Below are 51,248 nucleotides of genomic sequence, written 5' to 3' on the forward strand. Positions count from 1 at the left end.
CAACGTGAACCCTCGCTCGGCGCTCGGGCTCGGACTCGTCCACCACGGTTCCGGTCCAATCGGACTTGGGATGAGTCCACACGGTGGGCGACCTGCTCCGCGAGTCGCGCCTCGGCGCAACGGGAGTTCCTGGAGAGCTCGGATCGCTGTCGGTGTCACCCGCGGAGCGAGTGACCTACTTTGATGCAACGAAGGGAGCCCCATGATTCGCGTGCAATGCCCGCGGTGCGGCCACGGGTTCACGGTCGAGGACGAGATGCGCGGCCGGCAGGACCGGTGTCCGCAGTGCGCCACGCCGGTTCCGGTGCCCGCGACTGCGGCGGGCGACGCTCCGGCCGGTGCGGTTCTCGCCCGCGTCTCGACCACCGTGACCGTGCCGCTCTCCGATGCCGACGCCGACGTGCGGCCCGAGTTCGACCGCTACCTCGCCGCGCTCGCCGCGCAGGTGGAGCGGCTGAGCGTCTTCGCGCCGACCGGCCCCGCGGCCGATCTCGTCATTCCCGTGACACTGGCGACGGGCGGCCGGGGCAGCTTCACCGTGCTGGTGAACCCCTCCGAACAGATGCCGGACACGGCCGGGCTCGCGGGCGTGTTCCAGGCGCTGTTCGGCGTGAAGCCCCCGGTCACCCGCGGCCCCGCGGCCGAAGCGACCCTGGTGTTCGCGGTCCGCGGCGGCTCCGGGTACCCGAACAAATCCGCGTAAGATTCCACTTTCTGCTTCGCTGGGACAGTAGTTTCCGATTACTGTTGTAGCCGGGTGCTAACGTCAGCAGGCCGGCCACCCACCGAGACGAACCATGCTCGCCCGAACCTGCCTCGCGGCCGTCGTCGCGCTGTGCCCCGTCGCGCCCGTCGCGGCCCAACCCGTCGCGGCCCAACTGCCCGCGGCGACCCGGTCGGAGGACGTGATCTACGGCCGCCGCGACAACCTGGCTCTGACCCTGGACGTGTTCGCCCCCAAGGGGAAGCCGAACGGGGCCGGGGTCATCATCTGCATCTCCGGCGACTTCAAGTCCGACAAGATGTACCTCGGGCTCGCCGAGCGGATGATCTTCCCGGAGTTCCTCGACCGCGGGTACACGGTGTTCGCGGTGATGCACGGCAGCCAGCCCCGGGTCACCGTTCCCGAGATCGTGGCCGACACGCACCGGGCCGTGCGGTTCATCAGGGCGAGCGCCAAGAAGTACGGCGTGAACCCGGAGAAACTCGGCATCGCGGGGATGTCGTCGGGCGGGCACCTGTCGCTGATGATGGGCGTCGCCGGCAAGCCCGGCGACCCGAAGGCGGACGACCCCGTCGAGCGCGAGTCGTCGAAGGTCGCGGCGGTGGCGTGCTTCTTCCCCGTGACGGACTTCCAGGCGTTCGAGGCGAACCCGCCGCAGGGGTTCGAGGACCTGTTCCCGCTGCGCGAGTTCGACGCGAAGGCGGGCAAGTTCACCACCGTCACCCCCGAGCGGCGGCGCGAGATCGGCCGCGACTGCTCCCCGCTGCACTGCGCCACAAGGGACGCCGCGCCCGTCCGCATCCTCCACGGCGACAAGGACAAACTCGTCCCGCTCGATCAGTCCGAGCGGCTGATCGAGAAGTTGAAAACATTCGACGTGGTGTGCGAACTCGGTGTCAAGAAGGGGATGGAACACTCGGCCCGTCAGGCGCTGCCGTACTTGCCCGAGATTCGGGAGTGGTTCGACACGTACCTCCTGGAGAAGAAGTAGTGCGGGCACCCGGGCGGCCGTTGCACGGCGCGGCCGCTCTGGTATCATCGCGGCGACCCCACTCCCGCGAGGCCCGCACATGCTTCACCGCTCCCTCCTTGCCACCGCCGCGGCGCTCGGCCTCGCGGCCCCGGCGCCCGCCCAGGACGCCGCCTTCACCCGCACCGAGGACGTGATTTACGGGCGGAAGTTCGGCACCGCGCTGACGCTCGACGCGTTCGCCCCGAAGGAGAAGGGCAACGGCCGCGGCGTCATCTGGTGCGTCAGCGGCGGGTGGTTCTCGTCGCACGCCGGGGTCAGCGCCGCTCGCGCCCAGCCGTTCCTCGACCGCGGGTACACCGTGTTCGAGGTGGTCCACGGGAGCCAGCCGAAGTTCGCCATCCCCGAGGTGCTCGACGACATGCACCGGGCGGTGCGGTTCATCAAGGCGAACGCGAAGACGTACAACGTCGACCCGGAGAAGCTCGGGATCGCCGGCGGCTCCGCGGGCGGGCACCTGTCGCTCATGCAGGGCAACGCCTTCAAGCCCGGCGACCCGAAGGCCAAGGACCCGGTCGACCGCGAGTCGTCGCGGGTCGCCGCCATCGCGTGCTTCTACCCGCCGACCGACTTCCTCAACTACGGCAAGGACGGCGAGATCGCGATTGGGGTCGGCACCCTTAACGGGTTCAAGGCCCCGTTCGACTTCCACGAAATGAACCTGGAGACGCGCACGTTCGTGCCGATCACCGACGAGAAGCGGCGGCTCGAAATCGGCAAGCAGATCTCCCCCGTCTATCACGTCTCAAAGGACTCGGCCCCGGCGCTGATCATCCACGGCGACGCCGACAAGCTCGTGCCGATCCAGCAGGCCGAACTGGTGATCGCGAGGTACAAGGACGTCGGCGTCCCGGCCGAGTTGATCGTGAAGAAGGGCGGGGCCCACGGTTGGCCCGGCCAGGAGAAGGATCTGGTCTCGCTCGCGGACTGGTTCGACAAGCACCTGCTCGACAAGAAGTGATGCGCATTGTATCGGGTGGGGCAGGCATTCGTGCCTGCCTCCAGTCGCGTCGGGAGGCAGGCACGAATGCCTGCCCCACCCGAGAAGCAGCAGCAACAAGGCGATGGCGATCACTTCTCCAGCGCGTACAACCGAATCAGCCGGTCCTTGCCGCCGGTGGCGACGCGCTTCCCGTCGGGGCTCACCGCCACGGCGTAGGCGTCGGCCTTGTGCGGCTGGAACACCTGCACCGGGTTCCCCGTCTCGCGGTCCAGCGCCCGGACCGACTTGTCGCTGCCCGATACGAAGACCCGGCCCCTGCTCTCGACGGCCGCGTAGACCCCGCCCGCGTGCGTGCCGAACCGGGCCGCCTCGCCCTTCGCCACGTCCCACACGCGAACGGTCCTGTCGGCCGAGGAACTCATCAGCGCGCCGGCCCTGTCGAAGCTGAGCGCGTACACCTCGCTCTCGTGGCCGCCGAGCGTCTTGACCTCGTCCCCCGTTGCGGCGTCCCACACGCGGACCGACTTGTCCTTACCGGCCGAGGCGACCGTCTTGCCGTCGGGCGAGAACGCGACCGCCCACACCTCCTCGGTGTGGCCGCGGAACTGCGCCACCTTCGCGCCCGTCTCGGCGTCCCACACGGCGGCCGTCTTGTCGGCGCTGGCGGTCGCGATCCGCTTCCCGTCGCGGCTGTACGCGACCCCCGCGACCCAGTTCGCGTGCGCCTTGACGTTCAGCACCGCGTCGCCGGTCGCCGGGTTCCAGGTGCGGAGCGTCCCGTCGGCCCCGCCGCACGCGAGCCGCTTGCCGTCGGGCGAGAACGCGACCCGTAGCGCGTCGCCCGCGATCCCCTTCAGCGTGCGAACGGGCTCGCCCGTTGTGGCGTCCCAGAGGCGCACCGTGCGGTCCTTACTGGCCGAGGCGAGGAGCTTGCCGTCGGGGCTGAACGCGAGCGAGAAGACGTCGGCGGTGTGGTCGGTGAGTTCGATCGGCTGTTGCGGGGCCGCAACGAGCAGGGGCAAGACGAGGATCGCGCCGCAGGTCATGGGAACCTCCCGTGGGTGTGGTGCGGGCGATTCCGGCAGGTCGAGAGTTGCAAAGTTTGTGCCCGGTGCGGAGTACCTCCTTCCGGCCGCCCGGTCGCGGGAGTAAGATGCCTCTCCCACCCCGCCCTCTCCAAGGAACCCTCCAATGACCGTCACTCGACGCACCTTCCTCGCAGCGTCCGCCGCGGCCCCGCTCGTGTACTCGCGCGCCGCCAGCGTCGCGGCCAACGACAAGCTCGCCATCGGCTTCATCGGCGTCGGCACGATGGGCCGCGGGCACCTCGGCGGGTTCCTCGGCCGCAAGGAAGTGGAAGTCGTCGCCGTGTGCGACGTGGTCAAGGAGCGGCTCGACAGCGCGAAGGCGACCGTCGAGAAGCGCTACGCCGACCGGGTCAAGTCCGGCGACTACAAGGGCGTGAAGGCGTTCGCCGACTTCCGCGAGTTGCTCGCGCTCAAGGGGCTCGACGCGGTCGTCATCGCCACCCCGGATCACTGGCACGCCATCACGTCGGTCCTCGCGGCCCGCGCCGGCAAGCACGTGTACTGCGAGAAGCCGCTCACGCAGAACGTCGCCGAGGGCCGGTGGATCGTGGACGAGGTCGCGAAGGGGAAGATCGTCTTCCAGACCGGGAGCCAGCAGCGGAGCGAGTTCGGCGGGCACTTCCGCAAAGCCGTCGAGTACGTGTGGAACGGCCGCATCGGCAAGCTCAAGACGGTCCGCATCGGGGTCGGCGGACCGGCGAAGCCGTGCGACCTGCCGGCCCAGGAAGCCCCGGACGGCACCGACTTCGACTTCTGGCTCGGGCCGGCCCCGGAGCGGGCGTACAACGAGGTGCTCTGCCCGAAGGGGGTCCACGGGCACTTCCCGGCGTGGCGGAACTACCAGGAGTACGCCGGCGGCGCGATGGCCGACATGGGCGCGCACCACTTCGACATCGCCCAGTGGGCAATGGGCATGGACAAGAGCGGGCCGGTCGAAGTCGTCCCGCCGGAGAACCCGAAGTCCGGGAAGGGGCTGCGGTTCGTGTACGCGAGTGGCGTCGTGATGGTCCACAACGAGTTCGAGAAGGACAAGGACGGCAAGGAGATCAAGGCCGACTGCGTGTTCGAGGGGACCGAGGGCACGATCCTCGTGAGCCGCGGCGGCATCAGCAGCATCTCCCCCGATATCCTCAAGACGCCGATCGCCGAGGGCGACAAGCACGTCTACCCGTCGACCAGTCACCACGGGAACTGGCTGGAGTGCGTCACATCCGGCAAGGAGACGATCTGCACGGCCGAGACCGGGCACCGCTCCGCGACGATCTGCCACCTGGGTAACATCGGCTACCGCCTCGGCCGCAAGCTCACCTGGGACCCGGCCAAGGAGACGTTCGCGAACGACGACGCGGCGAACAAGGAGCTGTCCCGCGAGCCGCGGGCGAAGTGGAAGGTGTGACCGATCCGACGAGCACGATTGAACCGTTGTCGGTGTTTCGGGACGGGTGCGCCACCCGTCCGCGATGAACTCCGATTTCGCCAAATCATCATAATTCTTGCGGACAAATTACCGAGAGAGCAATCGCCCGGACCGCAAGGGTATGTAATGCAGTGGTTTATGTGAACCCTTCTGCGGTGCGTCTGCTTTGGGCCGCAAAGTGAAAGTCCGGACGAAATCGCTCGTGGACGAACCCGGTGAGCGGCCTTGGTAGTGGGCGACAACCCCGCCGGCTCACGCCGGCCGGGGCTCCTCGAACACGATTCCACCTGCCCTCACCGGGTCACACGATCAGGCTGGTGAACGGCTTCGGCTTCTCCACGATGGTGATCGGTCGGGCGGACGCCGTCTCGTTCTTCTTCGTGTGGTCGATGCCCATCAGCTCGCACACCGTCGCGAGGTAGTCCTGGGCGGTCGTGGGCCGGTCCACCACGCTCGCGCCCTCCTTGTCCGTCTTCCCGACGACCGCGCCGCCCTTGATGCCGCCGCCCCACATGGCGAGGCTCCACGCCCGCGGGTAGTGGTCGCGGCCCGGGTTCGCGCCGCGGGTGTTGATGTTCGGGGTGCGGCCGAAGTCGCCCATCCACACCACCAGCGTCGTCTCCAGCAGGCCCCGCTCCTTGAGGTCGGTCACCAGCGCGCTGATCGCCGGGTCGATCTGGGCGGAGAGGTTCTTGACCCGGGTGAAGTTGTCCTGGTGCGTGTCCCACCCGCCGAGGCTGACCTCGACGAACGGCACCCCGACCTCGACCAGCCGGCGGGCCATGACGACGCCGTCGGCGAACCGGCCGGTGCCGTACTTGCTCCGGGCCGCGGCGGGCTCGGCCGCGAGGTCGAACGCCTTGGCTTCCTTCGACTGCATCAGCTTGACGGCCCGCTCGTAGGTCGTCTTGTGGTCGGTGATCGCGTCGGCCTGGTACTCGCGCTGGAACGCCTTCTCCATCGTGGCGAGCAGGCCGAGCCGGTTGTCGAACTGCGTCGCGGCCGCGCTCGCCCGCAGGTCCTCGACGCCGCGGTTGGCGTCGGTGATGAGCAGCGGCTGGTGCTTCGGCCCGAGGAACCCGGACCCGAAGCTGCGGCCGCCGATCGCGACGAAGTTCGGCAGCGAGCCGTCCGGGGTGCCGAGTTCCTTCGAGGCGATCGCGCCGAGCGACGGGTAGATGAGCCCGCCCTGGCCCTCGCGGTACCCGGTGTGGCCGTAGTACTTCGCCCGTGCGTGCGCGCCCTCGGGGGTGCTCATGCCGCGGACGATCGCGCCGTGGTTCATGACGCCGGCGATCTTCGGCAGGTGCTCGCTGATCTCGACCCCGGGGGCGCTCGTCTTGATCGGCTTGAACTCGCCGGCCCCCTTGCTGTCGGGCTTCAGGTCGAACGTGTCCTTGTGGCTCGCGCCGCCGTCCATCCACAACAGGATGCACGACTTCGCGGGCTTGCGGCCGGTGGCCTCGGCGGCCCGGGCCATCACCGGCATCCACCCGGAGAGCGTCGGGGCGAACACCCCGGCGGCACTGAGGCGGAGGAAGTCGCGGCGGGTCTTCTCGGTCAGCATATCGCACCAGGTCCGAGTATTGAGTTTCGAGTTTCGTGTTCCACGCGAGCCGACTGAGTTCCGAGTCCAACTTGAAACGTTGAACTCGAAACTCGAAACACCGCGTCACCTGACCAGAGTGAACTCGCTGCTGTTGAGGGCGGCCCAGAGGATGTCGCCGTAGGCGGTCGTTGGGGTGCCGGCCTTCGCAACGTACTCGGTGAGGGCCTTCAACTCGTCGGCCCTCGGGCGGCGGGACAGGGCGGCGAGGTAAATCCGCTCGATCGCGTCCTCCGGCTTCGTTGCGCTGCCGACCACGCCGCGGACCGCCGCGGGGTTGTTGGCGATGTTCGAGTTCATCAGCCGCAGCGCCTGCGGGATGCCGGCCTCGTAATCGACCGGGCTGGTGCTCTCGGCCCCGGCGAGGAAGAAGTTCACGAACTGCGCCCGGGCACCGGCCGGCGCGCCCTTGCCGGCCGCGGCCTGCTGCTTCTTGTCGGGCCGCCCGGTCCCGGCCTTGCCCAGCCCGGTGACCTCGGCGAGCGAATCGAACAACTGCTCCGGCGACATCGCCTTCATCGTCATGTGGCTGAACTTGTACTTGTCGTCCTTGTTGTCGGCCGTCGGCCGGCTCGTCCGCTGGTAGGCGTCGGTGAGGCACACCGCCTTCACGAGGTACTTCAGGTCGTACTCGCCGGTCGTGGACAGGTGCCGGGCCAGGCCCGCGAGCAGGTCCGGGTGGCTGGCCGGGTTCTCGTCGAGCATGTCGTCGATCGGGTTCACGAACCCGCGGCCGAACAGTTGCGCCCAGGTGCGGTTCACGATCGCCTTGGCGAAGTACGGGTTGTCCGGCGACGTGAGCCACTTGGCCAGCGCCGGGCGGTACGGGTCGCGGGTGCCGAGGCTCGGCTCCGGGCCGCCCAGGAACTTCGGCGGCACGGTCTTGGCCGACTCGGGGAAGAAGTCTTTGGCCCGCGACACGGCCGGCCCCTCGCGGACGCCGATCTGCGTGTTGTCACCGCCCTTGTTGGCGTTCTTCGGCCGGTCCGCGACCACCTTCGAGTAGAACGCGGCCATGCCCCAGTACTCGGTCTGCTTCCAGGTCGTGAACGGGTGGTTGTGGCACTGGGCGCACTGGAGCTGGATGCCCATGAAGTGCTGGGCGGTCGTGTCGGCGAGCTTGTCGACCGAGCGGTTCGCGAGGAAGTACGTCGCGGCCGGGGTGCTCTCCACCGAGCCCTCGGCGGTGACCAGGGCGGTCACCAGCTTGTCCCACGCGACGTTCGTGTTGAACTGCGCCTCGAACCACTTGTGGAGCGGCTCCTTCAGCACGAACCGGTTCGCGGAGTCGGCCGGGAACAGCTTCGCGGTCCAGGCGTCGGCGAGGTGCCGGCCGTACCGCGGGTCGGCGAGCAACTCGTCCAGCAACTTCTCGCGCTTGTCGGCGTCCTTCGCGTCGAGGAACGCGCGGGCCTTGTCGGCCGTTGGGATTGTGCCGGCGATATCGAGGCACGCCCGACGGAGGAACTCGTCGTCGGAGCACCGGGGCGACGGTGAGAGCTTTTCCTCGGCCAGGCCGCGGGCGATCTCGGCGTCGATGTACCGGGCCAGCGCCGCGGCGTCCTTCGCCTTGACCGGGTCGGCGACCGGGGCCGGCCTGGCGATGGGCACCTCGGGCTGCTTGGCGGGTGCCTCATCGGGCTTGGCGTTCTTCTTCAGGAACTTTTCGAGCCGCTTCTGCTTCTTTTCCTGAGCGGTCTGGGCCTCGACGGGGGCGGCCTCGCCCAGCGCGACGGCCCCCGCGGCCGTCAGGAGGAACAGGACCAGGGGTCGGTACGGCATTTCGAAACCCTCATCGCCGATAAGTGCGTGTCGGGGGCTCGCGCCCTCCTACCCCATTCAACCCCCCGGCCGGGTGCCAGTTCCGATCCCGCGACCCCAGGAAACCAAGCGTATTTCGATGGCGGAATTGTGAGATTTTGATTATAACACCGGCGGTCACGGTCTCGGGTTCGGTTCCCTCTTCACATCTCCCGAGGGGTCAATGTCGTCGCTCAAACGCTGCGCCTTCACGCTGATCGAGTTGCTCGTGGTGATCGCGATCATCGCAATTCTCATCGGACTGTTGCTGCCCGCCGTTCAGAAGGTCCGCGAGGCCGCCGCCCGGACCAAGTGCCAGAACAACCTGAAGCAGATCGGACTGGCCGTCCACGGGTACCACGACGTGACCGGGTACCTGCCGACCGCCGGAACCGAGGTGCCCCACGACGGCACCGACAACCCGCCGAAGAACCGCATCGACTGGGGCTGGAGTTACGAGATCCTCCCGCACCTCGAGCAGGGCCAGCTCTACAACCAACCGCTCACGCCTGCCGGGAATGCGGTGATCCGGGCGACCCCGCTGCTGGTCTACACCTGCCCGGCCCGCGGCGCGCCGCGAGTGGTGAGCGGCGGGCACCGGGCGGACTACGCCGGCAACGGCGGCACCAGCCCCTACTCCACGCCCGCAACGTCCTCCGCCGGCCCGCTGGTCCGCAGCCGCGGGTCGAACAACGGCAACCAGCCGGGCGTGCTGACCATGCAGGCGATCAGCGACGGCACGTCGAACACCTTGTTCGTGGGCGAGAAGATCCTGAACACGGCGAAGACGTGCTGCGCGGACAACGAATTCTGGGCCGGGCCGGGAATCGACGGCGACATCATCCGCGGCGCGAAGGCGAACGGGTCGAGTTGGTGGACCCCGGCACAAGACAAGCCGGACGCGAGCGTGCCCGAAGACGAGCACTACCGGTTCGGGTCGTCGCACATCTCGGGCATGAACGCCGTGTTCGGCGACGGGGCGGTGCGGTTCATCCGGTACAGCGTGGACCCGGTCCAGTTCATGCGGATGTGCAGCCGGTCCGACGGCGGCGTGGTGACCTTCGACAACTGACACCGAATCGCGTGGATCAGTTGCACGTGGTGGGGCAGGCATTCTTGCCTGCCTCCAACCGCCTCACGAGGCAGGCAGGAATGCCTGCCCCACCAACAAAGAAACGAATTCCTGCGATTCGGTACGACCCTCTCCCCGAGGACCGCCGTGACCCGATCCGCTCTCCTGGCCGCGTTCCTGGTGTCGGTGGTGCTGACCGGGTGCGGCGACTCGCAGCCGCAGCCGGCCCCGGTGCCCACCGACCCCGAGTCGATCAAGAAGCTCGAAGAGATGCAGAAGGCCGCCGCGAAGGGCGAGTCGCGCTGACGCACAGTTCTGGTGGCACAGGCCTTCGGCCTGTGGAAGCCGGCACAGGCCAGAGGCCCGTGCCACCGACCCGCAACTCGGGACCGCTCGCGCTTAACCGGGGGCGAGGCCGAGGAAGGCGCGGGCGTTCCGCGTCGTGTGCTCCTCCAACTCGCCAACGCTCACGCCCTTCACCTGGGCGAGCACGGCCGCAGTGTGCGCGACGTGCGCCGGCTCGTTCCGCTTCCCCCGGACGGGCTGCGGGGCGAGGTACGGGCAGTCCGTCTCGACGAGCAACCGGTCGAGCGGGACGAGCTTCGCCACGTCGCGGAGGTTCTGCGCGTTCGGGTACGTCACCATTCCGGCGAACGAGACGTAAAGCCCCATTTCCAGGCACGCGAGTGCGGTGGCGAGGTCGCCGCTGAACGAGTGCATCACCGCCCGCACCGGCCCGTGCGCCGCGAACTCGCGCCGCAGCACCTTCACCACGTCCGCCTCGGCCTCGCGGCAGTGGATCACGAACGGCTTGCCGAGCCGCCGGGCCAGTTCGATGTGCCGGTCGAACATCTCTTCCTGCTGCGCGAACGGCGTCTTGTCCCAGTAGCGGTCGAGGCCGGTCTCGCCGATGGCGACCACCCGCGGCTCGGTCTCCGCGAGCCGCACCACGTCTTCCCAGTCTCCGGGCTTCGCCTCCGCGACCGAGTTCGGCTGAATGCCGACGGCCGCGACGACGAGCGGGTACTTCTTCGCGAGGGCGACCGATTCGAGCGACGACTCGCGGTCGATGCCGAGGCAGACGGCGCGCTCGACGCCCGCGGCCGCGGCGCGCTCCAGCACCGCGGGGAGGTCGCTGCGGAACCGGTCGTCGAAGAGGTGCGTGTGCGTGTCGATGAGCATGAGGGTCACTTGCCGAAGGTGGCGACGGCGCGGCCGGTGAGGTCGGTGAGCGGGTCCCACACGACGCCGAGCGCGAGCAGCGCCGCCGCGAGCAGCGCGAGGTACGCCGCGGTCAGCGGCGTGGTGCGGATCGGGGCCGGGTCGGTCGGCTCGTCGAGCAGCACCGCACGCGCGATCTTGAGGTAGTAGTACGCGCTCACTGCGGTGTTCACCGCCCCGATGGCGAGCAGCGCGTAGAACACCGCACCGAGCCGCGGCGGGCCGCTCGCGGTCGCTGCGCGCCCGGCCTCGTACAGCGCCTCGAACACCTGGAACTTCCCGGCGAACCCGGCGAGCGGCGGCAGGCCGAGCAGCGACAGCAGGAACACAGTGAGCGTGACGGCGAGAACCGGCGACCGCTGCGCCAGCCCGCGGCAGGCGTCGATCGTCTCGCTCCCGGTCGCGTTTCTGACGAGAGCGACACACGCGAACGCGCCGAGGTTCATGACGATGTACGCCGCGAGGTAGAACAGCACCCCCGACGCGCCGGCGGGGGTGAGGGTGGCGACGCCGAGGAGCATGTACCCGGCGTGCGCGATGGTCGAGTACGCGAGGAGCCGCTTGAGGTTCGGTTGCCCGAACGCCGCGAGGTTGCCGAACGTGACGGTGACCGCCCCGATCACGCCCACGATCAGCCCGAGCGTCTCGACGACGGCCCATTGGGCGCTCGCGGCCTGGAGAACGAGCAGTATTCGCAGCGTGAGCGCCACTGCCGCCGCCTTCGACGCGACCGACAGGAACCCCGCGACCTCCGCGGCCGCGCCCTCGAACACGTCCGGGCACCAGAAGTGGAACGGCACCGCGGCGAGCTTGAACCCGAGACCGATGAGGACGAGCGAGAACCCCGCAAGGACCGGCAGGTCGAGCCCGCGGTGGCCGACGCCGGCCGCGACATCGGCTAGCGAGCCGGTGCCGAAGACGCCGGCGACCAGCGTGATGCCGTAGAGCATGATGCCGCTCGCACCGGCCCCGTAGACGACGTACTTGAGCGCCGCCTCGCTGCCGGCCCTGCGGCCCTTCAGGAACCCGGCGAGCGCGTACCCCGGGAGGCTCGCCATCTCGACGGCGACGAAGATCATCAGCAGGTGGTTCGCCGACGCCATCAGCATCATGCCGAGCGTGCCCCCGAGGAGCAGGACGTGGAAGTCGGCCGAGTCGGGAGCGTCCGGGATGCGCGTGAGTTGCGTCAACAAGACCGTGAGCAGCGCCGCGGTGAGGATGAAGCAGCGAACGAGGCCTGCGAACGGGTCGGAACTGAGCATCCCGCCGAAGTACGCCCCGGCCCACTCGTTGGCCTCAACCTGCCTGGCCGCGGCACACAGCGCGACCGCAACCGCGGCGAGCGCCAGGCCGCCGAGGTGGACGCGGTCGAGGAGCGGCACGAGGCGCGCGAGGAGCATTGCGACGATGCCGACGCACAGCGCGAGTTCCGGGAGGAACAGGAGCGCGTCGGTGCCGACGGCCGCTTGCAGCGCGTCAACCTTCTGTGCGGTCGGAAACATCAGCCGGCCCTGACGCCACGGAGAGTAGGTCGTCAGCGTACCCGCGGCGGCGACATGCGGCAAATGGATGCGGGGGAAAGCCCGCGGCCCGTCACGGCAGCAGATCGGCCACGCGGATCGAAGCGGCCGGTGCGGCGAGTGGGGCGACGGCGTCGGTCGGGCCGAGCGTGAGCCGCGTGCGGTACGCAGTCGTGCCGAGAGCGGCGGGCAGCGGGCCGGGGTCGCGGAACACGAGGAGCCGGCTGCCGCCGAGGTCGAGCACCCAGTAGTCGAGGACGCCGGCGGTCGCGTACAGTTCGGCCTTCTCGGTGACATCGGTGTCGAGCGTCGTGTCGGACACCTCGACGACCAGCGCCGCCGTCGTGGGGTGCCCGGGCGATCCGCTCAGCGCTCCGGCGATCACGGCGACATCGGGCATCGGGTCGGTGTGGAGGCCGAGTACGAGCGGGAGTTGGATGCGGAACCGCCACCCGGTGCCGAACGCGGCGCGAACGGCGGAGTCGGTGCGCTCGACCCCGTTCCCGTGCGGCGCGTCCATCGGCCCTTGCTCCAGGATGACGCCGTCGAGGAGGATGGGCCGCTGCCCCGCGAACAGCCCGAGCCCGCACAGCCTGTGGAACTCGGCAACAGTCCACTTGTGCGGGTTGGGCCGCCGGCGCGGGACCGGCAGCGGGGATGCGAGTGCGGACATGGTTCACCTCCACCGAGAGCGTACCGTCAGCTCTTGCCCAGCACCAGATCGACGACCCGGTTTGGGGTGCGGGTGCGGGTGCGACGCTTCGTGGCGGGCCGCGGCGACGTGCGGCAAATGGATGCGGCGAATCGGTCGCGAGTCAGAACGCCTCGGCCATGTGCAGGCCACCGTGCTCGGGATTGCCAATCAACCGCTGCCCGATGGGATCGACGACCCAATCGAGCGCCTCCAGCGGAATTTGGCCGATCAACACGGGCGAGTGGTCCGGGATTTCATGGACCTCGACGACGCACTCCCGGCCCTGGATGGTGAGGCGGACCGCTTCGTACATCTGCATCGGGATGAACCCGCCAACCGTCTTAGCCTGTCGGGCGCGGGTGGGGCGAAGCCCGAGACTGCCGAGCAACCGCGTTGGGATCATGAGGCCCGTCGCGCCGGTATCGACGAGCGCATCGTCCACTTCCAGAGTGCGAATCTGTTCAGCGGGGAGCAACCCCTTGTGAGCCATGTACTGATCGTCAAGGTTCTCGACCTTCGCGCGAACGATCACCTTTCCCATCGTGTCGGTTCCCATCGGTAACCCTCTGGAGTGTGCGACACACCGGCATTGTAATCCGTCGCTCACGCCTTCCCGAGTAGCAGATCGACGACCCAGCACCCGCGGACGTGGACCTGCTTCGCGTCGCGGCAGTGCGACAGGATCGCGTCGTCCTCGCACCCGGCGTCCTGAAGCGCGTCGGCGAGGATCGGCATCGGGCTGAAGTCCCGCGACTCGTACATGTGCTTCGCCAGCGACACCGCAGTGCTCGTGCGCCACTCGGGATCGAACGCGACCGGCCGGGACGGGTTGCCGAAGATGTCGCGGAGGAGTGATTGCGCGGGTGAATCCGCCTGAGTTACAAGCCATTCCACGGCGTAATCGAGTATGGTGATTGGCTCAGTACACAGCAGCGGATTGTCAAGATCATCAATCACGCGGGCGAGGGGATCGTGACCCATACTCGTGTAGGAGATGTAGGACGCTCGCCCCACGGCCGCGTCAAATTCAGCATCGCTTGCGAGGCCGTCTGAAAATCTTTCGATCACGTCCAAATGTGTGATGATCTCCGGTTCCCATCCTTCACAGTTTGAACAGCGACAGATCGACACGAGCCACAGCAGCATTTTTCGGTGGTTGATCGGTTTCGGTACGGCTTCGAGAGCATCGCACCAGCCAGCGAGGCTTTCCCACTCCTCCTCCGTCATTTCGGCTTCTCCTCGCCGTCCGCGGGCTTGCCCTTCCGCTTCCGCAACTCCTCGACGCGGGCCTTGATCTTCGCCTCGTGGCCGCGGTCGGTCGGCTCGTAGTACACCGCGTCCGTCGGGACGTACTCCTGATCGACCCAGCCGTCGCCGTAGTCGTGGGCATACTTGTAGCCGACGTGCCCGAACTCCTTCTTCGCGGCCTTGTGGTTGCCGTCGCGGAGGTGCCGCGGCACGGGAAGTGTGCGGCCCTCGCGAACGTCCTTCAGCGCGGCCTCGATGCCCATGTACGCGGCGTTCGACTTCAGGCACGTCGCCAGGTAGCAGACCGCGTGGCCGAGGTTGATGCGGCACTCGGGCATGCCGACGCGCTCGACCGCGTCCCACGCGGCGTTCGCCAGCACCACCGCGAACGGGTCCGCGTTGCCGATGTCCTCCGACGCGAAGATCACCAACCGCCGCGCCACGAACCGCGGGTCTTCGCCCGATTCGAGCATCCGGGCGCACCAGTACAGCGCCGCGTCCGGGTCGCTCCCCCTCAGGCTCTTGATGAACGCCGATGCGACGTCGTAGTGCGTGTCGCCGGTCGGATCGAACTCAAGCACCTTCCGCTGGATCGAGTCCTGCGCGAGTTGAAGGTCGAACAAAACCGGAGTCGGGAGTCCGGCGTCCGGAGTCCAAGAAGACACATCCGACCCCTGATTCCTGACACCCGACTCCTGACTTTTGACGCCGATCTCCAGCGCCGTGAGCGCGCGGCGCGCATCGCCGTCGCACGCTTCCACGAGAAACGCGAGAGCGTCGTCGGTCACCGTCACCGGTGTGTTGCCGAGGCCGCGTTCCTTGTCGGCAAGCGCTCGCGTGATGACGGTGCGGATGTTGTCGCGGGTCAGCGGCTCGAACTGGAAGATCTGGCTCCGCGACAGGAGCGGCGTGTTGATCGCGAAGAAAGGGTTCTGCGTCGTCGCGCCGATCAGGATCACGACGCCGTCTTCCACGTCGGGCAGCAGCACGTCCTGCTGGGCGCGGTTGAAGCGGTGGATCTCGTCGAGGAACAGGATCGTGCGCTCGCCGAGGTCTTCGAGGTGCTGCCGCGCTTCGAGCAGAATCTCGCGGACCTCCTTCGTGCCCGTGGACACCGCGTTGAGCGGCTTGAAGCGGCTCTTGGTGTGGTTCGCGATCACATGCGCGAGGGCGGTTTTCCCGCACCCCGGCGGGCCGTAGAAGATGAGCGAGTTGATGCGGTCCGCGAGGAGCATCCGCCGGAGCAGTTTGCCCGGCCCGAGGAAGTGATCCTGCCCGACGTACTCGTCGAGCGAACGCGGCCGCATCCGGGCCGCGAGGGGCCGCGCCGACATCCGGTTCTGGCTCCGCATGCTGTCGAACAAATCCACGGCGCGATCCCCCCACAACCAGTTCCTGAATCGTACCGGTGGGTACAGAGTTACACCAGCCGAGGTGCGGCCCCCGGTGCGTATCATTCATGCATGAGTGTCACGTATTATCTGATGCGCCTGTTGCTGGGCCGCCGGCTCCCGACCACCACCGGTGAACTACGCGTCCGCGGCCTCGCCGCGCCCGTCACCGTCCGCCGCGACGGCAACGGCGTCCCGCACATCGACGCCGAGTCGGAACTCGATGCGTACTACGCGATCGGGTTCTGCCAGGGGCAGGACCGCGCCGCGCAGCTCGAAACCATGTGGCGCGTCGGCCGCGGGCGGCTCGCCGAGTGGGTCGGTCCGGCCGGCCTCGGGGCCGACCGCATGAGCCGGCGGATCGGGTTCCACGCCTCGTCCGAGAAGCAGTACCCGTTTCTTTCGGAGGTCGTGCGGCGGCGGCTCGAAGCGTTCGCGGCCGGCGTCACCGCGGGCACCTCGGTCGGTCTGCCGCACGCGCCGCACGAGTTCGCGATCCTCGGCGGCGCGCCGTCGCCGTGGGCCGGGCTCGACGTCCTCACGCTCATGAAACTGCAGTCGTTCTCGCTCGCGTCGAACTGGGACGTCGAACTCGCGCGCCTGCGGATTCTGCTCGCCGACGGCCCCGACGCGCTGCTCGCGTTCGACCCAGTCGCTGCGCTCCGAGAGAGGGAAACACGAAGAGGGGGAGAGGGGGAAACAACAACCGGCGACGGTTCGGTCTCTCCCCCTCACGTCCAGAAGCTGATGGAGGATATCGGCGCGCTGCGAGACGTGCTTCCGGCGGGCGGCGGCTCGAACAACTGGGTCATCGCCGGGAGCCGCACGGCGTCGGGCAAGCCGGTCCTCGCCAGCGACCCGCACCTCGCGCCGAGCGCGCCCCCGCCGTGGTACCTGGCGCACGCCCGGTGCCCCGAGTGGGAGGCGGCCGGCGCGCAACTCGCCGGCACGCCGACGTTCTCGATCGCCCACAACGGCTTCGCGGCCTGGGGCGTCACGGCCGGCCTCACCGACAACTCCGACATCTATCTCGAAGAACTCGGCCCCGACGGTCGCAGCGCGAAAAGCGCCGACGGCTCGTTCGCGCCGTGCGAGGTGCGCCGCGAGGTGATCCGCGTGAAGGGCGCGGCCGACGAGGTCATCGACGTCGTCGTCACCCCCCGCGGGCCGGTCATCACGCCGCTGGTCGAGGACGTGACCCTCGCCGTGTCGCTGCGGGCGGTGTGGCTCGAACCGCTCCCGGTGAACGGCTACTTCGACGCGGTCACCGCCCGCTCGTTCGACGAGTTCCGCCGCAGCTTCGCCGAGTGGCCGCTGATGCCGCTCAACGTGCTTTACGCCGATACCAACGGCGCAATAGGCTGGCAGCTCATCGGCCAGATCCCGCAGCGGGCCGCGGGGCACGGGCTCGTCCCGCGGCCGGGGTGGCTCCCCGGTTCCGACTGGAACGGGATGGTGCCGTTCGACGCGATGCCGAACCGCTCTGATTTTCCTGACGGCTACTTCGCGACCGCGAACAACGAGCCCGTGTGGCCGGCGCCCGAGCCGTGGCTGAGCGCCGACTACTGCGACCCGTACCGCGTGCGGTCGATCACCGAGGCGCTCGCCGCGAAGGATACTGGGTGGACCGTCGAAGACTGCCTCGCGCTCCAGCGCGGCGTGCGGTCGATCCCGTGGGAGGAGGTGCGTGACACCGTGCTGTCACTGACCCCCACGACCACCGACGCGGCCGACGGGCTGGAGTTGCTGGGGGAGTGGGACGGGCAGGTCGATTCCGAGTCGCCGGCGGCGTGCGTGTTCGAGCTGTTCCTGGCCGAGATGTGCGTGCGGACCGCGAAGGTCAAGACCCCGAAGGCGTGGCGCGCGGCGCTCGGCGAGCGCGGCGGCCCGCTCGAGGACAACTTCTTCGTGGACCGTCGCATCGGGTTCCTCGTGCGCCAACTCAACGAGCAACCCGCGGGCTGGTTCGCGTCGTGGCCGGCCGAGATGGAGGCGGCACTGGGGAAGGTGGTATTGCACCTGCGCACGACCGTCGGCCCCGGCCCCGCGTACTGGGCCTGGGGCCACGTGCGGCAGTTGCGGCTCGACCACCCGCTGTTCAAGAACCACCCGTGGCTCGGCCCGGTGTTCAACCTCGGCCCGGTCCCGTGCGGGGGGGACACGAACACGATCAGCCAGGCCGGCGCGCGGCCCACGAACCCCACGGGCTACACGCACAACATGGCGAACATGCGGACCGCGTTCGACCTGGGGGACCTCGCGAAGAGCCGGTTCGTGCTGTGCGGGGGCCAGAGCGGGAACCCGTGGTCCGACCACCACGCCGACCAGCTCCCGTTGTGGCAATCCGGCGAGTCGATCCCGATCCCCTGGCTCCAGGCCGAGGTGATCCGGGCGTCGCGCGCGACGCTGCGGCTGCTGCCCGCGGGCGAGGGGAAGGGCGCGTAGGTCACTTCATCCCCGCGAGCGTGGCCGCCATCGCGCCGTCGGCCTCCCACACCCGGATCAGGCCCACCCGGGGGAACTCCATGTCGAGCGTGACGTACAGGGTGCCGACGACCACCACCGCGAACAGAGCCCGCAGCGGCCACGCCCGGTGCGACCCGCTCGTCGCGGAGCCGACGAGGAACCCGCTCGTGAGCGTGACGCCCAGCAGCAGCGCGACGACCAGGAGCGGGGTGTGCGTGTGGGCCGCGGTGAGCCGGTCGGTCGTCACGTCGAACATGTCGTTCAGCGGGGGGAGGACGAGCATCTCGGTGGCCGGCGACGGGGCCCGGCGGCACGCCGCCACGGCCCGGGTCCAGATCTCGTTCTGCATCTGGCGCGACTCCGCGTCGGCCGCGACGGCCTGCTCGGCCCCGCCCGCCTGGACCATATCGATCCGCTTCGCGGTGTACGCCCGGAACAGGACCCGGAGGGGCGGCTGCTCCTCCGGGGGGAGGAGGTCGATCCGCAGGTACGCGGTGCCGATCGCGTTGGCCTCCCGCACGACGATCTGCCGCCGCGCGTCGAGGCGGTTCGACGCCCCGGCGAACTGGAACCCGAGGAGGAGGCCGAGGAGGGCGAGAACCGCCGCGTCCACCGGCCCGCTCTGCGGCGGCCCGGTGCGGCGCGCCGCCCGATCCCCGGCGGCCATCAGGGCGAGCATCGCCGGGAGCAGGCCCGCGGCGACGAGGAACGGAAGGGACTCGGGGAGCGACATGGGGGGCGTCCGGGGGCGCGGCACGGTCGGGGTTACCGACAGCCTACGACCCCGCCCGGCCCGCGACGATCAGGCCGCCCCGGCCGCCACCGGCGCGTACGGTGCGATCCCCTGTTCGGCCCGCAGTTCGTCCATCAGCGGCCACAGCACGTCCACCTCGTTCTTGAACACGTCGCCGATCAGCACGTCGGTCACCAGCCCCTTGAGGTGCGGGTGCTTCTTGACGAACCGGCCGAAGCTCAGGCCGTCGTAGAACTCGCACACGAGCCGGCGGATCCGGTCCATCCCCTGGAGGTACGGCTTCTCCCACGTGCGGAGCTGCGCCTCGGAGAAGTCCTGCTTCGCGAACGCCTCGGTGATCGCGTCCGCGGCCATCGAGCCGGACGTCATCGCGAGCAGCAGGCCCGACGAGTACAGCGGGTCGAGGAACCCGAAGGCGTCGCCCACGAGGCACCACCCGTTGCCGGCCGCCTGCTTCGCCCGGTACGTGTATTCCTTTTGGATGCGGAAGATGTCGCACCGCGTCGCGTCCTTGATCCGCGGCTGCACGCCGGGGGCCTTCGCGACCTCCTCGAAGTAGATCGTCTCGGGGTCCTTGCTGTCGCGGTTCTTCAACAGGTAGTCGTGGTCCGCGACGACGCCGACCGAGATGACGTCGTCGTGCAGCGGGATGTACCAGAACCAGCCCTTCTTGCCCTCGGTCTGGATGACGATGGTCGCGCCCTCGTCCTTGCCGGTGTCGCGGTACGCGCCCTTCCAGTACGTCCACAGCGCGGCCTTCTTGAGCTGCGGGTCCCATTCGCGGAGCCCGAACCGGTCGATGATGAGGGTGCTCTGGCCGCTGGCGTCGATGACCACCTTGGACCGCACCTCGCGCTCGGGGCCGTCCTCGGGCTTCACCCGCACGCCGACCGCCTGCGTCCCCTCGAAGATCACTTCGTGGACCCGTGCCCCCTCGGACACCTTCACGCGGTTCTCGCGGGCGTGGTTGAGCGCGAGCGTGTCGAACTCGCTCCGCCGCACCTGCCACGTCTGCGACGACTCGTGCGGCTTGTTGTCCGCGAAGTAGAACGGCTCCGAGAGCCGGCCCTTCTGGTCCACGAACTGGACGCTGTGCTTCTTGACGAAGTGGCTCCCCTTCATCTTCGCCAGCAGCCCGGTCCGCTCGATCGCGTAGTAGGTGTTGGGGATCATCGACTCGCCGATGTGGAACCGCGGGAAGTGGTCCCGCTCGAACAGCTCCACCGAGAGCCCCTTCTGGGCGAGGATCGTCGCGACGGTGCTCCCCGACGGGCCGCCGCCGACGACGACCACATCAACGTTCGTTGCGGACATGGAGGACTCCTGGTTCGTGGCGGTTCGGTTACACCCACGCGCTGCCGGGCGGCTCGTGCGGGGCACGGGCGGCCTTCAGCAGCGCGGCGAGGGACTTCAGTTGTGCGGGCGAGAGGTGCCCGAGCTGCCGCCCGTGGCACTCGCGCAGCGGGCCGGCGATCTGATCGAGGAGCGCGATCCCCGCGGCACTGATGGCCACCAGCACGGCCCGGCGGTCCTCGGTGGACCGCGTGCGGGTCAGCAGCTTGCGGGCCTCGAGCTTGTCGAGCATCCGGGTGATGTCCGGTGCCCGCGACACGAGTCGCTCCGCGAGGACGAGCGTCGGCAGCGGCTCGGGCCGGGCCGCCCGCAAGAGCCGCAGCACGTTGTACTGCTGGGCCGTCAGCTCGAACTCCGCGAACAGCTCGTCCTCGAGCGCCCGGAGCCGGTCGTACGTCCGCCACAGGGCGAGGTACGCCTCCTGTTCGGGCGAGTCGAACCGGCGCGCGTCGGCGATAGCGGCCTCGGGTGCCATGCCCGAATATTACCCGTCGGGACGATGGTTGTCCAGACAATTAATGTCCCGACGGGGAGATTGCGGCCCGGGAATCGTGTTGCACCGGCCCGCGTGCGCGAATACTCAATCCCCACGACCCCCGCGACGACCCGAGGCCCGCGACCGTGCGAACCGTCAACTCCGTTCCCGTCGAGGACACGTTCGCCGAGGCGTTCCCGATGACCGCCACCCGCGTCGTCGTGACCGCCGAGACGATCGGGTGGGCGCGCACGGCCGGGCAGGCCGCGACCGGGTACGCGGCGAGCGTCATCGGGTGCGACGCCGAGGCCGGCATCGAGCGCGAACTCTCGCCCAGTGAAACGCCCGACGGCCGCCCGGGGCTCGCGATGCTGTTCTTCGGGTTCAGCCGCGACGGGCTCCAGAAGGCCGTCGTGAACCGCGTCGCGCAGTGCGTGCTGACGTGCGCGACCACCGCGTGCTTCAACGGGCTCACCGGCGACCCGGGGCGGTCGATCAAGGTCGGCGGCCAGTTGCGGTACTTCGGCGACGGGTGGCAGATCAGCAAGCTGCTCGGCGGGAAGCGGTACTGGCGGGTGCCGACGATGGACGGCGAGTTCCTGTGCGAGGAGTCGTTCGACACGGTGAAGGGGGTGGGCGGCGGGAACTTCCTGATCCTCGGCGAGTCGCAGGCCGCGGCGCTGGCGGCGGCCGAGGCCGGGGTCGCGGCGATCCGCAAGTTGCCCGGGGTGATCCTGCCGTTCCCGGGCGGCGTCGTGCGGTCCGGGAGCAAGGTCGGGAGCAAGTACCAGGCGCTGAAGGCGAGCACGAACGAGGCGTACTGCCCGACGCTCCGCGGGGCGGTGAAGTCGGCGCTGCCCGAGGGCGTGAACGCGGTGTACGAGCTGGTGTTCGACGGGCTCGACCTGGCGACCGTGGAGCGCGCGACCTGGGAGGGCATCCTGGCCGCGACGCGGTGCCCCGGGGTGCGGGGGATCACCGCCGGGAACTACGGCGGCAAGCTCGGCCCGCACCACGTCCACCTGCACAAGCTGATCGATGCTTTTCAGTAGGCGACTCGCTCCGCGAGTCGCGCCCCGGCGCAACGACGGTCGCCGGTGTGGCCCGCGTGTCGCTCGCGGAGCGAGCGACCTACCGTGGATCACTTCCCCCGCGGCTTGACGATGTCGGCGAGCAGGTCGTCGCGGCCCTCGGCCTTCTCCAGTCGCGGGTAGCGAAGGCCGCCCGCGTACTCGACCGCGTGCGTCTTGAAGAAGTCGCCGCTCTCGACGAGCAGTTCCAACTTCCCGCCGGTCCGGGTGCCGCCGACCGCGGCCTTGAGCGCGTCGGGCGTGTACCGGCGGCCGTTCACGGCGATCACCTTCATGCCGGGGGCCAGACCGGCCTTCGCCGCGGGCCGCTCGGGGACCACGTCCGAGACCGCCCCTTCCGGGCCGAGCAGCAACCCGAGCGAGTCGAACAGGTTCACGCCGCGGGAGAGCCCCTCTTGCGCCGCGAACAGGTCCGACGGCTTCTCGGCGAACCCGAGCTTCCACCCGGCGCCGGTGATGCCTTCGAGCGGCGGCGCGTCGGCGACGGCCTCAACGCGGCGGGCGAAGTACGCCTTCCAGTTGGTGGCCGGATCCACGGCCGCCAGCGCCGCGAGCACGTCGTCGAGCTTGTAGCCCTTTACCTCGGGCCTGCCGGTGCCGCCGCCGTGGAACGCCTTGCAGAAGTCGTCGAGCGACTTCTTCCCCTTGGTGTTGGTGCGGATCATCACGTCCACGTCGAGCCAGAGCAGGGTGCCCTCGTCGTAGAAGTCCACGGCCCGGCGCGACGAGGCCCACGACCGCGGCGCGTCGAAAAGCACGCTCGCGGCCGCGGCGGTGTCGTCGAGCGGCCGCCACGCCCGGCCGCGCGAGTTGGTCATCCGCGCCGCGGTGAGCGCGAGGTACTCGCGGGCGTCGTCCGGGGCGAGTAGCCCCGAGCGGGCCGCGAGGAGCCAGCCGAGGTAGTTCGTGAGCCCCTCGTACACCCACAGCAGCCGCGTCTGCTGCGGCACCTGGTAGTCGCCGACGATCATGTCCGCGGGCCGGCGGAACTTCCCGTTCCACGCGTGAACGAACTCGTGCGGGAACAGTGTGGCCGCTGTGCGGCGCTCGGCCGCCTTCACCAGTGCGAGTTCGCCGAGCCGGTTGTCGCTCGACTGGTGGTGCTCGATCCCGGCCCGCGGGATGTGGTTGCTCAACCCGAGCAGGAACGTGTACGCCTTGTACGGCCGCTCGGGGCCGAACAGCGCTGCAGCCTCGGCCGGAAGTTGATTCCACGCCTTCAGCGTCTCGGGCGTCGCCTCGAGTCCGTCGGGGCTGTCGCACGCGATCACGACCGAGTGCTCCTTGCCGGCCCCGATGGGGACGACGCGAACGTGCTCCCCGGCGAGCAGCGGCGAGTCGATCAGCGTTTCGAGCGGCACCCCCTCGAACAGCACCGAGCCGTCCTTGTCGGACGCCTTCGCGACGGGCAACGCGGTGCCGAATTTCCAGCCGTTCGGCAGCTTCACGCGGGCGACGACTGGGAGTTCGAGCGGCTTCGCACACTTGGGATAGAGCAGCACGTCGTTCCAGTTCATCGTCATCACCTTCGGCGACGCGACCGTCATGAACTGCGCCCCGCCCTCGCTCCCCGCCGCGAGGAGCAGGTCGAACTGTACCTCGACGGCCTTCGCGCCCTCGGGAACCGTGCAGTGGAGCGTGAACGGGTCGGCGTCGTCACGGTGCCACGCGAGCGCCTCGCCCCTGGCGGTGATCTTGAGCGCCGAAACGTTCGCGATCTGCCCGACGGGCCGGTGCCGGCCGGGGATCCACTTCGGGTAGTGGAGTGCGAGCGGCCCCGGTTCGGCGGGCACGAGTTCGCGAACGTGGATCACCCGGCGGCCCACGTCCGACGCGTCGACGTCGAGCAGCACGGGTGCGGCCGTCACCTGAAGGGGGACCGCGAACGCGAGGACGAGTGCGAGCAGCGCACGTTGCATGGAAGGGCTCCACGGACCGGGTGCGAGAAATGATAACCGCGTTCGCGGCGGGGTGCGCGGGGTTGACGCACCGACCGCCACGTGGCTATGAGCGATGAACCCATGCCCCGGAGACGATGATGACCAAGCTCGTGCGCCGCGTCGCGCTTCTCGTGGCTGTTGTCGCCGGCCTCGCGTCCGGTGCGGGGTGCTCCAAGACGATTCAGAGCGCCTCGGCGACGGCGTACAGTCGGTAACGGCGTTCCCTGGGACCGCGGGCGTCCCGCCCGTGAACAACTGGTTCGTCTTCTGTAGCTGGCCTCTGTGAGGCCGGCGCTTCCGGGAGTCCCCAAGCACCGGCCTCACAGAGGCCGGCTACAGGTATGCAACGATCGGACTTGGCAACCGGCACTCACCCCGCGGTCCACCGCAGGACCGGCTCCTTGGCGGCCTTCACCTCGTCGGGCCGGCAGATGATGTGCGTGTGCGGGGCGGTGCGCAGCAACTCCGGGTCTTCGGCCCTGATCTTGATGAGTGCGTCGGTGAAGGCGTCGAGCGTCTCCTTGCTCTCGGTCTCCGTCGGCTCCATCATCAGCGCCTCGGCCACGACGAGCGGGAAGTACACCGTCGGCGCGTGGAACCCGTAGTCGAGCAGCCGCTTGCAAATGTCCATCGCGCGGACCTTGCGCTCGCGGAGCAGCGACCGGCCGCTGGCGACGAACTCGTGCATGCACGGGCCGGCGTGCGGAACGTCGAACACCTCGGCCACTCGCGCCCGGAGGTAGTTCGCGTTCAGCACAGCTTGTTCGCTCACTTCTTTCAGGCCGTCCGGCCCGAGAGTGCGAATGTAGCAGTACCCGCGGAACAGGATGCCGACGTTCCCGAAGAAGCTCCGCACGCGGCCGATGCTCTTCGGCACGTCGAAGTTGAGCCGGAAGCGGTCGCCGTCCTTCGCCACGATGGGGGCGGGGAGGTACGGGGCGAGGAAGTCGCGGACCGCGATCGGGCCGCTGCCGGGGCCGCCGCCGCCGTGCGGGCCGGTGAACGTCTTGTGGACGTTGTAGTGCTGCATGTCGGCCCCGAAGTCGCCGGGCCGGGTGATGCCGAGGATGGCGTTCATGTTCGCGCCGTCGAGGTACACCAGCGCGCCGGCCGCGTGCAGCATGTCGGTGATCGTCTTGATCTGCGTCTCGAACAGCCCGAGCGTGTTCGGGTTGGTGATCATGAACACGGCGACGTCGTTGCCGAGCTTCGCCTTCAAGTCCTCGATGTCAACCAGCCCCTTGGCGTTGCTCTTCACGGTGACCGTGTCGAACCCGGCGAGGGCGGCCGACGCCGGGTTGGTGCCGTGGGCCGAGTCGGGGACGAGCACCTTGCGGCGGTGCGTCTCGCCCTTGTCGCGGAAGTACGCGGCGGCGACGAACAGCGCCGTGAGTTCGCCCTGCGCGCCGGCCGCGGGCTGGAGCGACACCGCCGGGAGCCCGGAGATTTCGGCGAGGTAGTTCTGCATGTCGAAGAGCAGTTCGAGCACGCCCTGCGTGGTGTCGTCGTCCTGGAGCGGGTGGAGGCTGGCGAACCCCGGCAGTGCCGCGAGCCGCTCGTGCCGCTTCGGGTTGTACTTCATGGTGCACGACCCCAACGGGTAGAAGTTGGTGTCGATGCTCATGTTCCGGGCCGACAGGTTCGTGTAGTGCCGGATCAGGTCGATCTCGCTCACCGCGGGCAACTCGGGCGGCTTCGCGGCGAGGTGCTCGCTCGGGATGAGGTCGCCGAGCGCCTGCGTGGCCGGCACGTCGCACGCCGGCAACCGGTGGCACCGCCGCCCCGGCCGCGAGAGTTCGAAGATCAACTCGGTCGATTGCGTGTTGTTCATCGGCTCACTATGGATTGGGGGAAAAGTCTTTGTCTGTCAGTGGCCATGATTTGGGGATGAGCATGGCGAGGAAATCACCGACCGTGTCGGCGATCTTTTCGGCACGCACCTCGAAACCATTCCAATAGTGCACGGTGCCAGCGTTACCTTTGCGACACGAAACCACAACGACTTCGGCGTGTAGTTCGGCCAGAAACACATGCGTGATAGGTAGTTCGTACTCCTCGCGGAGGTGAATGGTACGATCGACCAATTCGTAGCTGACCATCGCGTCGTTGAAATCAGGGTCAATCAGGCATGCGACCGCGACAACTCCCCAATGATTCCGTTCACCCTTCCGCGGCAGTACGAACGGGCCACCCCTGAGATGGCCGATCGAGTAGTTCAGGAGCAACGCACGCAGTTGCGGCGGGAGATTTACGTCGAGTTCCTTCCCGGCGGCGTCGATGTCTTCCGATCCGTTCACTTCTCCGGTCGCGGACAGTCTTAGGTGGTCGCAGCACACCCCGATGGGCGGGCGGCTAACGCGGGCGACCCACACGGGGTCGAGCGCCTTCGCCATCTGCCGCAGCGTCTCGCGTTCGCTCGGGTCGTGTGTCGCAGCCCACTCGTGTTCCGCTCGGAGGTACGGGCCGCGGGGGTCGTCGCGGTCGTCGAGCCAGTCGGCGTAGACGAGCCGCGGGGTGTCGTCCCCCGGGTTGTCCACGACGGCTCGGATCAACGCCTCGTCCTCGGTCACGGCAGTAGCCCTGCGATAACTCATTGCCGGGTCACGCGCGGTCTGCGCGGAGAGCCGCGAGGTATCTGGGAAGACTCTCGAACCACCCGCCGGGCTCGATCGACCCTTCCCGACCGGGAGGGTATCCGCGAGCCATGTCGAGAAACCGGATTCGTCCCGCACTCTGCCCTTCAAACCCCAGGACGACCCACATCGTGCGGCCCGGAGCCCAGCCAATGATCATGTGACGCAGAAGCCGGACGTGGTATTCAGCATCGTCTCGTCGCGTGCGCCGGTACAGCGAGTGGCGCGTGACGTTGAACTCGTACTCCAAGCTCCCTTCCGGGTCGTCGTGGGTCGTCTTGGCCAGCGAGTGAAACCCACAGAAGCGGTCCGCGGTGCCCGTCGGGGTGGGCAGCGGGGCGAATTCGACCGTTCCTCCGTTGCTGTTGAGCAGAAACGCCCGGTACTCAACGGGGAGCGTGATTCCGAAACGCCGCTCGAATTCCTCGAGGTCGTGGGAACAGACGTCCTCGCCCGCTGTGCTCCACTCGACGTCGCAGCACACCCCGACGGGCGGCCGGCTCACGCGAGCGACCCAAACGGGGTCAAGTCCGATCGCTGCCTCGCGCAACTGTGCGGCGTCTCGATCCGCCGCTGCGAACGCTGCTCGCAGGTACGGTCCACGCGGTTCGCCGCGGTCGTCGAGCCAATCGGCGTAGGCGAGCCGCGGGGTGTTGTCCCCGCGGCTCCCAACTACGGAACGGATGAACGCTTCATCCTCGGTCACGGCGCACCGTCACTTCACGACGTACTCGAACCGCTCGCGGAACTGCGCCGGGGTCAGCTTGACCACCGCGGCGAGCTTCTCCAGCTTGTGCGGGTCCTCGAAGTCGGCCCGCTCCAGCCGGATCATGTACCGCCGGGCGACCTCGTAGTTCTCGCCCGTCACCTCCACCAGCCGCGGCCGCATCTTCTTCGTCTTCGGGTCGATCATGTCCTGGAACGGGCACGGGACCATCGAGCCGCCGACGAACGTGATGACCACGCCGTTCTTCTCCGCCTCCGGCGACAGCAGGTACTTCACCGCTCCGTACCCGAGGTTCCGGGTGTACTCGGCGTCGAACGGGATCGGGTCGGCGCACCGCAGCTCGTACCCCAGGTCCTTGTCGACCATGTCGAACTTCAGGCCGACCGCCTTGAGCCGCTCGGCGAGCGTGGTGCGGACCATGCGGCCGAACTCGATCTCGCCGAGCCGCAGGTGCCCGAAGGCGTCGAGTTCGATGTTCCCGAACTTGCCCGGGTGCTTCGTCATGATCTCCTTGAGCCGGTCCTCGCCGATCTCCTCCATCAGCCCCTCGGCCATCACGACCAATCCATAGTCCTTGCCCTGCGCCGCCTTCCGCTTAATCATGGAGCCCATGATGATGTCGCAGATCAGTTCGAGCGACACGTCCCGGTTCGCGAGTTCCTCGGCGATGATGGTGAGGGTGGCGGCCGACGCCTTGCCGATGCCGAGCGCGAGGTGGCCCGCCGCCCGGCCCATGCTGATGATGAGGTACCAGCGGGTCGTGGTCTTCGCGTCCTCGTGGATGTTGCGGGCGAGCTGCACCCCGTAGTGCCGGGCCGTCTCGAACCCGAACGTCGGGATGCCCGGGGGCAGCGGCAGGTCGTTGTCGATGGTCTTGGGGACGTGCGCGACCTTGATCGCCCCCTTCGCGGTCGCGTACACCTGGCTCCCGCTGAACGCCGTGTCGTCGCCGCCGATCGTCACGAGGTACTTGACCCCGAGCTTGTTCAGCCCGTCGATCACGTTGGCCATGTGCTTCGGGTCCTTGGCCGGGTTGGTCCGGCTGGTCCCGAGCATGCTCCCGCCCTTCTGGTAGAACGGCGCGACGTCCGGGATCGTCAGCGGGCGGACGTGCGACGTGTCGCCCTGGACGAGGTTCTTGAACCCGTCGCGGACGCCGACCACCTCCAGCCCCTGGTTGATCGCCTCGATGGTGACCGAGCTGATGACGCCGTTGATGCCCGGGGCCGGGCCGCCGCCGACGACGATGCCGAGCTTGCCGCGCGAAGTTTCCGCCATTGTGAGTGCCCTTGCGATGTACGCCCGAGTGCCCGGAGCGGGGAGAATTTGGGGGCCGGGCTAACGGTGTCAGGATCGGGAACGGGGAGGTGTTTTCAAGGGCAGTCGCCCGGCGGTCACCCGGGCGGGGCGATCACGTCCCGCCACCGCCTCGGCACGCCGTCCCACGCGGTGCGGTACGTCTGTTCGAGGGGCACCAGAACGTGCCCGCCCGGCACCAGGAACAGCGGCGCGGCGGCCAGTTCCTCGCCCACCGCCGCCGGCTCGACGTACGCGGTGACGTGGTCGTTGCACTCGTAGGACGCGACCGTGAGCGGCCGGCCACCCGCCCGCGTGTCGCTCGACTCGCCCCACACCTCGTTCCAGATCGCCGCGTGGATGCCCCGCGGGTCGTGCTTGCCGGGGGCGTGTAAGTCGATGACCAGCAGGTGAACCTTGCGGTTCAACAACGCGGTGACCTTGTCGAGGAACGACCGGATGCCGTGCCGGTTGTTCTTGTTGCCGGGCGAGACGATCTCGATGACCCCGACCACCCGATCGTCCGAGACGTGCCGGACAGCGATGATCCGCTGCTTCCGCCGGTAGAAGTCGTCACTGGTCTCCTCAATAACTTCGGCCCTGGGCCTCGCCACGAGGAGTCCGGTCCCCCCGCCCCCTTCCGGAGTCGGCTCCGCCTCCGACTCGCTCTCCAGTGTCAGGACGTCCGGCCCAACGCCCCCCGCCTTCTGCTCGGTAAGTGCGTAATACCCACTGGGGAGAACGCCCCTGTTGAGTGCGTGGCTGATCGCACCAATCCACTCTCCGTGAAAGTGGTGGAAGATCCCCGCTTCAACCCGCGACCAGTCGTGAATCGGCATGGGTGGCCCTCCCGGTGTGATTATAGCCGCGGCGGGTCCGCGGGTCGCCGCGGAACCGGGGCGGCCGTTCCGCTGACTTTCGGTGCATTTCTCGTAGGTTCGTGCTTGCCACTTCGGTGGCCGGGGGTATTTTGTAAACAACCTTTACGAATTACCCGAACCCCTCCCTCCATCGCGGGTGATGCCGTGCTCCGATCGTTGCGTTTGTCGGTCGTGCCGTTCCTGGCGGTCGCGCTCGCGTGCGTGCCGGCGTGCAACAAGAAGTCCGACCGGATCAAGATCGGGGTGGTGACCAACTGCACCGCCGAGTTCTGGAGCTTCGCCGAGGCCGGCGCGAACAAGGCGGCCCGGGATTTCGATGTGGACCTCCAGTTCCGCCAACTCGACAAGGCCTTCGACGCCTCCGCCCAGACCCCCATCATCGACTCGTGGGTCAAACAGGGCTTGAACGGGATCGCGGTCAGCGTCATCGACCCGCAGAACCAGACGGAAGACCTCACCCGCGTCGCCAAGAAGGTGCCGCTCGTCACGATGGACAACGACGCCGACCAGACCGGCCGGCTGTGCTACATCGGCATCAACAACTATGAGGCCGGCAGGGCCGTCGGGCGGATCGTCAAGAAGGAACTGCCCAGGGGCGGCACCGTGGCGCTGTTCATCGGCAGCACCAAGTCGGCCAACGGCAAGGCCCGCACCCAGGGCGTGCTCGATGAACTCGCCGGGCAGAAGGACGCGGCCGGCACCGCCGGCGCGCACCCGACCCGCCCCGAACTCAAGGGGAAGCAGTTCGGCCCGTACTTCCTCGTGGACGGCGAGGCCAAGGAGGACGGCGGCCCGGCGAACGCCCAGGCGCTGGCCGGGGCCGTGCTGGCCCGCCTGAAGGGGCTCCCCGACGTGGGCCTCGTGGGGCTCTACGCCTACAACCCGCCGGCCCTCCTCGTTGAGGCCCGGTCCAAGGCGATGCTCAAGGACGTCAAGATCGTCGGGTTCGACGTGGACTGGGACACCCTCAAGGGGATCGCGAACGGCGAGATCGCCGCCACCGTGGTGCAGGACCCGTTCATGTACGGCTACCGGTCGGTCGAAGCCCTCGCCGCGAAGGCCCGGGGCGACGACTCGAAGCTCGTCAAGGAGCCGATCCCGTACCGCGTCGTCACCCAGAACGGCGGACCGGACGAGACGGTCAACGGGATGGTCGTGAAGTACCCCAAGGTCTCCGAGTTCGAGGCGAAGCTCCGCGAGGACCTGGCGTCGGTCAAGAAGTAACTCGCCCCGTTGAGCCGCGAGCGAGGGGCTCCCACGCGCTCGCGGCTCAACGGCCCGCCTCCCGAATCGACTTTCCCTCCCGCGCCCTCCCATGACCACGCCCCGCCTCTCCGTCACCGCCGCCCGCAAGGAGTTCCCCGGGGTCGTCGCCCTGGACGGGGTGTCGCTCGCGCTCGCGCCGGGCGAGGTGCTCGCCGTCGTCGGCGAGAACGGGGCGGGCAAGTCCACGCTCATGAAGATCGTCGCCGGCGTGTACCGGGCCGACGCGGGCGAGGTGCTCCTCGACGGCGCGCCGGTACGCTTTGCCGGGCCGGGGGACGCCGCCGCAGCGGGCGTCGTCCTCATCCACCAGGAACTGAACCTCGCCGAGAACCTGACGGTCCTCGACAACCTGTTCCTCGGCCGCGAGGTCACCACCGCGGGCGGCCTGCGGGTGCTGAACCGTACGGTGATGGCCGAGCGCGCCGCCGGGTTGCTCGCCCGCGTCGGCCTCCCCGCCGACCGCCTGTACGCCCGCGTCGAGGCGCTCCCGCCGGGCGAGAAGCAGCTCGTCGAGATCGCCCGCTCGCTCGGCACCGACGTGCGCGTCCTGATCATGGACGAGCCGACGTCGAGCCTCACGCAGCGCGAGACCGAGACCCTCTACGGCGTCATCGACGGGCTCAAGGCCAGCGGCGTGTCGGTCATGTACATCTCGCACCGGCTCGCCGAGGTCAAGCGGTGCTGCGACCGGGCCGTCGTCCTCCGCGACGGCCGCAACGCCGGCGAACTCGCCAGGGCCGACATCACCCACGACAACCTCGTGCGGCTCATGGTCGGCCGCGACCTGAAGCAGTTCTACCCCAAGACCCACCGGCCGGAGCCGAACACCCCCGCCGTGCTGACGGTCCGCAACGTGCGCTACCGCGGCGGCCCCGAGACCCCGGCGTCGTTCGAGGTCCGCGAGGGGGAGATTCTCGGCATGGCCGGGCTCGTCGGGGCCGGCCGCACGGAACTCTCCGAGGCGGTGTTCGGCGTCCGCCACGTCGTCGCGGGCGAAGTCCTCCTCAACGGCCAACCCCTCGCCGTCCGCACCCCGCGGGACGCGATCGAGGCCGGCGTGCTGCTCGTCCCCGAGGACCGCCGGCTGCACGGGCTCGTTCTCGCCGAGGGGGTCGGGTTCAACCTCAGCCTGCCGAACCTCGCGGGCCTCAGCACCGCGCTCGGAGTGAGCCGGGCGCGGGAGGCCGACATGCACCGCACCTGGATCGACCGCCTGCGGGTGAAGACGCCGTCGGCGGCGCAGCCGATCGGGCTGCTCTCCGGCGGGAACCAGCAGAAGGTCGTGTACGGCAAGTGGCTCGCCCGCGGCCCGAAGGTGCTGATCCTCGACGAGCCGACCCGCGGCGTGGACGTGGGCGCGAAGGCCGAGATCTACGCCCTGATCGACGAACTGGCGGGGAAGGGCGTCGCCGTGTGGATGATCACGAGCGACATGGAAGAGCTGCTGGGCATGTCCGACCGCGTGGTCGTGATGCACGAGGGCCGGGTGGCCGGCGAGTTGACGGGCAAGGTGTCCGAAGAGGCGGTGATGCGACTGGCGACCGGGGGGGCCGCGACGTGACACGGATTCTGGGCGTTCTCGGGCTGCTCGTGGCGCTGTACGCCGCGCTCGCCTCCTCCGACCCGAACGCGGGCCGGCCCGACAACCTGATGAGCGTCGCCAACCTCCAGGGCCGCTACGGCGTCATCACCCTCGGCGCGGCGCTCGTCATCATCGTCGGCGGCATCGACCTGTCCATCGGGGCCGTCGTGGGGTGCTCGGCGGTGCTGTTCGGGATGCTCATGAACGAGGGCGTCCACCCGTTCGCCGCGGTGCCGGTCGTGGTCCTGTTCGGCGCGTCCGTCGGGCTCGTCAACGGCCTGCTCATCACGCGGCTGAAGCTCCAGCCGTTCCTCGTCACGCTGTGCGGCATGTTCGTGTACCGCGGGGTCGCCCGGCTCCTGGGCGGCACCATCGGGCAGGCGTCGGTGATCGAGCGGCACCCCGAGTTCAGGGACGCGATCCGCACCCTCCGGTACCTGTTCATCGGCAAGTCCCCGACCGACGGCGACCTGCTGTTCCCGGCCCAGTTCGTGATCCTGCTCGTGCTCGCCGCGGTCGTCGGGTTCTTCATCCGCCGCACCGCGTACGGCCGGTACTGGTACGCCATCGGGCACAGCGAGCTGGCCGCGAAGTACGCGGGCGTGAACGTGAACCGGCAGCGGGTGGCGATCTACACCGTCTGCTCGGCGCTCGCGGCCCTCACCGGCGTGCTGCTGTTCCTCGACGCGCCGTCGGTCCAGTCGGACAACGCTGGCAACGCCTACGAACTGTACGCGATCCTCGGGGCGGTGCTGGGCGGGTGCAGCCTCCGCGGCGGCGAGGGCACGGCCGTCGGGATGGTGCTCGGGGCGATGGTGCTGCCGGTGCTGGAGAACCTGGTGACGTTCCAGGGCGCGAAGAGCGACGTGATCCCGCTCGTGATCGGCGCGACGCTCCTGTTCGGCGCGATCGTGGACGAACTCATCCGCAGTCGCTCCCGGGTCCACCGGTAGCGGCGTCACTTCCCGCGGAGGGCGGCCCAGTCCCACAGGCGGACGGTGCCGTCGGAGTGGCCGGTCGCGATCGTCTTGCCGTCGGGCGCCACCGCCACCTTCACGACCCGCGTGCCGCCGTTCACCTCGGCGACCGGCGCGCCGGTCGCGAGGTCGAGGACCGTCACCACGCCCGACGCCCCGCCGAGGACGACGTGCGTTCCGCCCGGGGCGAGCGCCGCGCCTCCGGCCGGGAACCACCGCAGCGACCGCTCCACCGTCTTCGCCTTCCAGTCGATTACCTCGACCACCGACCGGGCGCTCGCGAACACCGCCAGGCGGTTGTCGGGCGTGAAGCCGACGCCGACGACCGTGTCGAGCCACGGGCGGTCGGCGCGGAACGCCTCGCGGCCCGCGGCGAGGTCCCACACGCGCACCGAGCCGTCGGGCCACATCGACGCGGTGACGAGGTGCTTCGAGTCGGGCGAGAACGCCGCGAGGTGAGCCCCGCCCGTGTGCCCTTCGAGTGCCGCGAGCGGCTGGCGGGTCGCGACCGCGTACCGGGCGACCGGCACCTTCCCCGTGCTGCTGTGCCCGGTCACCGTCTTCCCGTCCGGGCTCACCGCGAGCCCGCAGAACTGCTCGAACGGCGGTAGCCGCTCGCCGTCGGGCTTCTGGGACTTCAGGTTCCAGAACCGCAGGCCGTCGGTGTAGCCCGCGGCGAGCAGGTCCGTTCCCGGGACGAACTCGGCCGTCTGGCCGAACCCCTTCAGGTCGTGCGCCTTCGCGTCGAACACGTGGAGCCGGTCGCCGGTCCTCGCGTCCCACACCTGGAGCTTCCCCTCGTACCCGAACGTCGCGAGCCGCTTGCCGTCGGCGTCGAACGCGAGTGACCGCACGTCGCGGGTGCCGGTCGCGATCACCCGCTGCGGGCCGGCGAGCTTCGCGGGGTCCTTCCGCCGGTCCCACGCGGGCCAGAACACCGCGACCGGGATCCCCTCGACGGTCTTCAGCCCCGGGTGCGGCCGGACCGCCTCGATCTGCGGCGCGGGCACGACCCCGGCGAGCCCGAAGTCGAGGGACAGGTCCGCGAGGGCCGGGCACTTCAGGAGCGGGGCGAAGTCCTTGATCGGGAGCGGGTTGATCGCCAGCGTCTTGAGCGGCATCCCCGCGACGACGCCGAGGTCCGCGACGCCGGTGAAGCTGAGGTTCAGGGCGGTGAGCGGCTTCCCCGCGAGCGGCGACAGGTCCACGAGGTTGCGGTTCCTCGCGAGCGACACGTCGCGGAGCAGCGGGAGCCCGGCGAGCGGCGCGACGTCGGTGAGCGCGCCGGCGCCCCGCTCGTCGCCGGTGCAGTGGAACTCGGCGAGCTTCGGGAGCGCGGCGACGGGGGCGATGTCGGCGACCGCCTCGGAGCTGATCCGCAGCCCCACGACGCCCGCGGCCGCAACCACGGGCGTCACCTTCCCGTCGAACTTCGGGTTCCGCCGCACCAGTTCCCCGGCGACGGCCTCGACCTGCTTCGCGGGCGGCATCTTCGCGACGGCGGCGGCCCACGCCGGGTCGAGCGGCGCGAGCGCGCCGAGCCCGAAGTCGCTCCGCACCTTGCACGCCGGCAGCGCGGCCGAGAACCGCCGCAGCCCGGCGGCGGTCACGCGGGTCTCCTTCACCGAAAGGCTCCTCAGCCCCTTCAGCGCGGTGAGTGCCAACAGCCCCTCGTCGGTGACCGCGGTGCGGTCCAGGTCGAGGACCGCGAGGGCGGGCAGGGCGGCGACGTGCCGCATGCCGGCGTCGGTGATCCGCGGCCCCGCGAGTTCCAGGGCCGTGAGCGCCGGGAACCCCTTGAGCGCCGCGAGCCCCGGGCCGGTCAGGTCGGGGGAGTGGACCGCGAGCGCCGCGTACCGTGCGGCCCCGGGCGCCTCGCTCCACTTCTTCAGGCCCGCGTCGGTGATGCGGGTCCGGCCGAGCTTGACCGCGGTGAGCCCCGCGAGCGGGACGATGCGGTCGAGGTCCGCGTCGTGGACGACGTGCGCCGTGCCGGTCAGGTCGATGGCGGTGACGCGGACCGGGCCGCGGGGGAGCTTCTCGACGGTCGCGACCGGGCCGGCCGCGCCCATGACGCCGACCAGCGCCCGGGGCCGGCTCAGCGCCCACTCGGCCGCGAGCCGGTCCGGGTCGTTCTTGGGAACGTAGGCGTCGAACTCGACGGCGCAGTTCGGGAGCAGCCCCTTCAGTTGCGCGATCCCGGCGGTGGTGACCCCGGGGCTCTCGGTGATCGTGAGCCGCTTGAGCGCGGCGAGCCGGGCGAGCTTCGGCAGGCCCGCGTCGGTGACCGCGGTGCGGCGCAGGGCCAGTGCGGGGAGGCCCGGCGTGCGGGCGACGAGGTCGAGGTCCGCGTCGCCGAGGCCCGTGCCCGACAGGTGCAGCGACTTGAGCCCCGGCCACGTCGCCAGCCAGCCCAGCCCGAGCGGCGCGACGGGCGGGCACGAGACGCCGAGGTGCTCCAGTTTAGGGAACCACCGCAGCAGCCCGAACGGGGCCAGGTCGGTGTTGTGCAACTCGACCCGGTCGAGCGCCAGGTGGGTCAGGTTCGGGCAGTGCGCCTGGAGCACCCGCACCCCCTCGCGGGTCACGTGCGGGCCGGTGAGGGCGACGACCTGGAGCGACTTGAACGCGCCGTACCACCTCAGCGCCTCGTCGGTCACGTCCTCGGTGCCCAGCGACAGTTCGATCAGGTACGGGGCCGAGACGTAGTGGCTGAGCTTCTCGATCCCGGCGCCGGTGACCACGGTGCGCGCGAAGCTGACGGCCTCCAGCCCGGTGAGCGGCTGGAGCAGGTTCAGGTCCGCGTCGGTGACCGCGTACTCGGCCGAGACGTGGACCCGGCGGACCTTGAACGGCGTGGCCGGCAGCGCCTTCGCCTGGGTGACGGTCGGGCCGCCCACGATCTCGATGGTCGCGGCCGCGGGGAGGTTCAGCGCCCACTCGGCGAACCTCCGCTCCGGGTCGGCCTTGGCGGGCGGCCGGACGAGGGGCTCGGGCTCCGCGTCCCGCGGCGGCGGCGCGGGCGAGGCGTACTGCAGGCCGGCGACGAGTGCGACCGCGGCGAACAGGGCCGCGAACACCCCGGCGACGAGCCGCCACGGGAACCGGTCGCGGGCCGCGGCCTTCCGCTGCGTCTCCTCGCCGACCGCGGTCGTCTCCCCGGCCGCGCGGACCGTGTCGAACTGCTCCCACACCGCGTCGCCTTGGGCGGCGACGGCGATCGGCGCGGCGTCGTCCGACCCGCCGGCCCACGCCTGGGGGGCGGCCGGCCCCTTCCCCTCCTCGATGGCGACGAGCGCCGCGTGGACGTCGCTGGCGCTCCGCGGCCGCTCGGCCGGCTTCTTGCGGAGCAACTGGTAGATGAGGCCGGCCAGCGACTCGGGAACGTCCGGGTTGAGTTGCCGCACGGGGGCGGGCTCGTCGATCCCGACCGAGAGCACCACGGCCATCGCGTTCGGGCCGACGAACGGCTGCTCGCCGGTGCACAGGCGGTACAGCACGATGCCCAGGCAGAACAGGTCGGTGCGGGCGTCCACGGGCTCGCCGCGGGCCTGCTCGGGGCTCATGAACGCGGGGGTGCCGACGAGCTGCCCGTCCAGGGTGACGTCGGCCCCGCCCTGCCGCACGGCCTCCTTCGCGAGCCCGAAGTCGAGGATCTTGACCCGGCCCTTGGGCGCCTCGAGCCACAGGTTCGCGGGCTTGATGTCGCGGTGGACCAGCCCGGCGGCGTGCGCCGCGGCCAGCCCGCGGGCCACCTCCTGGCCGATCCGGAGCACCTGCCGCACGTTGAGCCGCGGGTGCGTGGCGAGGTACCGGTCGAGCGGGAGCCCCTGGAGGTACTCCATGGCGATGAACGGGTTCCCGACGTCCTCGTCCACGTCGAGGATGGCGACCACGTGCGGGGACGACACGGACGCGGCCGTGCGGGCCTCGCGGAGGAACCGCTCGCGGGCGACCGTGTTGGCGGCGAACCGCGGGGTGAGCACCTTGATCGCGAGCTTCCGCTGCAGCACCTCGTCGAACCCGAGGTACACCCAGCCCATGCCGCCCTTGCCGAGTTGCTTCAGCACGCGGTACCGGCCCAGGCGGCCGAGGTCGCCGGGCCGCACGGGCGGGCGGAACACCGGCGGGCGGTCGGGTCCGGCCCCGTCGCCGCCCCCGTGGGTGCAGGTCGAGTCGGACAGCACGCTCTTCCCGGGCGGCCCGGGGGCCGGGCGCGAGAGCGGGTTGTCGGCGGGCGGTTCCGGCATGCCGGACCCTCGGCGTCGGTCGTGGGAGAGTTCGATGTTAGAGTACCCGATCGTGCCGGCGCGAACCAGTACCCGGGCCATTCGGGCGGCGCGGCTCGCGCGCGAACTCGGAGCGCCGGAGCGGTCCGGCCGTGCCCCGGGCGCGGCGGGACCCGCGACGTGCGCGGAAATCAAACGGAGCGGCCCGGGGCGAGGTGCCCCGGGCCGCTCGGATCAGTTCAGTTCACCCCGTCGCGTCAGGCGGCGCGGCGGCGGCGGAACACCCGGGCCCCGCCGACGAGCGGCAGGCCGATGCCGAGCAGGGCCAGCGTGGTCGGCTCCGGCACGCCCGGGGGCACGGAGGTCCCGGTCGGTGCGTCCGTGTCGGTGATGTTGCTGTCGATCTCGCCGTTCACCGCGCTCGGGTTGGTGCCCGTGAAGTGGGTCTTCTTGGACTCCTCGAACTCCGAGACCGCGATGAAGTTGCCGAGACTCAGCTGACCGGACGGGATGGTCGGCCCGATGTACTTCCAGGTCAGGTTGTCGATGCTCGCGTCGTCCTTCGGGTTGAGCAGGCCCGGGGTCGGGCCGGTCTTGGACGTCGAGAACTCCCAATTCGCCTTGGCGCTGTCATCAGGGTACGGCGAGAGGACGCTACCGGTCCCGTTCACGTACCCCTCGAAGTCGTACACCGTGAAGTAATCGCCCGACTGCAGCTTGTAGTCCGTCGGCAGTTGAACCGCGTACGTCCAGCGGAAACTGTTGCCTTCCTTCTGCACGCTCACGTTGACGGGCAGGAGGCCCGCCTGAGCGGGGGCGTTCGCGGCCAGCGCCACCAGACCGGCACCGAGCAGACCCATGATCCAGGTTCGTTGAAACATCCGACGTACTCCTTGAAAAGCGACTCTGGGCGTACCTTTGGCCATTCGTGCCGGGTTACCGCAACACCCTCCGTCAGCAGCACCCCGGCTGGCCAGTTTCGAGTCACCGGTTTAGACCGGTGGCGTTTTGCTGTCAACCGCGACTTCGTCAGCGCGGATCCGTCTGGCGGGCGAACTCGTACGAATCGTGTCGGGGAGGACCACGGGCCGGCCCCGATGAGGCCGGACCCGCGAGAGTCCCCAATCACCGACCTCATCGAGGCCGGCGACGACACGGTTTAAGGATCACTGTGACCCCGCACGATCGGGTCAGCGGGTCGCCCCGGCCTTCCACCGGCGGAAGCCGGCGGCCAGCGGCAGGCCGAGCCCCGCGAGCAGAAGGGTCGCCGGCTCCGGCACGCCCGGCGGCGCGGCGGACGGCACGGGAACCTCGGTCGGGATGATGTTGTTGTCCGTGGCCCCGGTCGATGAGCCGGTGCTCGCGGCGAACCACGAGTCGGTCGTGGTCGGGTACAGCGAGACGGCCCAGAAGTTCCCGAGGCCGACCTGCGCGTCGACGTTGATCTCCGCGCCGGTGTACGTCCAGGTCAGGTTCGGGATCGACGGGTCGTCGGCGGGCAGAATGCCGCTCGGGGTCGGTCCCACGTTGCTCGTTGAGAACGTCCAATCGCTCGAGTAGGCCGAGCCGCTCGCCATCGCGGACCCCGCGACGTAGCCGTCGAAGTTGTAGATCGTGAAGTAGTCGCCGGGTCGGAGAACGGAGTCGGTCGGGAGTTGGATCGCGTACGAGTAGCGGTACATCCCGCCTTCCGGGGTGACCGTGGGGTTGTACGGGATCAAACCCGCCGCTGCCTCGCTCGGTGCGAGCGCCAGCGCCACCGTCGCCACAACTGCTGCCATCCACTTGTGTGTCATCACGGTTCCTCCTGGAGCGGTGCGAGGGCGGCGGTCGGAGCCGCTGCGTCGCGGGAGGAGGGAATACCCGGGATAAATGAGGGGGTCAAGGCGGATGCGGGACGGGGCGGTTGGGGCGGTTCAGCCCGGCGGGGCGGGCGGGTCGACGGGCGGGGGGGGGAGTTCGGCGGCGACGGGGAGGGCCTGGGTGACTACGGACCCGACGCCCTCGGCGACCGGCGGGTGCGTGTGGGCCGCGCCGTTGACCGACGCCCTCGGCGCGACCGGCACGATGATCGGCTTGATCTCGCCGGTGTGGACGTCCAGGACGATGCACGTCTTCGGGTTCGCGCGGAACAGCGCGCCGGGGTTGGCGACGACCGTCTTGCCGGTCCGGTGCTGCTCGCGGACGTGCGTGTGCCCGTAGAACACGTAGTCGAAGAAGTCGGCGTTCTCGAGCTGCCGGAGCTGGTGCCGCTCGTGGCTGTGGACCCAGGCGATCCGCTTCCCGCCGAGTTCGAGCGCCCCGAACGACTCGTAATGGGTGCCCCCGATCTCCTTGATGGCGGCCGCGAGCCGCACCTTGTCCTTGTCCCAGTTGCCGAACACGAAGTGGGTGGGGACCGGCCGGAACGCGCGGATCGTGTCGGGCGACTCGATGTCGCCGCAGTGCAGGATCAGTTCGACGTGCTGTTCCGTGAGGAGGCGCACGGCCTCAGCCACCGCCTCCTGGCGATCGTGGGTGTCGCTCACAACCCCGATCCGCATGTGGTGCCCCGTCCCGTGGTCCGGACCTCGCCGCCAGTTGTCACTCTAACAAACCGCCCGGTGCGCGGGGAGCGTGGTTTGCCCCGCGGGTCGCCTTTTCGTCGGTGCCGGGGCCGGTCGAGGTGATACACTGCGCCCACCCACCCGGACCCGGCCCGGACGGCACACGTTGCGCCCCGCCGCCGGCCCCCGCCGCGCCCCAGGCCCCGGCCCACATGCACCAGCGCTACCTCATTGTCGCCGTCACCGCCGTGGCGGCCATGCTCATGTACGTCGACCGGGTGTGCTTCTCCACGCTCATCGGCCCGGTCCAGATCGACCTGGGGCTCTCCGACCGCGAGCGGGCGCGCATCCTCGGCGCGTTCTTCTTCACCTACGCCCTGTTCCAGATCCCCGTCGGCGCGCTGGCCGACCGGTACGGCCCGCGGCGCGTGCTGTCGCTGTCGATCGCGGCGTGGTCCCTCGTCACCGCCGGGACCGGGCTGGTGTCGTCGTTCGCCGCGCTCGTGGCGGTGCGGTTGCTGCTCGGGGTGTCCGAGGCCGGGGCGTACCCCGCGGCGGCCGGGCTGGTGAAGCGGTGGGCGCGGCCGGACGAGCGGGGGAAGTTCAGCTCGGCCGTGGCGCTCGGCGGCCGCATCGGCGGGGCGGTCGCGCCGAAACTGACGGCGTGGCTCGCGGTGGCGCTCGCCGGGGTGGCGGTGGCCGGGGCCGCGGTCGGCGCGTCGGGCGTGAACTGGCGGGCGGTGTTCGTGGTCTACGGCCTGAGCGGGGTCGCGATCGCGGGCGTGTTCTGGCTGGTCGTCCGGGACCGGCCGCCCCACGAGGGGCCGCCCCCCGAAGCACCGGCCGGCGGCCGAGACGCGCCGCCCCCGAAGCCGGCGGTCGCGCCGCGGTCGTTCGCGTCGCAACTCGGCGTACTGTGCCGGAGCCGGCGGATGTGGTTCTTCGGCGGCCTCCAGTTCTGCAACAACATCCCGTGGGCGGTCCTCATCACGCTGCTCCCGCTCTTCATCCAGGACCGGGGCGTGGAGTTCGAGCGGGTCGGCGAGGTGCAGTCGCTGATCCTGTTCGTCGGGTGCGGGGGGATGTTCCTGGGCGGCGTGCTGGGCGACTTCGTGTACCGCAAGCTCGGCCCCCGCCGCGGCCGGAGCCTGCCGATCGCGGCCCTCATGACGGGCGGGGCGCTGATGTGCGCGACCGTGAGCGCGGCGCCGGCGCTCCCGGTCGCGATCGCCGCACTGGCCCTGATGGCACTGTTCCAGGACACGGCGATCCCGTCCGTGTGGGCGTTCGCGCAGGACGTCGGCGGGAAGAACGTCGGCGCCGCGCTCGGGTTCGGCAACATGCTGGGGAACTTCGGGGCGGCCGCGTCGCCGATCCTGCTGACCGAGGTGAAGTTGCTCGGCGGGTGGGACGCCGTGTTCGCGGTGTGCGCCGCGTCGTACCTCGTCTCCGCGACGTGCGGGTGGATGCTCGACGCCTCGACGCCCGTCGACCCCGACGACGCCTGACTCGGCTTCCGCCCGCGGGCCGCCCGGGGGTAGAATCCGCAGCACCGCTCACCGCGCGAGGTGCCGCATGACGCCGACGTCCCCCGACCCCGACCTCGCCGCGTTCTACGCGGCCGACGCGCAGGCGTACCTCAAGTCGCTCCCGCTGAGCCACTTCATGGAATCCACCGAGCAGGCGACGCAGCGGGCGATCACGGTCGAGAGCTTCGAGTTGGTCCGGGTCGCCCGGCCCGACGTGCAGTGCTTCAGCGAGTTACTGATCCAGTACCCGCAGCCCGGGTTCCGCAAGCCCGGGAAGGTCGTCCCCGACAACTTCGTGGTCGTCCACCCCGAGCCGATCGCCGCGAGCGGGAGCTACGTCCTCGCGGAGCAACCGGTCGGGCCGCTGCTCGTGCTGGAGTACGTCTCGAAGCACAACCCGCGGAAGGACTACGACGACAACTTCGACAAGTACCAGGCGGCCTTAAAGGTGCCGTACTACCTCATCTTCTACCCCGACAACGCCGAACTGACGCTGTTCCGGCTCACCGACGGCACGTACGCCTCGGTCGGGCCGAACGCAGCCGGGCGGTACCCGATTCCCGAACTGGAACTCGAAGTGGGCCTGCTCGGCGAGTGGGTGCGGTACTGGTTCCGCGGGGCACTCCTGCCGCTGCCGGGCGACCTGCTCATCGAGCGGGACGCGGCGCGTGAGCAGCGGGACGAGGCGCGCACCGAGCGTGACGAAGCTCGAAATCGCCTGGAGGCCGAGCGGCGGGCGCGCGAGGAGGCCGAGCAGGTGGCCGCGGCCGAGCGGCAGTCGCGGCTGGCGGCCGAGGCGGAACTCGCGAAGCTCCGCGGGGAGCTGGCAAAGGCCCGCGGGGCGGCGGGGTGATCAGTTCGCGTCCGGCGGCTTGAGCGACGGGTGCGGGACCGTGCCGCCCGAGGCGTCGGCGGCGAACGCCGACTTCATCGGGATCCGCAGCGAGAACTTGCTCCCCTTGTCGATGACGCTCTGGACGACGATGTCGCCGCCGTGCTCCCGCAGGATCTTGCGGCTCACCGGCAGCCCGAGGCCGGTGCCGCGGCTCCCCTTGGTGCTGACGAACGGCTTGAACACCTCCTCGACGACCTCGGCGGGGATGCCGGGGCCGTTGTCCACCACGATCACCTTCGCCCAGTCGCCCGCGGGCTCCAGGATCGCCTGCACTGCGACCTTCGGGTTCGGCCGGTCCTCGACCGCGTCCACCGCGTTGCTGACGATGTTCAGCACCGCCCGGTGGATGCCGTCCGGGTCGCACGGCACGGCGGCCACGCCGGTCCCCGCCCGCCACTCCAGGGTGACGCCCCGCGCCTCGGCCCGGCCGCGGAGCATCTCCAGCACGTCCTCGCACAGCTTGTTCAGGTCCGTCGGCTCGACGGCCGGCTCCCGCTCCTTCGAGTAGCTGAGCATGTCGAGGATCAGCTCGTCGATGCGGGTCTGGTTCCGCTCGACGAGCTTCCAGCCCTTGGTGAGCAGGTCGCGGTCGTCGTCCCTGAGGGCGGTCCGCACCATGTCGGCCCCGAACCGCACGCCCTGCATGATGTTCTTGATGTGGTGCGACATCGCGGCGATGGTCTGCCCCACGGCCGCGAGCCGCTCGGCGTTCACCAGCGCCTGGTGGTACCGGCTCTCCTCGACGGCGATGGCCGCCTGGTGCGCGATGGCGCTGGCCAGCGTGAGGTGGTCCTCGTTGAACTTCCCGGCCTCCTGCCCGTTGCTGACGAACTGCTTGAGGGTCGACTGCGTGTCGAGGAACAGGACGCCGACGGCCTCGCGGCGGCCCTTCATGGGCACGCAGATCGCCTCGCGGATGTTGTGCTTGTGCAGGCTCTCGACCCCGCGGAACCGCGAGTCGCCGTGGACGTCGGACACGAGGACGCCCTGGCCGTCCCGGAGCACCTGGTCGACGATCGTGCGGCTGACGGCCAGCTCCTCGGCCCGGTTCACCCCGTCGCGGTACCGGACGGCCCGGGGCACCAGCGCGCCGCCCTCGCCCCGGAGCATGAAGCACCCGTGGTCCGCGTTCACCGACCGGAGCACGAGTTCCATCACGGTCGCGAGGAGCTGGTCGACGTCGAGGATGTGGCTCACGGCCTCGGCGGTCTCGTAGAGCGCCGCGAGGCTGGCGAGGCGGGTGCGGAGCCAGTCGGTGGCGGCCGCGTTCGGGCGGGCCAGGATCTGGCTCCCGGCGTCGGCCGAGATCGTGCGGACGACGGCCGAGGGGAAGCTCGGGTCCGGGTTCGGCACGAGCCGCACCCGCTCGGTCAGGTCGTTGCCGGCCTCGACCGAGTCGTGCCGCCCGGCCGTGTACATCATCACCGTCTGGCCGATCGAGATCGTGTCGCCGCTGCGGAGCGGGGCCTCGTGGGTGGTCCGGCCGTTGAGCAGCGTTCCGTTCCCGCTGCCGAGGTCCTTGAGCTGGTAGCCGGTCGCCGCGGCGCGGAGTTCGAGGTGCCGCCGGGACACCTGCGTGTCGTGGAGGGCGACCTCGTTCGACGAGTGCCGGCCGACCGTGATGGGCGAACCCGTCAGGTCGAACTGCTTCCCCTCGTCAACCCCGCGCAGGACGATCAATCGGGGCACAACCGAACCCTCCGGGCGACGCTGATACCGTACTTCGCCCGGGGGTCCGGGGCAACGGGGTAGTCGGGCGCGTTCGGCGCGGGCGGGCCGGCCCCCGAACCCGAACCACGGGCACTTGCGCCCGGGGCCGACAATTCCGGCCGCGGCTCATTCGCGCCGCGGCGCCCGGGTCGCGTGTACCCGGCCTTGTCCCACCTGATACAATTGCCACCTCCCCACCGCGCACCCACCTACCACCGCGCCTCCGCTGAGGACCACCGAGCGTGTCAACTGACGCCACCGAGATCCGGGCCGGGCGGTACGCAGAGATCGGGGCGATCATCCGCCGCGACAGCACGGTCCTCATCGACCGGTGGGCGCACCGGGCCGCCGCCGAGCAGCCCACCGCCCGGCGGGTCCACCACGCCGTGCTCCTCGACGAACTCCCCACGTTCCTGGAGGAACTCGGGGCCAGCCTCGCCGAGCCCGGGGACGCGACCCACCACTGCCGCGTCGCGCACCGGCACGCCGAGCAGCGGTGGCAGACCGGGTGGTCGCTGTCCGAACTGATCCGCGACTTCCGCATCCTCCGCCTCGTCGTCCTCGAGTACCTCGACGACTACCTCGACCGGCCGCTCCGGTTGGTCGAGGTGCAGGCCATCGGGCTGGCCCTGGACGAGTCGATCGAGACGAGCGTCGCCCGGTACGTCGAGTACCGCGAGGACCAGCTCCAGCAGCTCGAAGAGGGCGCGCGGCACCACGCCGACGCGCTGCGGGAGGCGGACCGGCGGAAGAACGAGTTCCTCGCCACCCTCGCCCACGAGCTCCGCAACCCGCTCGCCCCGCTCCGAAACTCCCTGGAGGTCGTCCGGCTCAGCGGCGACTCCCCGGAGACCGTCCGCCGGCTCCGGGAGATGATGGACCGGCAGGTGACGCAGATGACCCGGCTCGTCGAGGACCTGCTCGACGTCGCCCGGATCTCGCAGAACAAGCTGACGCTCCGCCAGGACCGCGTGGACCTCCGCGACGCCATCGAGAAGGCGGTGCAGATGAACGCGCCGCTGCGGGAGTCCCGGAAGCACGCGCTGGGGCTCGCGGTGCCGCCGGTCCCGCTCCCCGTGTTCGCGGACGAGTCCCGGCTCATCCAGGTGCTCGTGAACCTCCTCAACAACGCCGCGAAGTACACCCCCGACGGCGGGCGGATCGCCGTGGCGGCCGCCCGCGACGGGGCCGAGGCGGTCGTGCGGGTGCGGGACAACGGCAACGGCATCCCGGCCGACATGCTCAAGCACATCTTCGACCTGTTCACCCAGGTCGACCTGGGGGCGGACCGGCGGCAGGGCGGCCTGGGCATCGGCCTCACCCTCGTCCGGCGGCTCGTCGAACTCCAGGGGGGGACGATCGCCGCCGCCAGCGACGGCGTCGGGCGGGGGAGCGAGTTCACCATCCGGCTCCCGCTGCTGGAGGTGCCCGCCGAGACCGAATCCGCGACCGCCCCGGCGGCCGCGGCCGCGGCCGCCGCGCGGCACGTGCTGATCGTCGAGGACAACGCCGACGGCCGCGACAGCCTGGCCACGCTCCTCGGGCTGATGGGGCACCGGGTCGACGTCGCCGAGGACGGGCCGAGCGGCATCGCGGTCGCCCTGGCCGTCCGCCCCGAGGTCGCGCTCATCGACATCGGATTGCCGGGACTCGACGGGTACACCGTCGCGGCCCGGGTGCGGGCCGCGCTGGGCCAGTCGGTGTTCCTGGTCGCGCTCACGGGGCACAGTCAGCCCGAGGACCGCCGCCGCGCCGCCGAGGCCGGGTTCGACGCGCACCTCACCAAGCCCGTCGAGCCCGACGAACTCCAGGCGCTGCTCGCGGACCAGCTCCCGAAGCGATGACGAGCCCCCGGGTTCGGGAGGAGTGCGGCGTGCCCGGCGAGTTCACGACCGAAGCGGCGCAGATGGCGGCGGCCGGCGTGATCGTGTCGGCCGTCGCCGTTCCGCTCGGGCTCCTCGGGCGGGCGCTGGGCGGGGCGGGGCGGCCCCTCGCGCTGCCGGCGTGGAGCCCGTGGCGGGTGCCGTGGGGCGGGTTCGAGGTGTTCGCCGCGTTCCTGCTGGTCGCGGTCACGATCCCGTTCGCCGTCGCACAGTCCCAACTCCCGTCGCTCGCCGTCGGCGTCGTCGCGCTCCCGATCCAACTCGCGTTCCTCGCGATCACGGTCCGTTTTCTGTACCCGAAGTGGCCGGTCCCGTGGGCGAACCCGTTCGCGGCGCTCCCCCCCGCCGTGGCGGTGTGGGCGGTGCTCACGCCCGCGGTGCTGCTGTTCCACGCGGGCATCGTTCAACTCTTCACCGCGGCCGGGATGAAGCCCGACGAGCACCCGCTCGCGAAGTTCACCGGGGGCGACGAATTCACCCGGCTCCTGTTCATTTTGCAGGCGTGCGTCGCGGCCCCGCTGATCGAGGAGGTGCTGTTCCGCGGCGTCCTGCTCCCGTGGGTGATCGGGTCGCGGCCCCGCCCGCCCGCGGCCGAGCCGCCGCCCGCGACCCCCGCCGCGCTGCGGCCGTGGATCGTGGTCGGGTTCGCTGTGGCGGTCGCGGCGCTGAGCGGGAAAGTGGGACCGATCGTGTTCGCGGCGGTGCTGGCGGGCGGGCTGGGACTGGTGTGGGTGACGGTGCGGCGCGGCAAGCGGCACGTTCGCGCCGTGTACGCGACCGCGGCCTTATTTGCGGCGATCCACTCGAGCGTGTGGCCGTCGCCGGTGCCGCTGTTTCTGCTGGGTTTGGGGCTGGGCTGGTGCGCCGTGCGGACGCGGGGCGTGCTCGTCCCCGCGGTCGTTCACGGGCTGTTCAACGCGGTGTCCGCGGTCTACGTCCTACGCGGCGGCGTGACGTAAGATTGCTGTGTTGAAATCGTTCGCCTCACGCGGGCCGCCACGGAGGGCGGCCCCTACGAACCCAAGGCGAACGGTTTGGTAGGGGCGGCCTCCGTGGCGGCCCGCCAGCCACTTCCTGCGTATCCCATCAGCATCACAACACAGCTAAACGTAAGATTCGAGGCACACAACTCGACACAGGAATGGGCGCCAAAGATCCGCGTGCTTCTTTCGTGCTTCGTACTTCGAATTTCGAATTTGGGGGCGCAGCCTACGCGGCGGCGCGGGTTGACCGCTCCGCCGGCGCGACCCCGAGCACGGCCCTGTAGACCGCGTGCGTCTGCCGGGCGGCGTTCTCCCAGGTGAAGCGGTTGGCGTTGGCGACGCCGAGCTTCCGGTACGCCGCGAGCGAGTCCGGGTCGGTGATGGCCCGCTTCATCGCGTCGCGCCACGCCGGCAGGTCGGTCGGTTCGAGGAGCGGCGAGGCGTTGCCCACTACCTCGCGGACCGCGGCCGCCGTGGACACCACCGACACCCCGCCGCACGCCATCATCTCGACCGGCGGCAGGCCGAACCCCTCGTAGTGCGACGGGTAGAACAGCGCGTCGGCTCCGGCGTACAGCCCAGGCAGGTCGGCGTCGGCGACGTACCCGAGGTAGCGGACGCCGCGGTGCCTGGCCTCCGACTCGAACAGTTCCCGCTCGGGCTCCGACTTCCACCCCCACGAGCCGCCGAGGATCAGCGGGCACGCGGCGCGGAGCGCGTCGGGCAAGTCGCAGTACGCGCGGAGCAGCGTCGTGAGGTTCTTCCGCGGCTCGACGGTGCCGACGTACAGGAGGTAGCGGGGCGGCAGGTCCAGCCGCTCGCGAACGGCGCGCACCTCGTCGGGCGACTGCGGGCGGAAGTTCGGGTCGATGCCGCACGCCACGGTCGTGACCCGCCCGGGGCTCAGCCCCAGCACGCGGAGCGCCTCGGAGCGGACCGCGTGCGAGTCCACGAGCACGTGCGCCGCGGCCTCGATGCCGCGGGCGAACGCCTGCTCGTACCGCTTCACGCGGTCGGCCGGGTGCCACTCGGGGAACAGGATCACAGACAGGTCGTGGACCGTGACGACCGTGGGGAGCGGGACCCGGAACGGGACGAGGTTCGGCTCGTGGTACAGGTCGAACCCGCCGAACCGTGCGGCGGCGTGGAAGTGCGTCGCGTACCCGGTGCGGGCGGCGCGGAGCGCGAGACGCTTGAGGAGCGACGGGGTGCCCGGCTTCGGCGGCGACACGGACCCGGTGGCGCGGGCCGCGGGCTTGAACGCGCGGGTGGCGGCGCGGCGGATCTGCTCGCCCGGGTACAGCCAGAACGCGTCGCCCGGGAACCCCGCGGCCAGCGCGCGGTGCAGGTTGGCGGTCGTGTGGCCGACGCCGGTCTTCGGGCGGATCGCCGACGCCCCGTTGAACAGTACCCGCATCGGTGCTCCTGTGCGCGTCACGCGACCTTGGCGGCCTCGGGCTCGGACTCGGGCGGGGCCGCCGCGGTCACCGCGTGGCCGCCCACCAGGGCCTCGGCGGCGGCCGCCCGCTCGGTCGCGTCGCGGTTGTACGCCCGGACCACCTCCCGCGGCGGCCCCTCTTGAACGATCTGCCCGCGGCGCATCCAGATCACCCGGGTGCAGGTGTCGCGGATCGTGTTCAGGTCGTGCGACACCACCACCATGAGCCGCGACACGGACATCATCGCCCGCATCCGCGCCTTGGCCTTGATCTGGAACGCCATGTCGCCGACGGCCAGCACCTCGTCGACCAGGAGCACCTCGGGCTGGGCCGTGGTGGCGATCGAGAACGCGAGCCGCATCCGCATCCCGGCCGAGTAGTTCTTCACCGGGATCGACAGGAACTCGCCGAGTTCCGAGAACTCCGCGATCTCCTGCATCTTCCCCTTGAGGGACGCGGGGCTCTCGCCCTGGAGGTACGACCGGTAGACGATGTTCTCCCAGCCGGTCGCCTCGTTCTCGAACCCGACCGAGATGTCGAACAGCGAGCACACCCGGCCCTCGACCCTCGCGGCCCCGGCGGTCGGCGTGTAGATCCCGGCGAGCAGCTTCAGGAGCGTGGTCTTCCCGGCCCCGTTGTGGCCGATGACGCCGATCCGGTCGCCGTCCCGGGCCGTCAGGTTGATGCCCGTGAGCGCGTGGATCGCGATCTGCGGGTTCACCGACCGGCGGAACAGCCCCTTGAGCAGGTACTCCTTGAGGGTGACCTGCTTGCTCTGCGTCGCGGTGAACGTGATCGATGCGTCGGTGACGTCGATGCTCGCCATGCTGGTGCCCCGCCGGGAGTAGTAGGCACACCCCCGTGTGCCGCTGCCGAGAGAAGAACGGCACACGGAGTGTGCCTACTACCTTGAACGCTCAGAGGACGAAGATGACCCGCTTCTGGAGCCACGCGACCACGCCCGCGGCCAGGCCCACGAGGGCCAGCGTGACGCCCGCCCCGGCCAGGTACATCGTGGGGGCCGGCAGGTGCCCCGTGAGCAGCGGCGTGCGGGTCAGTTCCAGGACCCAGTACACCGGGTTCGCGTCAACGACCCAGCCGAGCTGCTTGTCGTCGAGGAGCCCGCGGGGGTACATGATCGGGGTCATGAAGAAGACGATCTGGGCCAGGACCTCCAGCAGGTGCTGGGTGTCGTGGAAGAACACGGTGGTGAACGCCGCGATCGTCGCCGCGGCCCACGCCGCGAGGAACGCCAGCACGATGCCGGGGGCCATGAGCACGACGCGGAGCAGGACCGCCGGGTCGCCCTGGTAGAGGGCGACCATCGCCACGACCACCGCGAGCGCGAGGGACGAGTGGATCGCCTGCCCCATCGCGGTGCGGAGCGTGTACACGGTGTACGGGATCGGGCTCTGGCGGATGTACGCCTCGTTGGCGTGGAAGCACCGGCACCCCTGGAGCGTCGAGTCCCGGAGGAACGACCACACGGCCATGCCGGTGAGGACCGAGGCCGCGTAGGCGATCGGGTCGGCCCCGGCCCCGAGGACCTTGCTGAAGACGACCGTGAACACGACCGTCATCGCGATCGGGTTCAGCAGCGACCACCCGATGCCCAGGACCGACTTGCGGTACCGCTGGCGGAGGTCGAGCTTCACGAGCGCCATCAGGAAGTGGCGGAACTTCCACATTGCGGAGGCGTGGTGGATCATCCGTGACCCCGGCCGTGGTGCGAGTCTTGGGCGTCGTGCCCGTGGCGAGACCTTACCCACCCGGTCCGTGCGCCGCCAGCCCAGTTTGCCCGCCCCGCGGGGCCGGGTTTTCCGCCGAATCGGCCTTGCGCAATCGCCGCGGATGTGCCACCATTGCCGGTGCGCGCGACTGGTCCGCGTGTTCCGCGAGGGGGTCCGCATGCGCCGCGACGAGGTCATCACCGGGGACTGCATCGAGACACTGGGGGCGCTCCCGGCCGGGTGCGCCGACCTGGTGTTCGCCGACCCCCCGTTCAACATCGGGTACGAGTACGACGTCTACGACGACCGCCGCGCGAAGGCCGATTACCTCGCGTGGGCCGACAAGTGGCTCGCCGCCGCCGTGCGGGTGCTGAGCCCAACCGGGTCGCTGTTCCTCGCCATCGGCGACGAGTACGCGGCCGAGCACAAGGTCCGGCTCGACGCGCTGGGCCTCACGCTCCGCAACTGGATCGTGTGGCACTACACGTTCGGCGTGAACTGCTCGAAGAAGTTCAACCGGAGCCACGCGCACATCTTCTACTACGTCCGCGACCCGAAGCGGTACACGTTCAACCCCGACCCCGTCCGGGTGCCGTCGGCCCGGATGACGACCTACGCCGACCGCCGCGCGAACCCGGTCGGCAAGCTGCCCGACGACACGTGGGTGCTGCGGCCGCAGGAGAGCGACGAGCACTTCGGGGCCGACACCGACACGTGGCACGTCCCACGGGTGTGCGGCACGTTCCACGAGCGGCTGAACCACCCGTGCCAGATGCCCGAGGCGGTGCTGGAGCGGATCATCAAGGTCGCGTCGAACCCGGGCGAGTTGGTCCTCGACCCATTCGCCGGCAGCGGCACCACGCTCGCCGTCGCGAAGAAGCTCGACCGCCGCTACCTCGGCGTGGAACTGTCCGACGAGTACGCCGACGCGGTCCGCAAGCGGCTCCAGATGATCGACTTCGCGGAGCCCGCGAAGCCGCCCGCGACGAAGCCGCGGCGGAAGGCCGAGAAGGTGTGACCCTCCCGTCGGGCCACGGGTCACTCTTGTGGTTGGCTCGGGCGAACCCTGAGCGCCAGCGAGGGGGTGAAGGTACACCCCCTCGCTGGCG

General features: G+C 70.1%; 42 protein-coding genes. 16 read left to right on the forward strand and 26 right to left on the reverse strand.

The window, feature by feature from the left end; translation table 11 throughout:
- Window positions 1–202 precede the first annotated feature (202 nt).
- The 3 genes from ACTIGN_RS22235 (at window position 203) to ACTIGN_RS22245 (ending at window position 2,715) form a co-directional block, all read left to right on the forward strand.
- Window positions 203–703, forward strand: a complete 501-nt coding sequence (locus ACTIGN_RS22235; protein ID WP_439627922.1) for a hypothetical protein — start codon at window positions 203–205, stop codon at window positions 701–703.
- A gap of 94 nt (window positions 704–797) precedes the next feature.
- Window positions 798–1,715: an alpha/beta hydrolase fold domain-containing protein gene (locus ACTIGN_RS22240; protein WP_439627924.1), complete on the forward strand. Its 918-nt coding sequence runs from the start codon at window positions 798–800 to the stop codon at window positions 1,713–1,715.
- 79 nt (window positions 1,716–1,794) lie between these two features.
- A complete protein-coding gene (locus tag ACTIGN_RS22245; protein ID WP_439627926.1) occupies window positions 1,795–2,715 on the forward strand; it encodes a prolyl oligopeptidase family serine peptidase in 921 nt (306 codons plus the stop codon).
- Window positions 2,716–2,825: 110 nt separating this feature from the next.
- Here ACTIGN_RS22245 and ACTIGN_RS22250 read toward each other — a convergent pair whose 3' ends face one another.
- Window positions 2,826–3,743, reverse strand: coding sequence for a WD40 repeat domain-containing protein (locus ACTIGN_RS22250; protein WP_439627928.1), 918 nt, complete (start codon window positions 3,741–3,743; stop codon window positions 2,826–2,828).
- 145 nt (window positions 3,744–3,888) lie between these two features.
- On the opposite strand from ACTIGN_RS22250, the gene ACTIGN_RS22255 reads away from it, so the two are divergent.
- Complete coding sequence (locus ACTIGN_RS22255) at window positions 3,889–5,181, forward strand: Gfo/Idh/MocA family protein (RefSeq protein WP_439627930.1); 1,293 nt, start codon at window positions 3,889–3,891, stop codon at window positions 5,179–5,181.
- A gap of 322 nt (window positions 5,182–5,503) precedes the next feature.
- On the opposite strand, the gene ACTIGN_RS22260 is transcribed toward ACTIGN_RS22255, so the two are convergent.
- Both ACTIGN_RS22260 and ACTIGN_RS22265 read right to left on the reverse strand, forming a co-directional pair.
- On the reverse strand, window positions 5,504–6,769 hold the full coding sequence (locus ACTIGN_RS22260) for a DUF1501 domain-containing protein (protein WP_439627932.1): 1,266 nt from the start codon (window positions 6,767–6,769) through the stop codon (window positions 5,504–5,506).
- A 105-nt stretch (window positions 6,770–6,874) separates the two neighbouring features.
- Complete coding sequence (locus ACTIGN_RS22265; protein ID WP_439627934.1) at window positions 6,875–8,590, reverse strand: DUF1549 domain-containing protein; 1,716 nt, start codon at window positions 8,588–8,590, stop codon at window positions 6,875–6,877.
- Window positions 8,591–8,792: 202 nt separating this feature from the next.
- Between ACTIGN_RS22265 and ACTIGN_RS22270 the strand changes: the two genes are divergently transcribed.
- Both ACTIGN_RS22270 and trbK read left to right on the forward strand, forming a co-directional pair.
- On the forward strand, window positions 8,793–9,680 hold the full coding sequence (locus ACTIGN_RS22270) for a DUF1559 domain-containing protein (protein ID WP_439627936.1): 888 nt from the start codon (window positions 8,793–8,795) through the stop codon (window positions 9,678–9,680).
- Window positions 9,681–9,827: 147 nt separating this feature from the next.
- Window positions 9,828–9,986 carry an entry exclusion lipoprotein TrbK gene (trbK, locus tag ACTIGN_RS22275; protein WP_439627938.1) on the forward strand — a complete coding sequence of 53 codons (159 nt, stop codon included), beginning with the start codon at window positions 9,828–9,830 and terminating at the stop codon, window positions 9,984–9,986.
- A gap of 93 nt (window positions 9,987–10,079) precedes the next feature.
- Here trbK and ACTIGN_RS22280 read toward each other — a convergent pair whose 3' ends face one another.
- The 6 genes from ACTIGN_RS22280 to ACTIGN_RS22305 all read right to left on the reverse strand — a co-directional run bounded on the left by ACTIGN_RS22280 (window position 10,080) and on the right by ACTIGN_RS22305 (window position 15,733).
- On the reverse strand, window positions 10,080–10,862 hold the full coding sequence (locus ACTIGN_RS22280; RefSeq protein WP_439627940.1) for a TatD family hydrolase: 783 nt from the start codon (window positions 10,860–10,862) through the stop codon (window positions 10,080–10,082).
- 5 nt (window positions 10,863–10,867) lie between these two features.
- Window positions 10,868–12,403, reverse strand: a complete 1,536-nt coding sequence (locus ACTIGN_RS22285) for an NADH-quinone oxidoreductase subunit N (RefSeq protein ID WP_439627942.1) — start codon at window positions 12,401–12,403, stop codon at window positions 10,868–10,870.
- A gap of 91 nt (window positions 12,404–12,494) precedes the next feature.
- A complete protein-coding gene (locus ACTIGN_RS22290; protein WP_439627944.1) occupies window positions 12,495–13,094 on the reverse strand; it encodes a Uma2 family endonuclease in 600 nt (199 codons plus the stop codon).
- 142 nt (window positions 13,095–13,236) lie between these two features.
- A complete protein-coding gene (locus tag ACTIGN_RS22295) occupies window positions 13,237–13,671 on the reverse strand; it encodes an aspartyl protease family protein (protein ID WP_439627946.1) in 435 nt (144 codons plus the stop codon).
- 47 nt (window positions 13,672–13,718) lie between these two features.
- Window positions 13,719–13,895: a hypothetical protein gene (locus tag ACTIGN_RS22300; RefSeq protein WP_439627948.1), complete on the reverse strand. Its 177-nt coding sequence runs from the start codon at window positions 13,893–13,895 to the stop codon at window positions 13,719–13,721.
- A 443-nt stretch (window positions 13,896–14,338) separates the two neighbouring features.
- Window positions 14,339–15,733 (reverse strand): replication-associated recombination protein A, encoded by a 1,395-nt coding sequence (locus tag ACTIGN_RS22305; RefSeq protein WP_439627950.1) that lies wholly within the window; start codon window positions 15,731–15,733, stop codon window positions 14,339–14,341.
- A gap of 114 nt (window positions 15,734–15,847) precedes the next feature.
- Here ACTIGN_RS22305 and ACTIGN_RS22310 point away from each other — a divergent pair, with 114 nt between their 5' ends.
- Window positions 15,848–18,199, forward strand: coding sequence for a penicillin acylase family protein (locus tag ACTIGN_RS22310; RefSeq protein ID WP_439627952.1), 2,352 nt, complete (start codon window positions 15,848–15,850; stop codon window positions 18,197–18,199).
- A gap of 1 nt (window position 18,200) precedes the next feature.
- Here the strand turns inward: ACTIGN_RS22310 and ACTIGN_RS22315 are convergent, their stop codons facing one another.
- From ACTIGN_RS22315 to ACTIGN_RS22325, 3 genes are all read right to left on the reverse strand, one after another.
- Complete coding sequence (locus ACTIGN_RS22315) at window positions 18,201–18,953, reverse strand: DUF4239 domain-containing protein (protein WP_439627954.1); 753 nt, start codon at window positions 18,951–18,953, stop codon at window positions 18,201–18,203.
- Window positions 18,954–19,022: 69 nt separating this feature from the next.
- Window positions 19,023–20,288: an NAD(P)/FAD-dependent oxidoreductase gene (locus ACTIGN_RS22320; RefSeq protein WP_439627956.1), complete on the reverse strand. Its 1,266-nt coding sequence runs from the start codon at window positions 20,286–20,288 to the stop codon at window positions 19,023–19,025.
- 28 nt (window positions 20,289–20,316) lie between these two features.
- A complete protein-coding gene (locus tag ACTIGN_RS22325) occupies window positions 20,317–20,802 on the reverse strand; it encodes a MarR family winged helix-turn-helix transcriptional regulator (protein ID WP_439627958.1) in 486 nt (161 codons plus the stop codon).
- Between the two features lie 200 nt (window positions 20,803–21,002).
- Between ACTIGN_RS22325 and fhcD the strand changes: the two genes are divergently transcribed.
- Window positions 21,003–21,854, forward strand: a complete 852-nt coding sequence (fhcD, locus tag ACTIGN_RS22330) for a formylmethanofuran--tetrahydromethanopterin N-formyltransferase (protein ID WP_439628002.1) — start codon at window positions 21,003–21,005, stop codon at window positions 21,852–21,854.
- Between the two features lie 89 nt (window positions 21,855–21,943).
- On the opposite strand, the gene ACTIGN_RS22335 is transcribed toward fhcD, so the two are convergent.
- From ACTIGN_RS22335 to ACTIGN_RS22360, 6 genes are all read right to left on the reverse strand, one after another.
- On the reverse strand, window positions 21,944–23,812 hold the full coding sequence (locus ACTIGN_RS22335; protein ID WP_439627959.1) for a M61 family metallopeptidase: 1,869 nt from the start codon (window positions 23,810–23,812) through the stop codon (window positions 21,944–21,946).
- A gap of 391 nt (window positions 23,813–24,203) precedes the next feature.
- The gene (gcvPB, locus tag ACTIGN_RS22340; protein ID WP_439627961.1) at window positions 24,204–25,664 is read right to left on the reverse strand and encodes an aminomethyl-transferring glycine dehydrogenase subunit GcvPB; all 1,461 of its coding nucleotides are present in this window, start codon (window positions 25,662–25,664) and stop codon (window positions 24,204–24,206) included.
- Between the two features lie 7 nt (window positions 25,665–25,671).
- Window positions 25,672–26,403 carry a TIGR02996 domain-containing protein gene (locus ACTIGN_RS22345; RefSeq protein ID WP_439627963.1) on the reverse strand — a complete coding sequence of 244 codons (732 nt, stop codon included), beginning with the start codon at window positions 26,401–26,403 and terminating at the stop codon, window positions 25,672–25,674.
- Window positions 26,404–26,434: 31 nt separating this feature from the next.
- The gene (locus ACTIGN_RS22350) at window positions 26,435–27,172 is read right to left on the reverse strand and encodes a TIGR02996 domain-containing protein (RefSeq protein WP_439627965.1); all 738 of its coding nucleotides are present in this window, start codon (window positions 27,170–27,172) and stop codon (window positions 26,435–26,437) included.
- A gap of 9 nt (window positions 27,173–27,181) precedes the next feature.
- Window positions 27,182–28,471, reverse strand: a complete 1,290-nt coding sequence (gene pfp, locus ACTIGN_RS22355; protein WP_439627967.1) for a diphosphate--fructose-6-phosphate 1-phosphotransferase — start codon at window positions 28,469–28,471, stop codon at window positions 27,182–27,184.
- Window positions 28,472–28,587: 116 nt separating this feature from the next.
- On the reverse strand, window positions 28,588–29,328 hold the full coding sequence (locus ACTIGN_RS22360; protein WP_439627969.1) for a DUF4058 family protein: 741 nt from the start codon (window positions 29,326–29,328) through the stop codon (window positions 28,588–28,590).
- 186 nt (window positions 29,329–29,514) lie between these two features.
- Here ACTIGN_RS22360 and ACTIGN_RS22365 point away from each other — a divergent pair, with 186 nt between their 5' ends.
- From ACTIGN_RS22365 to ACTIGN_RS22375, 3 genes are all read left to right on the forward strand, one after another.
- Window positions 29,515–30,594 carry a substrate-binding domain-containing protein gene (locus ACTIGN_RS22365; RefSeq protein WP_439627971.1) on the forward strand — a complete coding sequence of 360 codons (1,080 nt, stop codon included), beginning with the start codon at window positions 29,515–29,517 and terminating at the stop codon, window positions 30,592–30,594.
- Between the two features lie 91 nt (window positions 30,595–30,685).
- Window positions 30,686–32,197 (forward strand): sugar ABC transporter ATP-binding protein, encoded by a 1,512-nt coding sequence (locus ACTIGN_RS22370; RefSeq protein ID WP_439627973.1) that lies wholly within the window; start codon window positions 30,686–30,688, stop codon window positions 32,195–32,197.
- On the forward strand, window positions 32,194–33,171 hold the full coding sequence (locus ACTIGN_RS22375) for an ABC transporter permease (protein WP_439627975.1): 978 nt from the start codon (window positions 32,194–32,196) through the stop codon (window positions 33,169–33,171). Before ACTIGN_RS22370 ends, ACTIGN_RS22375 begins: the two co-directional genes overlap by 4 nt.
- Window positions 33,172–33,176: 5 nt before the next feature.
- Here the strand turns inward: ACTIGN_RS22375 and ACTIGN_RS22380 are convergent, their stop codons facing one another.
- From ACTIGN_RS22380 to ACTIGN_RS22395, 4 genes are all read right to left on the reverse strand, one after another.
- Window positions 33,177–37,445: a protein kinase domain-containing protein gene (locus ACTIGN_RS22380; RefSeq protein WP_439627977.1), complete on the reverse strand. Its 4,269-nt coding sequence runs from the start codon at window positions 37,443–37,445 to the stop codon at window positions 33,177–33,179.
- 236 nt (window positions 37,446–37,681) lie between these two features.
- Window positions 37,682–38,305: a PEP-CTERM sorting domain-containing protein gene (locus tag ACTIGN_RS22385; protein ID WP_439627979.1), complete on the reverse strand. Its 624-nt coding sequence runs from the start codon at window positions 38,303–38,305 to the stop codon at window positions 37,682–37,684.
- A 309-nt stretch (window positions 38,306–38,614) separates the two neighbouring features.
- Window positions 38,615–39,220 carry a PEP-CTERM sorting domain-containing protein gene (locus ACTIGN_RS22390; protein ID WP_439627981.1) on the reverse strand — a complete coding sequence of 202 codons (606 nt, stop codon included), beginning with the start codon at window positions 39,218–39,220 and terminating at the stop codon, window positions 38,615–38,617.
- A gap of 120 nt (window positions 39,221–39,340) precedes the next feature.
- Window positions 39,341–39,967, reverse strand: coding sequence for a metallophosphoesterase family protein (locus ACTIGN_RS22395; RefSeq protein WP_439627982.1), 627 nt, complete (start codon window positions 39,965–39,967; stop codon window positions 39,341–39,343).
- A gap of 215 nt (window positions 39,968–40,182) precedes the next feature.
- Here ACTIGN_RS22395 and ACTIGN_RS22400 point away from each other — a divergent pair, with 215 nt between their 5' ends.
- Entirely contained in the window at window positions 40,183–41,478 is a 1,296-nt protein-coding gene (locus tag ACTIGN_RS22400; RefSeq protein WP_439627984.1) for an MFS transporter, read from the forward strand.
- A 67-nt stretch (window positions 41,479–41,545) separates the two neighbouring features.
- Complete coding sequence (locus tag ACTIGN_RS22405; protein WP_439627986.1) at window positions 41,546–42,352, forward strand: Uma2 family endonuclease; 807 nt, start codon at window positions 41,546–41,548, stop codon at window positions 42,350–42,352.
- On the opposite strand, the gene ACTIGN_RS22410 is transcribed toward ACTIGN_RS22405, so the two are convergent.
- Window positions 42,353–44,083 (reverse strand): ATP-binding protein, encoded by a 1,731-nt coding sequence (locus ACTIGN_RS22410; protein WP_439627988.1) that lies wholly within the window; start codon window positions 44,081–44,083, stop codon window positions 42,353–42,355.
- A gap of 263 nt (window positions 44,084–44,346) precedes the next feature.
- On the opposite strand from ACTIGN_RS22410, the gene ACTIGN_RS22415 reads away from it, so the two are divergent.
- Window positions 44,347–45,948: a hybrid sensor histidine kinase/response regulator gene (locus ACTIGN_RS22415; RefSeq protein WP_439627990.1), complete on the forward strand. Its 1,602-nt coding sequence runs from the start codon at window positions 44,347–44,349 to the stop codon at window positions 45,946–45,948.
- Between the two features lie 29 nt (window positions 45,949–45,977).
- The gene (locus ACTIGN_RS22420) at window positions 45,978–46,946 is read left to right on the forward strand and encodes a CPBP family glutamic-type intramembrane protease (RefSeq protein ID WP_439627992.1); all 969 of its coding nucleotides are present in this window, start codon (window positions 45,978–45,980) and stop codon (window positions 46,944–46,946) included.
- Between the two features lie 250 nt (window positions 46,947–47,196).
- On the opposite strand, the gene ACTIGN_RS22425 is transcribed toward ACTIGN_RS22420, so the two are convergent.
- The 3 genes from ACTIGN_RS22425 to ACTIGN_RS22435 all read right to left on the reverse strand — a co-directional run bounded on the left by ACTIGN_RS22425 (window position 47,197) and on the right by ACTIGN_RS22435 (window position 50,118).
- Window positions 47,197–48,387, reverse strand: a complete 1,191-nt coding sequence (locus ACTIGN_RS22425; protein WP_439627994.1) for a glycosyltransferase family 4 protein — start codon at window positions 48,385–48,387, stop codon at window positions 47,197–47,199.
- A gap of 17 nt (window positions 48,388–48,404) precedes the next feature.
- Window positions 48,405–49,235 (reverse strand): ABC transporter ATP-binding protein, encoded by an 831-nt coding sequence (locus ACTIGN_RS22430; protein ID WP_439627996.1) that lies wholly within the window; start codon window positions 49,233–49,235, stop codon window positions 48,405–48,407.
- A gap of 91 nt (window positions 49,236–49,326) precedes the next feature.
- The gene (locus ACTIGN_RS22435) at window positions 49,327–50,118 is read right to left on the reverse strand and encodes an ABC transporter permease (RefSeq protein ID WP_439627998.1); all 792 of its coding nucleotides are present in this window, start codon (window positions 50,116–50,118) and stop codon (window positions 49,327–49,329) included.
- Window positions 50,119–50,317: 199 nt separating this feature from the next.
- Here ACTIGN_RS22435 and ACTIGN_RS22440 point away from each other — a divergent pair, with 199 nt between their 5' ends.
- On the forward strand, window positions 50,318–51,157 hold the full coding sequence (locus ACTIGN_RS22440; RefSeq protein ID WP_439628000.1) for a DNA-methyltransferase: 840 nt from the start codon (window positions 50,318–50,320) through the stop codon (window positions 51,155–51,157).
- The last annotated feature ends 91 nt before the right edge of the window (window positions 51,158–51,248 follow it).

Source organism: Gemmata sp. (assembly GCF_051859125.1).
In the GTDB taxonomy this organism is placed as follows: Bacteria; Planctomycetota; Planctomycetia; order Gemmatales; family Gemmataceae; genus Gemmata.

Bases quoted from the DNA above. Each gene is read 5' to 3' on its own strand.
- ACTIGN_RS22425 (WP_439627994.1), bottom strand. From the start codon at position 48,387: ATGCGGGTACTGTTCAACGGGGCGTCGGCGATCCGCCCGAAGACCGGC.
- ACTIGN_RS22405 (WP_439627986.1), top strand. From the start codon at position 41,546: ATGACGCCGACGTCCCCCGACCCCGACCTCGCCGCGTTCTACGCGGCC.
- ACTIGN_RS22295 (WP_439627946.1), bottom strand. From the start codon at position 13,671: ATGGGAACCGACACGATGGGAAAGGTGATCGTTCGCGCGAAGGTCGAG.
- ACTIGN_RS22390 (WP_439627981.1), bottom strand. From the start codon at position 39,220: ATGACACACAAGTGGATGGCAGCAGTTGTGGCGACGGTGGCGCTGGCG.
- ACTIGN_RS22290 (WP_439627944.1), bottom strand. From the start codon at position 13,094: ATGTCCGCACTCGCATCCCCGCTGCCGGTCCCGCGCCGGCGGCCCAAC.
- ACTIGN_RS22250 (WP_439627928.1), bottom strand. From the start codon at position 3,743: ATGACCTGCGGCGCGATCCTCGTCTTGCCCCTGCTCGTTGCGGCCCCG.
- ACTIGN_RS22255 (WP_439627930.1), top strand. From the start codon at position 3,889: ATGACCGTCACTCGACGCACCTTCCTCGCAGCGTCCGCCGCGGCCCCG.
- ACTIGN_RS22385 (WP_439627979.1), bottom strand. From the start codon at position 38,305: ATGTTTCAACGAACCTGGATCATGGGTCTGCTCGGTGCCGGTCTGGTG.
- ACTIGN_RS22240 (WP_439627924.1), top strand. From the start codon at position 798: ATGCTCGCCCGAACCTGCCTCGCGGCCGTCGTCGCGCTGTGCCCCGTC.
- pfp (WP_439627967.1), bottom strand. From the start codon at position 28,471: ATGGCGGAAACTTCGCGCGGCAAGCTCGGCATCGTCGTCGGCGGCGGC.
- ACTIGN_RS22270 (WP_439627936.1), top strand. From the start codon at position 8,793: ATGTCGTCGCTCAAACGCTGCGCCTTCACGCTGATCGAGTTGCTCGTG.
- ACTIGN_RS22310 (WP_439627952.1), top strand. From the start codon at position 15,848: ATGCGCCTGTTGCTGGGCCGCCGGCTCCCGACCACCACCGGTGAACTA.
- ACTIGN_RS22400 (WP_439627984.1), top strand. From the start codon at position 40,183: ATGCACCAGCGCTACCTCATTGTCGCCGTCACCGCCGTGGCGGCCATG.
- gcvPB (WP_439627961.1), bottom strand. From the start codon at position 25,664: ATGAACAACACGCAATCGACCGAGTTGATCTTCGAACTCTCGCGGCCG.
- ACTIGN_RS22335 (WP_439627959.1), bottom strand. From the start codon at position 23,812: ATGCAACGTGCGCTGCTCGCACTCGTCCTCGCGTTCGCGGTCCCCCTT.
- ACTIGN_RS22370 (WP_439627973.1), top strand. From the start codon at position 30,686: ATGACCACGCCCCGCCTCTCCGTCACCGCCGCCCGCAAGGAGTTCCCC.
- ACTIGN_RS22265 (WP_439627934.1), bottom strand. From the start codon at position 8,590: ATGCCGTACCGACCCCTGGTCCTGTTCCTCCTGACGGCCGCGGGGGCC.
- ACTIGN_RS22435 (WP_439627998.1), bottom strand. From the start codon at position 50,118: ATGATCCACCACGCCTCCGCAATGTGGAAGTTCCGCCACTTCCTGATG.
- ACTIGN_RS22260 (WP_439627932.1), bottom strand. From the start codon at position 6,769: ATGCTGACCGAGAAGACCCGCCGCGACTTCCTCCGCCTCAGTGCCGCC.
- fhcD (WP_439628002.1), top strand. From the start codon at position 21,003: ATGACCGCCACCCGCGTCGTCGTGACCGCCGAGACGATCGGGTGGGCG.
- ACTIGN_RS22430 (WP_439627996.1), bottom strand. From the start codon at position 49,235: ATGGCGAGCATCGACGTCACCGACGCATCGATCACGTTCACCGCGACG.
- ACTIGN_RS22245 (WP_439627926.1), top strand. From the start codon at position 1,795: ATGCTTCACCGCTCCCTCCTTGCCACCGCCGCGGCGCTCGGCCTCGCG.
- ACTIGN_RS22285 (WP_439627942.1), bottom strand. From the start codon at position 12,403: ATGTTTCCGACCGCACAGAAGGTTGACGCGCTGCAAGCGGCCGTCGGC.
- ACTIGN_RS22360 (WP_439627969.1), bottom strand. From the start codon at position 29,328: ATGCCGATTCACGACTGGTCGCGGGTTGAAGCGGGGATCTTCCACCAC.
- ACTIGN_RS22235 (WP_439627922.1), top strand. From the start codon at position 203: ATGATTCGCGTGCAATGCCCGCGGTGCGGCCACGGGTTCACGGTCGAG.
- ACTIGN_RS22380 (WP_439627977.1), bottom strand. From the start codon at position 37,445: ATGCCGGAACCGCCCGCCGACAACCCGCTCTCGCGCCCGGCCCCCGGG.
- ACTIGN_RS22440 (WP_439628000.1), top strand. From the start codon at position 50,318: ATGCGCCGCGACGAGGTCATCACCGGGGACTGCATCGAGACACTGGGG.
- ACTIGN_RS22315 (WP_439627954.1), bottom strand. From the start codon at position 18,953: ATGTCGCTCCCCGAGTCCCTTCCGTTCCTCGTCGCCGCGGGCCTGCTC.
- ACTIGN_RS22320 (WP_439627956.1), bottom strand. From the start codon at position 20,288: ATGTCCGCAACGAACGTTGATGTGGTCGTCGTCGGCGGCGGCCCGTCG.
- ACTIGN_RS22325 (WP_439627958.1), bottom strand. From the start codon at position 20,802: ATGGCACCCGAGGCCGCTATCGCCGACGCGCGCCGGTTCGACTCGCCC.
- ACTIGN_RS22280 (WP_439627940.1), bottom strand. From the start codon at position 10,862: ATGCTCATCGACACGCACACGCACCTCTTCGACGACCGGTTCCGCAGC.
- ACTIGN_RS22395 (WP_439627982.1), bottom strand. From the start codon at position 39,967: ATGCGGATCGGGGTTGTGAGCGACACCCACGATCGCCAGGAGGCGGTG.